The 54,923-nt window shown below is 62.5% G+C and carries 55 protein-coding genes, 1 pseudogene and 1 riboswitch; of the genes and pseudogenes, 26 read left to right on the top strand and 30 right to left on the bottom strand.

The annotated features are described in order from the left end of the window. The 13 genes from EPO61_06840 to EPO61_06780 form a co-directional block, all read left to right on the top strand. Positions 1 to 522, top strand: a 522-nt coding sequence (locus tag EPO61_06840) for an EamA family transporter (GenBank protein TAJ09270.1), incomplete at its 5' end; no start/stop codon positions are given. Between the two features lie 98 nt (positions 523 to 620). Further along, positions 621 to 1,142, top strand: coding sequence for a TIGR03546 family protein (locus EPO61_06835; protein TAJ09269.1), 522 nt, complete (start codon positions 621 to 623; stop codon positions 1,140 to 1,142). Beyond that, on the top strand, positions 1,049 to 2,965 hold the full coding sequence (locus tag EPO61_06830) for a TIGR03545 family protein (GenBank protein ID TAJ09268.1): 1,917 nt from the start codon (positions 1,049 to 1,051) through the stop codon (positions 2,963 to 2,965). Before EPO61_06835 ends, EPO61_06830 begins: the two co-directional genes overlap by 94 nt. Positions 2,966 to 3,033: 68 nt before the next feature. Next, positions 3,034 to 3,834, top strand: coding sequence for a mechanosensitive ion channel (locus EPO61_06825; GenBank protein TAJ09267.1), 801 nt, complete (start codon positions 3,034 to 3,036; stop codon positions 3,832 to 3,834). Positions 3,835 to 3,859: 25 nt separating this feature from the next. Next, entirely contained in the window at positions 3,860 to 4,663 is an 804-nt protein-coding gene (locus EPO61_06820; protein ID TAJ09266.1) for a response regulator, read from the top strand. 5 nt (positions 4,664 to 4,668) lie between these two features. Continuing rightward, positions 4,669 to 5,775 (top strand): diguanylate cyclase, encoded by a 1,107-nt coding sequence (locus EPO61_06815; GenBank protein ID TAJ09265.1) that lies wholly within the window; start codon positions 4,669 to 4,671, stop codon positions 5,773 to 5,775. A gap of 101 nt (positions 5,776 to 5,876) precedes the next feature. Then, a complete protein-coding gene (locus EPO61_06810; GenBank protein ID TAJ09275.1) occupies positions 5,877 to 6,899 on the top strand; it encodes a diguanylate cyclase in 1,023 nt (340 codons plus the stop codon). A 42-nt stretch (positions 6,900 to 6,941) separates the two neighbouring features. Continuing rightward, positions 6,942 to 10,514 (top strand): PAS domain S-box protein, encoded by a 3,573-nt coding sequence (locus EPO61_06805; GenBank protein TAJ09264.1) that lies wholly within the window; start codon positions 6,942 to 6,944, stop codon positions 10,512 to 10,514. Next, on the top strand, positions 10,511 to 10,843 hold the full coding sequence (locus EPO61_06800; GenBank protein TAJ09263.1) for an Hpt domain-containing protein: 333 nt from the start codon (positions 10,511 to 10,513) through the stop codon (positions 10,841 to 10,843). The genes EPO61_06805 and EPO61_06800 overlap by 4 nt, the downstream gene beginning before the upstream one ends. Beyond that, a complete protein-coding gene (locus EPO61_06795) occupies positions 10,830 to 12,266 on the top strand; it encodes a sigma-54-dependent Fis family transcriptional regulator (protein TAJ09262.1) in 1,437 nt (478 codons plus the stop codon). Before EPO61_06800 ends, EPO61_06795 begins: the two co-directional genes overlap by 14 nt. A 66-nt stretch (positions 12,267 to 12,332) precedes the next feature. Further along, on the top strand, positions 12,333 to 12,764 hold the full coding sequence (mscL, locus tag EPO61_06790) for a large conductance mechanosensitive channel protein MscL (protein TAJ09261.1): 432 nt from the start codon (positions 12,333 to 12,335) through the stop codon (positions 12,762 to 12,764). A 51-nt stretch (positions 12,765 to 12,815) separates the two neighbouring features. Beyond that, on the top strand, positions 12,816 to 13,280 hold the full coding sequence (locus EPO61_06785) for a hypothetical protein (protein ID TAJ09260.1): 465 nt from the start codon (positions 12,816 to 12,818) through the stop codon (positions 13,278 to 13,280). A 112-nt stretch (positions 13,281 to 13,392) separates the two neighbouring features. Further along, positions 13,393 to 13,785 carry a DUF4440 domain-containing protein gene (locus tag EPO61_06780; protein ID TAJ09274.1) on the top strand — a complete coding sequence of 131 codons (393 nt, stop codon included), beginning with the start codon at positions 13,393 to 13,395 and terminating at the stop codon, positions 13,783 to 13,785. Positions 13,786 to 13,787: 2 nt separating this feature from the next. Here the strand turns inward: EPO61_06780 and EPO61_06775 are convergent, their stop codons facing one another. After that, the gene (locus EPO61_06775; GenBank protein ID TAJ09259.1) at positions 13,788 to 13,997 is read right to left on the bottom strand and encodes a hypothetical protein; all 210 of its coding nucleotides are present in this window, start codon (positions 13,995 to 13,997) and stop codon (positions 13,788 to 13,790) included. 123 nt (positions 13,998 to 14,120) lie between these two features. On the opposite strand from EPO61_06775, the gene EPO61_06770 reads away from it, so the two are divergent. Both EPO61_06770 and EPO61_06765 read left to right on the top strand, forming a co-directional pair. Further along, complete coding sequence (locus tag EPO61_06770; GenBank protein ID TAJ09258.1) at positions 14,121 to 15,587, top strand: hypothetical protein; 1,467 nt, start codon at positions 14,121 to 14,123, stop codon at positions 15,585 to 15,587. Positions 15,588 to 15,720: 133 nt separating this feature from the next. Beyond that, complete coding sequence (locus tag EPO61_06765) at positions 15,721 to 16,203, top strand: hypothetical protein (protein ID TAJ09257.1); 483 nt, start codon at positions 15,721 to 15,723, stop codon at positions 16,201 to 16,203. Between the two features lie 378 nt (positions 16,204 to 16,581). Here the strand turns inward: EPO61_06765 and higA are convergent, their stop codons facing one another. The 8 genes from higA to thiC all read right to left on the bottom strand — a co-directional run bounded on the left by higA (position 16,582) and on the right by thiC (position 23,322). After that, complete coding sequence (higA, locus tag EPO61_06760) at positions 16,582 to 16,899, bottom strand: addiction module antidote protein, HigA family (protein ID TAJ09256.1); 318 nt, start codon at positions 16,897 to 16,899, stop codon at positions 16,582 to 16,584. Positions 16,900 to 16,911: 12 nt separating this feature from the next. Further along, the gene (locus EPO61_06755; protein TAJ09255.1) at positions 16,912 to 17,190 is read right to left on the bottom strand and encodes an excinuclease ABC subunit A; all 279 of its coding nucleotides are present in this window, start codon (positions 17,188 to 17,190) and stop codon (positions 16,912 to 16,914) included. A 375-nt stretch (positions 17,191 to 17,565) separates the two neighbouring features. Next, the gene (locus tag EPO61_06750; GenBank protein ID TAJ09254.1) at positions 17,566 to 18,066 is read right to left on the bottom strand and encodes a hypothetical protein; all 501 of its coding nucleotides are present in this window, start codon (positions 18,064 to 18,066) and stop codon (positions 17,566 to 17,568) included. A 232-nt stretch (positions 18,067 to 18,298) separates the two neighbouring features. Further along, complete coding sequence (locus EPO61_06745) at positions 18,299 to 19,399, bottom strand: aminomethyl transferase family protein (protein ID TAJ09253.1); 1,101 nt, start codon at positions 19,397 to 19,399, stop codon at positions 18,299 to 18,301. 63 nt (positions 19,400 to 19,462) lie between these two features. Beyond that, positions 19,463 to 19,870, bottom strand: a complete 408-nt coding sequence (locus tag EPO61_06740; GenBank protein TAJ09252.1) for a histidine kinase — start codon at positions 19,868 to 19,870, stop codon at positions 19,463 to 19,465. Positions 19,871 to 19,937: 67 nt separating this feature from the next. Continuing rightward, positions 19,938 to 20,453, bottom strand: coding sequence for a tetratricopeptide repeat protein (locus EPO61_06735; protein TAJ09251.1), 516 nt, complete (start codon positions 20,451 to 20,453; stop codon positions 19,938 to 19,940). 108 nt (positions 20,454 to 20,561) lie between these two features. Beyond that, on the bottom strand, positions 20,562 to 21,362 hold the full coding sequence (locus EPO61_06730) for a thiazole biosynthesis protein (GenBank protein TAJ09250.1): 801 nt from the start codon (positions 21,360 to 21,362) through the stop codon (positions 20,562 to 20,564). A gap of 10 nt (positions 21,363 to 21,372) precedes the next feature. After that, on the bottom strand, positions 21,373 to 23,322 hold the full coding sequence (gene thiC, locus EPO61_06725) for a phosphomethylpyrimidine synthase ThiC (GenBank protein ID TAJ09249.1): 1,950 nt from the start codon (positions 23,320 to 23,322) through the stop codon (positions 21,373 to 21,375). Between the two features lie 77 nt (positions 23,323 to 23,399). After that, positions 23,400 to 23,523, bottom strand: a riboswitch (TPP riboswitch). Positions 23,524 to 23,720: 197 nt separating this feature from the next. Between thiC and nadA the strand changes: the two genes are divergently transcribed. The 3 genes from nadA to lspA all read left to right on the top strand — a co-directional run bounded on the left by nadA (position 23,721) and on the right by lspA (position 28,257). After that, the gene (gene nadA / locus EPO61_06720) at positions 23,721 to 24,824 is read left to right on the top strand and encodes a quinolinate synthase NadA (GenBank protein ID TAJ09248.1); all 1,104 of its coding nucleotides are present in this window, start codon (positions 23,721 to 23,723) and stop codon (positions 24,822 to 24,824) included. A gap of 95 nt (positions 24,825 to 24,919) precedes the next feature. Next, positions 24,920 to 27,742, top strand: a complete 2,823-nt coding sequence (locus EPO61_06715; GenBank protein TAJ09247.1) for an isoleucine--tRNA ligase — start codon at positions 24,920 to 24,922, stop codon at positions 27,740 to 27,742. A gap of 11 nt (positions 27,743 to 27,753) precedes the next feature. Then, entirely contained in the window at positions 27,754 to 28,257 is a 504-nt protein-coding gene (lspA, locus tag EPO61_06710) for a signal peptidase II (protein TAJ09246.1), read from the top strand. Positions 28,258 to 28,287: 30 nt separating this feature from the next. Here the strand turns inward: lspA and EPO61_06705 are convergent. Next, positions 28,288 to 28,533 (bottom strand): annotated as a pseudogene (locus tag EPO61_06705) (DUF2024 family protein). Between the two features lie 28 nt (positions 28,534 to 28,561). Beyond that, entirely contained in the window at positions 28,562 to 29,458 is an 897-nt protein-coding gene (locus EPO61_06700; protein ID TAJ09245.1) for an undecaprenyl-diphosphate phosphatase, read from the bottom strand. Positions 29,459 to 29,714: 256 nt separating this feature from the next. Between EPO61_06700 and EPO61_06695 the strand changes: the two genes are divergently transcribed. The 4 genes from EPO61_06695 to EPO61_06680 all read left to right on the top strand — a co-directional run bounded on the left by EPO61_06695 (position 29,715) and on the right by EPO61_06680 (position 34,025). Further along, positions 29,715 to 30,461, top strand: a complete 747-nt coding sequence (locus tag EPO61_06695; protein ID TAJ09244.1) for a hypothetical protein — start codon at positions 29,715 to 29,717, stop codon at positions 30,459 to 30,461. 175 nt (positions 30,462 to 30,636) lie between these two features. Continuing rightward, a complete protein-coding gene (locus EPO61_06690) occupies positions 30,637 to 31,959 on the top strand; it encodes an efflux RND transporter periplasmic adaptor subunit (protein TAJ09243.1) in 1,323 nt (440 codons plus the stop codon). Positions 31,960 to 32,075: 116 nt separating this feature from the next. After that, entirely contained in the window at positions 32,076 to 32,786 is a 711-nt protein-coding gene (locus EPO61_06685; protein ID TAJ09242.1) for an ABC transporter ATP-binding protein, read from the top strand. Between the two features lie 3 nt (positions 32,787 to 32,789). After that, positions 32,790 to 34,025, top strand: a complete 1,236-nt coding sequence (locus EPO61_06680) for an FtsX-like permease family protein (protein ID TAJ09241.1) — start codon at positions 32,790 to 32,792, stop codon at positions 34,023 to 34,025. A gap of 280 nt (positions 34,026 to 34,305) precedes the next feature. On the opposite strand, the gene EPO61_06675 is transcribed toward EPO61_06680, so the two are convergent. From EPO61_06675 to EPO61_06655, 5 genes are all read right to left on the bottom strand, one after another. Then, a complete protein-coding gene (locus tag EPO61_06675) occupies positions 34,306 to 34,722 on the bottom strand; it encodes a RusA family crossover junction endodeoxyribonuclease (GenBank protein ID TAJ09273.1) in 417 nt (138 codons plus the stop codon). 166 nt (positions 34,723 to 34,888) lie between these two features. Further along, positions 34,889 to 35,443 carry a hypothetical protein gene (locus tag EPO61_06670; GenBank protein TAJ09240.1) on the bottom strand — a complete coding sequence of 185 codons (555 nt, stop codon included), beginning with the start codon at positions 35,441 to 35,443 and terminating at the stop codon, positions 34,889 to 34,891. After that, positions 35,362 to 35,580, bottom strand: coding sequence for a DNA-binding protein (locus EPO61_06665; protein ID TAJ09239.1), 219 nt, complete (start codon positions 35,578 to 35,580; stop codon positions 35,362 to 35,364). The genes EPO61_06670 and EPO61_06665 overlap by 82 nt, the downstream gene beginning before the upstream one ends. A 100-nt stretch (positions 35,581 to 35,680) precedes the next feature. Beyond that, positions 35,681 to 36,013, bottom strand: a complete 333-nt coding sequence (locus EPO61_06660) for a zinc ribbon domain-containing protein (GenBank protein TAJ09238.1) — start codon at positions 36,011 to 36,013, stop codon at positions 35,681 to 35,683. Between the two features lie 43 nt (positions 36,014 to 36,056). Then, entirely contained in the window at positions 36,057 to 36,884 is an 828-nt protein-coding gene (locus EPO61_06655) for a ComF family protein (protein TAJ09237.1), read from the bottom strand. Between the two features lie 88 nt (positions 36,885 to 36,972). Between EPO61_06655 and EPO61_06650 the strand changes: the two genes are divergently transcribed. Both EPO61_06650 and EPO61_06645 read left to right on the top strand, forming a co-directional pair. Continuing rightward, positions 36,973 to 37,659, top strand: a complete 687-nt coding sequence (locus tag EPO61_06650) for an ABC transporter ATP-binding protein (GenBank protein ID TAJ09272.1) — start codon at positions 36,973 to 36,975, stop codon at positions 37,657 to 37,659. 14 nt (positions 37,660 to 37,673) lie between these two features. Further along, a complete protein-coding gene (locus tag EPO61_06645; protein ID TAJ09271.1) occupies positions 37,674 to 38,600 on the top strand; it encodes a dihydroorotate oxidase in 927 nt (308 codons plus the stop codon). A 2-nt stretch (positions 38,601 to 38,602) separates the two neighbouring features. Here EPO61_06645 and EPO61_06640 read toward each other — a convergent pair whose 3' ends face one another. Then, positions 38,603 to 38,875, bottom strand: a complete 273-nt coding sequence (locus EPO61_06640) for a response regulator transcription factor (protein TAJ09236.1) — start codon at positions 38,873 to 38,875, stop codon at positions 38,603 to 38,605. A 233-nt stretch (positions 38,876 to 39,108) separates the two neighbouring features. Here EPO61_06640 and EPO61_06635 point away from each other — a divergent pair, with 233 nt between their 5' ends. Next, positions 39,109 to 41,781, top strand: coding sequence for an FtsX-like permease family protein (locus tag EPO61_06635; GenBank protein ID TAJ09235.1), 2,673 nt, complete (start codon positions 39,109 to 39,111; stop codon positions 41,779 to 41,781). Positions 41,782 to 41,806: 25 nt separating this feature from the next. Here the strand turns inward: EPO61_06635 and bioB are convergent, their stop codons facing one another. The 8 genes from bioB to rplU form a co-directional block, all read right to left on the bottom strand. Continuing rightward, positions 41,807 to 42,865, bottom strand: a complete 1,059-nt coding sequence (gene bioB / locus EPO61_06630; GenBank protein ID TAJ09234.1) for a biotin synthase BioB — start codon at positions 42,863 to 42,865, stop codon at positions 41,807 to 41,809. A 77-nt stretch (positions 42,866 to 42,942) separates the two neighbouring features. Next, positions 42,943 to 44,343, bottom strand: coding sequence for a tetratricopeptide repeat protein (locus EPO61_06625; protein ID TAJ09233.1), 1,401 nt, complete (start codon positions 44,341 to 44,343; stop codon positions 42,943 to 42,945). Positions 44,344 to 44,346: 3 nt separating this feature from the next. Further along, positions 44,347 to 44,769, bottom strand: a complete 423-nt coding sequence (gene rsfS, locus EPO61_06620) for a ribosome silencing factor (protein TAJ09232.1) — start codon at positions 44,767 to 44,769, stop codon at positions 44,347 to 44,349. Further along, positions 44,747 to 45,439 (bottom strand): nicotinate (nicotinamide) nucleotide adenylyltransferase, encoded by a 693-nt coding sequence (nadD, locus tag EPO61_06615; GenBank protein ID TAJ09231.1) that lies wholly within the window; start codon positions 45,437 to 45,439, stop codon positions 44,747 to 44,749. The genes rsfS and nadD overlap by 23 nt, the downstream gene beginning before the upstream one ends. 97 nt (positions 45,440 to 45,536) lie before the next feature. Beyond that, positions 45,537 to 46,658: a glutamate 5-kinase gene (gene proB, locus EPO61_06610; GenBank protein TAJ09230.1), complete on the bottom strand. Its 1,122-nt coding sequence runs from the start codon at positions 46,656 to 46,658 to the stop codon at positions 45,537 to 45,539. Continuing rightward, positions 46,640 to 47,665: a GTPase ObgE gene (gene obgE / locus EPO61_06605; protein TAJ09229.1), complete on the bottom strand. Its 1,026-nt coding sequence runs from the start codon at positions 47,663 to 47,665 to the stop codon at positions 46,640 to 46,642. Before obgE ends, proB begins: the two co-directional genes overlap by 19 nt. Before the next feature lie 163 nt (positions 47,666 to 47,828). Further along, positions 47,829 to 48,083 (bottom strand): 50S ribosomal protein L27, encoded by a 255-nt coding sequence (locus tag EPO61_06600; protein ID TAJ09228.1) that lies wholly within the window; start codon positions 48,081 to 48,083, stop codon positions 47,829 to 47,831. 22 nt (positions 48,084 to 48,105) lie between these two features. After that, positions 48,106 to 48,420 carry a 50S ribosomal protein L21 gene (gene rplU, locus EPO61_06595; GenBank protein TAJ09227.1) on the bottom strand — a complete coding sequence of 105 codons (315 nt, stop codon included), beginning with the start codon at positions 48,418 to 48,420 and terminating at the stop codon, positions 48,106 to 48,108. Positions 48,421 to 48,642: 222 nt separating this feature from the next. On the opposite strand from rplU, the gene EPO61_06590 reads away from it, so the two are divergent. Then, positions 48,643 to 49,557: a branched-chain amino acid transaminase gene (locus tag EPO61_06590; protein TAJ09226.1), complete on the top strand. Its 915-nt coding sequence runs from the start codon at positions 48,643 to 48,645 to the stop codon at positions 49,555 to 49,557. A 106-nt stretch (positions 49,558 to 49,663) separates the two neighbouring features. Here EPO61_06590 and secG read toward each other — a convergent pair whose 3' ends face one another. The 5 genes from secG to trpS form a co-directional block, all read right to left on the bottom strand. After that, complete coding sequence (gene secG, locus EPO61_06585; protein TAJ09225.1) at positions 49,664 to 50,029, bottom strand: preprotein translocase subunit SecG; 366 nt, start codon at positions 50,027 to 50,029, stop codon at positions 49,664 to 49,666. 28 nt (positions 50,030 to 50,057) lie between these two features. After that, on the bottom strand, positions 50,058 to 50,828 hold the full coding sequence (locus tag EPO61_06580; protein ID TAJ09224.1) for a triose-phosphate isomerase: 771 nt from the start codon (positions 50,826 to 50,828) through the stop codon (positions 50,058 to 50,060). 48 nt (positions 50,829 to 50,876) lie between these two features. Further along, positions 50,877 to 52,076, bottom strand: a complete 1,200-nt coding sequence (locus EPO61_06575) for a phosphoglycerate kinase (GenBank protein ID TAJ09223.1) — start codon at positions 52,074 to 52,076, stop codon at positions 50,877 to 50,879. A 28-nt stretch (positions 52,077 to 52,104) separates the two neighbouring features. Beyond that, entirely contained in the window at positions 52,105 to 53,109 is a 1,005-nt protein-coding gene (gene gap, locus EPO61_06570; protein ID TAJ09222.1) for a type I glyceraldehyde-3-phosphate dehydrogenase, read from the bottom strand. A 1,010-nt stretch (positions 53,110 to 54,119) separates the two neighbouring features. Continuing rightward, positions 54,120 to 54,923 (bottom strand): tryptophan--tRNA ligase (gene trpS / locus EPO61_06565; GenBank protein TAJ09221.1); only part of this gene is annotated, 804 nt, incomplete at its 5' end.

Below are 54,923 nucleotides of genomic sequence, written 5' to 3'. Positions count from 1 at the left end.
GGCGCTCTGCTGTCCTTTGCCGGGGTGGGATTGGTGTCGGTTGCCGGGTTCCGCAGCGTCGGAGAGCAACCCTTGGTCGGCGGGGTCCTGGTGTTTCTCGGCGTGGCGAGTTGGGCGCTCTACAGCATCGGCAGCCGAACCGTCATGGAGCGTCTGTCGGCCTTGACCGTCAATTGGACGACCCTGCTGGTGGCGACGCTGCTGCAGGTGCCGTTATTGTGGGTGGACCGCAAGATGATGGAGGCCGGTCCGGCTTCCGTCTCGTCGGCCGACTGGCTGGCCTTAGGGTATTTGGTGGTGTTTGCCACGGCCGTGGCCCAACAGGCCTGGCTCTTCGGCGTGAAGGGGATTGGACCGTCGAGAGCTTCCGTGCTCGGCAACCTGACCCCCGTGGCCGCCGTCGGCTTGTCCGCGCTCATCCTCAACGAAGCGGTCGGGCCGGTCGAACTCATCGGCATCGGATTGATCTTGGCCGGCGTCTGGCTCGTCAACCGACAGACGGCCAAGTTGGCCGCGGGCTGACGAGTTCGCCTTGATCGGCCAATGTCGGCCGCAGTTGCTTTTGCAGCGCCCTATGCTACTATCACACGTGGGACGCTACGGAGAAAGGTCGGCCCTCGATGATGAGAATGTTGGCTCGTCTTCTGGCGGTGCTGAATTCCGAGACGCATCCAGGGCAGATCTCCTTGGGGTTCTGTTTCGCCATGGTGGCGGGCTTCACTCCGTTGATGAGCCTCCACAATCTGCTGGTATTGCTCCTCGTGTTGGTGATCCGAGTCAACCTCTCCGCGTTTCTTCTCGGGTTGCCCGTCTGTTCGGGCCTGGCGTTCGGGCTGGACCCGCTCTTTCACCGGATCGGGCTCGCCGCGCTCACCAACGAATCCCTCGCCGGCCTTTGGACCAGCCTGTATAACTCGACGCTCTGGCGGCTCGAACATTTCAATAACTCCATCGTGATGGGCAGCCTGCTCTTCTCGCTTGTGTCGTTCGTGCCGCTCTATGTTCTCTCGAACCTCGCCATCCGTCGGTACCGGGCCCACGTCCTTGCCTGGGTGGAAAAGACCCGCGTCATGCAGCTTCTGAAAGCCAGCCGCTTCTACAGCCTGTACCAGTCCTTTTCCGGCATGGGAGGTGGCCTGTGACGGAGAAGACGGCCCCTCCGCCGGCCCACGAACCCAAAGACCCGAAGAAGCCCAAGCACGAAGGCTGGATTCGCTGGTGGGGGCTTGGCGCCTTTGTCGGCCTGACGGCCTTGCTCGCCCTCGTCTGGCTCTTCTTGGTCGATCCCTTCGTCAAACGCATGATCGAACAGACGGGGACGAAGCTCGTAGGGGCCAAGGTGGAACTCGGGGCCGCCCATGTGACCCTGTCGCCGCTGGGATTGACCCTGATCCGCTTGCAGGTGACCAACCCCGATGAGCCGATGACCAATGCCGTAGAAGTGGCGCGTATCGCCATGTCGCTGGACGGGCTGAATCTGTTCCGACGGAAGGTGATTGTTGAAGAGATGGCGGTGGAGGGTCTGCGATTCGGCACGCAGCGGCAGTCCTCCGGCGCGGTGGTGCCTTCCCATGAACCAAGCACGGTCGCGAAACTTGCCGCGAACATTCCCCTGCCGTCGTTTGAGGTCCCTGACATCAATACCGTCATGGCCGGCGCCGACCTCCAGTCCGTCAAGCTCGCGGAGTCGTTGCAGGCCGACATCAAGAAGGAGCAGGACAATTGGAAAAAACGGCTGGCGGAGCTGCCGGACCAACAGAAGCTGAACGACTATAAGGCCCGCATTGAAAAACTGAAGTCTTCCACCAAGGGAGGTCTGGGGGGGATTCTGGGTGCGACCAGCGAGGTGGCGGCGATCCAGAAGGACCTGGAACGAGACCTCGAGCGGATCAAGAGCGCCAAGACCGATTTTGACCGGCAACTGGCCGATCTCAAGCAGCGGGTGGACCAAGCCATCAAGGCGCCGCAAGAAGACGTGCAGCGCCTCCAGGAAAAATACCGGTTGTCTCCCCAGGGCCTGGCCAACATGAGCGGGATATTGTTGGGGGGGAAGGGCGGGGAGTGGGTGCGGCAGGGGCTGGTGTGGTACGGGAAAGTGCAGCCGATGCTCGCGCAGGCGCAAGTCCAATCGAAAGGGCCGGAAGTTGTGAAGCCGATTCGCGGCAAAGGAGTGGAGGTCCGGTTTGCGGAGCGAGAGCCGCTGCCCGATTTCCTGATCCGTTCGGCTAAGGTGTCCGCGCAGTTGGAGGTGGGGGACCTCGACGGCACGATCGAGAACATCACCCCGGACCAGCATATCCTCGGCAAGCCGCTGACCTTTGCCTTTGCCGGCGACAAGCTCAAGGGAGTCCAGTCCATCCGCCTTGACGGATCGATGAATCGCGTGGCGCCGGCTTCACCGAGGGATCACGCGCAGGTACGGGTCCAGGGCTATCAGGTGCAGTCGGTGACCCTCTCCGACAGCGCCGACTGGCCTGTGACTCTGGGGAAGGCGGTGGCCGATGCGGATCTGCAGGTGACGGTGAGCGGCCAGGCCTTGGCGGGCCAGGCGACCGTCGGGCTCCAGTCGGTGAAGCTGACAGCGGGCAAGCCGGACGCGGCCAATCCCGTGATCAAAGCGATCGAGGGAGCCTTGTCGAGTGTGACCGGGTTCACGGTGAAGGCCGAGGTTTCCGGCACGGTCGAGCAGTATGACGTGCATCTCACCTCCGACCTGGATCGCATCCTGAAAGACGCGGTGGGGAAGCAGGTGCAGGCCCTGGCGGACCAGTTCACGAAGGAGTTGCAAGCGGCGGTCATGGCCAAGGCCGGCGGGCCGTTGAACGAGCTCAAGAGCAGCTTCAGCGGGCTGGGAGGTATCGGGAACGAACTGGCATCCCGTTTGACGCAGGGCTCTTTCGGTTCGGTGCTGCCGTCGAATCCCGCGGAGAAACTGTTGCCCGGAGGTCTGAAGCTTCCGTTCTAATCTCTGGCGCCGCGGTCGTTTGGCGTTCGGCGCCGCCCGCCCCGAGGGGACACAACGTACAGAGGGTTATGGCGATCACGGATCACATCCTCGATCTCCTCGTCACGTACGGGTTCCAGGTGCTGGGGGCCTTGGCGATTCTGGGCCTTGGGCTTGTGCTGGCCCGATGGGTCGGCAATGCCCTCCAGCGAGTGCTCCAACAACAGGACATGGAGCCGCCGGTCCGGATGTTGCTCGTCCGGCTGGCCAGGGGACTCGTCCTCTTGTTCGTCCTCCTGACCGCTCTGGAGAAGCTCGGCGTCCAGATCGGCCCGTTCCTGGCCGGCATTGGCGTGGTGGGGCTGGGGGTCGGCATCGCCATGCAAGGAGTGCTCAGCGACATGATCGCCGGGCTGACGATCATTTTTACCAAGCCCTACCGGGTGGGCGAATATATCGAACTGATCGGCGTAGAGGGGCAGGTCGCCGCGATCAGCATCTTTTCGACGACGCTGGCGCATGCGGACCGGTCCCGCGTCGTGATTCCCAACCGCAAGGTCATCGGGGAGGTGCTGCATAATTTCGGCGACGTGCGGCAGCTGAAGCTGACGGTGGGGGTGGCCTATGGAGCGGATGTGAACAAGGCGCTGACGGTCGTGCGAGGGCTCGTACTCGCCAATCCCCGCGTGTTGAAGGAGCCGGTACCGCTGGTGGGGATTGCGGTGCTGGCCGATTCCGCCATCACCGTCTCGATCCAGCCCTGGGTCAAAGTGGCGGACTATCTGCCGGCCCAGGCGGAACTGTACCGCACGATCGTCGAAGAATTTCGCGCCCAACGGATCGACATTCCGTTCCCGCAACAGGAAGTGCGGCTGCTCGGCCCCTCCTAAGTATACGAGAGCAGGACACAGGCGGATGCGCATTCTGATTATTGACGATTCGGTCGACCAGCGGCAGCTCTTGGAGACATTTCTCAAGGCGGGCGGATATGCGGATGTGGTCACGGCCGAATCGCTGCCCGATGCGTTCACGTATGCGTCGGTCAATGACCCGGATAGCCCGGGCCCGAAGATCGACCTGATCCTCATGGATATCGAGATGCCGGAGCTCAACGGGATCGACGCCTGCCAGCAGATCAAGGAAATACCCCATCTGAAGGACATCCCGATCCTGATGGTGACGGTGGCGACGGCGACCTCGACCTTGGTCAGGGCCTTCGCCGCCGGCGCGGTCGACTATATCACCAAGCCGGTGAACAAGTTCGAGCTGCTGGCACGGGTCCGCTCGGCCCTGGCGTTGAAACAGGAAATGGACCGACGGAAAGCGCGGGAGCGGGAACTCACGCAACGGACGGAGGAACTGGAGGCGTCGCTGCAGGAGGTGAAGACGCTGCGCGGGTGCTTTCCGATGTGCGTGTCCTGCAAGAAGATTCGGGATGACCGGGGATATTGGAATCAGATCGAAGTCTATGTGGAAGCCCACTCGGAAGCCGAGTTCAGTCTTGGCCGCTGTCCCGAGTGTGTGATAGCGATGGCCGGCAAGGCCGGCGCGGGAGGGCCCCGCCCCAAGCGAGAAGCCGGCTGGCCGGTTCGGCTGCAAGGCCGGCTCCATAAGGGGAGCAAGCAACTGTTGCTGCTCCTGGGCGTGGCCATCGCGGGAGTACTGCTTCTGTTCCTGTTTCGCGAGTTTTGGAGCATTATTGCCGACCATCGGCCTTAGCCGGGATGGGCCGGCCGAGGCGCAGGATCAGAGGCGGTGCTCCCGGGACGATCGGGGGATCGCCAGAAAGAGGGACAAGGCAGCGCATGAACGACTCGTCGAAGACCCCCGGCACCCGGATCCTCATCGTCGATGATTCGGACATGGACCGCCTCATCTTGCGCACGTTTCTCGAGAGGGCTGGGTATCGCGAGGTGCAAGCCGTGGGGTCTGCCCGCGAGGCCTTGCATCACTTGGGCATGCCTCAGCCGGACACGGAACGGGCCCAGCCCGATGTCATTCTGATGGATCAGAGCCTGGGTGATATGGACGGCATTGAGGCGTGCCGGCGGATCAAGGCGGTGACGCTGCTAGCCGGAATCCCCATCGTCATGGTGACGGCCAATACGGATGGGCAGGTGCTCAAGGAGGCGTTCGAGGCCGGTGTGGCCGACTATGTCACCAAGCCCGTCAGGGAGGTGGAGTTTTTGGCGCGGATCCGCCTCATCGAGAGCGTGAAGCGGGAGCAGGATATGCGCAAGGCGCATGAGCGGGAACTGCAGGACCTGGCGCGGCGTCTCGAAGCGAGCAACCTGATGTTGCTCCGCGTGGCCTCACTGGACAGCCTGACGGCCATCCCGAACCGGCGGCGCTTCGAGGATGCGCTGGAACAGGAGTGGCGGCGGGCGATGCGGGATGAAACCCCGACCTCCGTGATCTTGGTTGACCTGGATGACTTCGCGGCTTACAACGACACCTATGGTGCGACGGCCGGCGATCATTGTTTAAAACGGGTGGCCGGGCTGCTCAACCGGCAAGTCCGGCGTTCGGGCGATCTCGTCGCCCGCTGGGAAGGAGACGCGTTTGCGGTCCTCCTCCCGGCGACCCATGCCGAAGGGGCGCAGTATGTGGCAGAAACCTTCCGTGCGGAGGTGGAGGCCATGGAGTCGCCCGTGTCCCAGCCTGGAGGTCCGGCTCGGGTCACCGCCAGTTTTGGCGTGGCCACGGCCGTGCCGAAACGCGGGACCGAGCCGGAGCCGCTTATCCGGGCGGCGCAGCAGGCGTTGACGCAGGCGCAAGGCGAGGGGGCGAATCGGGTCAAGGCCGGCATGTCGGCGCTTAACAGTCACTGATCATCGGTTTGGAAACGGCTGGACCCTGACGCCCGATGTTCCTGAAGAGCAGCCGGACGTTGCCTCACGCAGGGCTGCGCCTGTACGTAGTTGGAGGAATGATGCCCAATGCGAGAGGGCCTAGCGCAAGCGAGCCGAGCCGCATTTTGATTGTCGACGATGCGGAGGAGAGCCGGCTCCTGCTCCGGTCGATTCTCACGGGCGCACGGTATCGCGATGTGCAGGCGGTCGAGTCCGCCCGTGCCGCGTTCAAGGTGCTGGGGATGCCCCGGCCGGCTCTCGACCAGCCATTGCCCGATCTGATTCTGATGGATCACATCATGTCGGACATCGACGGGGTGGAGGCGTGCCGGAAGATCAAGGCGGTCGAGGCGCTGCGGGATATCCCGATCATCATGGTGACGGTGGCAACTGAGGAGCGGACGCTGACGAAGGCTTTTTCCGCCGGAGTCGTGGACTACATCATGAAACCCATCCGGAAGGTCGAGTTCCTGGCCCGGGTGTCCGCCGGCCTGAACCTGAAGCGTGAGCTCGACGCCCGCAAGGCCCGTGAGCGGGAACTGGTGGAGGTCACCCGGCGACTGGAGGTCGCCAATAAGATGCTGTTGAGCCGGTCGGAGCTGGACGGTCTCACCGTCATTCCGAATCGCCGGCGTTTCGACGACGTATTGGAGCATGAATGGAAACGGGCCATACGATCAGGCCGGAGCCTGTCCCTGGTGCTGATCGACGTGGATGACTTCAAGGCCTACAACGACACGTACGGTCATCAAGCCGGCGACCTCTGTTTGAAGCGCATCGCCGGGGTCCTCGGCCGGGGCATCAAGCGTCCCGGCGATCTGGTCGCCCGGTATGGAGGGGAGGAGTTCGCCGTCGTGCTCCCGGGGACGGATGCCGATGGGGCGATCGCGGTGGCGGAAACGTTCCGTGAACAGATCGAAGCCTGCGCCATGCCGCATGACCAGTCCCGAGTCAAACGGGTCGTGACGATCAGCGCCGGCGTGGCGGCGACCGTGCCGGCTCGGGGAGACAAGCCCGCGGGATTGATCGAGGCGGCCGACCGGGCCCTCTATCAGGCCAAGCACGGGGGGCGTAATCGGGTGAAAGCCGCTACGCGGGGCTGATCCCGCCTGCCGGCGCCGGGCCGCCGTCGAAAAGGACGTCACATGCAGCAGGTGCCTCTCCCGCAGGATGAAGCGGCCCGGCTCGAAGACCTGGCCCGCTATGAAATCCTCGATACGCCGCCCGAAGAGGACTTCGACGAGCTGACCAGGCTCGCGGCGACGATCTGCGGCGTCCCGATCGCCGCGATCGGACTGATCGATGCCGCCCGTCAGTGGTTCAAGTCGAGATTGGGGCTGGACCTGTCCGAAACCGCCCGCGAGCTGGCCTTTTGCGACCACACCATTCTTCAACGGGATCTGCTGGTCGTGCCCGATGCCGGCCAGGATGAGCGGTTCAGAGACCATCCCTTCGTGACCGCCGATCCCCGGATTCGGTTTTACGCCGGCGTTCCGCTCATGACGCCCCATGGACACGCCATCGGCACCCTCTGCGTGATCGACCGGCAGCCGCGGCAGCTTACCCCGGAGCAGTCGGAAGCGTTGCGGCTGCTGAGTGGCCAGGTTGTCAGGAAATTGGAGATGCGACGTCTGGTGGCGGCGCTGCAAACCTCCAGGGCCTTCGCCGGAAATCTGATCGCCAGTTCCATGGACATGATCGTGGCGGCGGACAAGCACCGGCGCATCATCGAATTCAATCCGGCCGCCGAAGCGGCGTTCGGGTATCGCCGGGAGGAGGTCCTGGGGCAATCGGTCAATATCCTGTATGCCGACGTCGGAGAAGGGGCGACGGTCAACGCGGCGGTGGTCGGACAAGAGCGGCACATGCAGGAAATTCTCAACAAGCGCAGGAGCGGAGAGCTGTTCCCCTGTCTCTTGTCGGCCTCGGTCGTGCGCAACCCCGAGGGCGCGGTGGTGGGTGTAATGGGCGTCTCGCGCGACATCACCGAGCAGAAGCGCGTGGAGGATCGGCTGCGCGATTCGGAACAACGCTACCGGAGTTTCGTGGAAACGGCCACCGACGTCATTTTTACGATTTCCCCGCAAGGCGTCATTACGTCCGTGAACTCGGCCTTCGACCGATACACCGGGTTTCCTCGCGAGGAATGGATCGGGAAGCCGTATCTGGCGCTCCTGCACCCCGAGGACGCAGCCCTGTCGACCCAGCGATTTCAGCAGATTCTGGCCGGCCAGACGGTGGCGCCCGTCGAGATGCGCGTCTGCACGAAATCGGGCGAGTATGTGACCGGCGAATTCACGATCACCCCGCAGATGCAGGACGGTCGTGTGGTGGAGGTGCTGGGGATCGCGCGCGACGTGACCGAACGGAAGCAGGTGGAGGCCGCCTTGCGCGACAGTGAACGGCGGTTCCGGGACCTGTTTGAAAATACCACGGACCTCATCCAGCTGGCGACGCCGGATGGACGGGTCGTCTATGCCAATCCGCCCTGGCGCCGCGCGTTGGGATATGACGACGCCGACCTGGCCCGCAACTCGGTCATGGATGTGATTCACCCGGACAACCGGGACCAATTCCGGGCCGTGCTGGATGGCCTGTTCCGGGGGGTGAACGTCGAGCGGTTCGAGACCGCGTTCATCACGAAATCCGGCGGGAAGGTATTTGTGGAGGGCAGTGCGACCGGCCGGTACGACGACCAGGGCGGGCTCATGCTGACGCGCGGCGTTTTCCGGGACATCACGGAACGAAAGCGGGCGGAAGAAGCCCTGCGCGGCAGCGAAGTGCGATACCGGCAACTGGTGGACCTCGCGACGGACATCATCTACCGGACCGATCCCACGGGGTGCTTTGTGTTTGTGAACCCGACGGCCTCCCGCATCATGCAGTATTCGGAGCAAGAGCTCCTCGGCCGGCGGTTCGTCGATTTGATCCGGCCGGATGCCCGCGCGGCCGCCGAGCGGTTCTACGGCCGGCAGTTCCTCCGCAAGATCCCCAGCACCTATTTTGAGTTTCCCGCCGTGCGAAAGGACGGGACCGAGGTCTGGATCGGACAGAACGTGCAAATTCTGGAAGAGAGGGGACAGGTGGTCGGCTTCCAGGCGGCGGCTCGTGATATCACCGAGCGCAAGCAGGCGGAGGCCGCATTGCACAAGGCCAAAGAGGCGGCCGAGTCAGCCAACCGGGCCAAGAGTGAGTTCCTGGCCAGTATGAGCCACGAGATTCGCACGCCGATGAACGCGATCATCGGCATCGCCGACCTGCTCCTGGAAACGCCGTTGACGCGAGAACAGTCGGAATATGTCAAAATTTTTCAGCGCGCGGGAGGCAATCTGCTGGAGTTGATCAACGACATCCTGGATTTGTCCAAAGTGGAGGCCGGGCATCTGGAGATGGAGCGGGTCGGCTTTGATCTCCGCGAATTGATCGAGAAAACCGTCGAGATGGTGGCGATCCGTGCGCAAGAAAAGGGATTGACGTTGACGTGGCAGGTCAGTCCCCGCATCCCGTCCGTGCTCGAAGGCGACCCGAGCCGTCTGCGGCAGGTGCTGCTCAACCTGATGGGGAACGCGATCAAATTTACGGACCGAGGCGCCATCAGATTGCTGGTCGAACCGGAATTGGATGCCCAGGAGCCGGGCCGTCTGACGTTCTCGGTTGCGGACACGGGGATCGGCATCGACGCAGACAAGGTGGGCGTGATTTTTGAGCGGTTCACCCAGGCGGATGCCTCGACCACCAGACAATATGGGGGCACAGGGCTGGGGTTGGCCATTGCCAAGCGGTTGGTGGAGCTGATGGGGGGGCGCATCTGGGTCGACAGCGAGGTTGGCCGGGGCAGCACGTTTCATTTTACGGCCGGCTTTGGCGTACACACCCGGCCGAGCCACGTTGCGTCTGCTGCACCGGTGGAATTGAAAGGGCTTCGCATCCTATTGATGGATGATCGGGACACCGATCGGATGATCATGAAGGAAAGTTGCTCCGCCTGGGGGGCATCGGTCACGGAAGCGGCCAGCGGGGAGGCCGGCCTGCGCGAGTTCGAACGGGCCAGGGCCGCGGGTTTGCCGTACCAACTGGTCCTGTTGGAGCGCAGCATCGCGGGCCAGGACGGGTTTCAGGTGGCGGAGCGCCTCAAACAGATCGGTGACGCCAGGGTGCTCATGCTCAGTTCGGACAATCGCAGCGGGGACATCGCCCGCGCTCGGCACGTCGGCCTCGCCGGCTATCTGGTTAAGCCGATCAAACGAACCGATCTGATGCACGCCATCTCCGCCGTATTGGGTCAGATCAAGGCTGCGCCGGAGGCGCCGGCGGGCCGCTCCGAAGACGTGCCGGCGTTGCGCATTCTGCTGGTCGAAGACTCGCCGGACAATCGCCTGCTCATTCTGTCGTATGTGAAGACGTTGCCCTATGTCATCGATGTCGCCGAGCATGGGCAAGTCGCCGTGGACAAGTTTCAGCAAAGCCGCTACGATCTGGTCTTGATGGATGTCCAGATGCCGGTGATGGACGGCCACAGCGCCACGAGGGCGATCAGGCAGTGGGAGCAGGAACAAGGCCGGACGCCCACGCCGATTGTCGCGCTGACGGCGAACGCGCTTCCGGAAGAGATCCGCAAGAGCCTGGAGGCGGGCTGCACGGCCCACCTCATCAAGCCCATCAAGAAAGCGACGCTGCTGACGGCGATCAGCGAACAGACGAGGAGCGTGACGAGATGACGCCGGAGCCGGATGAAACGCCGCGGGACAAAATCATCGTCCAGGGGGACCCGGACCTGCAGGAGCTGATTCCCGGCTTCCTGGAGAATCGGCGCAAAGACGTGGCCATACTCATCGCGGCCAACGACCGGGGCGATTTCCAGGCCATTCAAGCGTTGGGGCACCGGCTGAAAGGGGATGGCGGGGGGTACGGCTTCGATGGCCTCAGCGCCATCGGATATGCGCTGGAGCAGGCGGCGCAGGAGCGGAACCAAGAAACCGTTCGCAGCCGGGTTGCCGAGCTGTCTTCCTACCTGAGTCGCGTGGAAGTGATTTATGGAGCTTCGTGACTCCGGCCGGTCCGGCGAACGTGGCGTGAGGGACGGTATGCACGTATTGCTGGTTGATGACGACGAAGATGTGCGCCGGGTATTCGAGAAACTGCTCGGTGCGCGCGGGCATGACGTCACGGCCTGTGGTGACGCCGAGTCTGCGTGGAACGCCTACCGACGCGACAGGCACCCGCTGGTGTTGCTGGACTGGCAGTTGCCCGGGATGGACGGGCTGGAGCTCTGTCGGCGGATCCGGGCCATGCCCGAGGGGGCGCACAGCGTGATCGTCATGGTTACGGCGCGGGATCAACCGGACGATGTGCACGCCGTCTTGCAGGCCGGGGCCAACGATTACGTGGCGAAGCCGGTGCCTCCGGCGTTGCTGAAAGTCCGCTTGACCATCGCCGAGGAACTGGTCCGGGAGCGGGCGCAACGACGGCTGGCGGAGGCCGGGAGGCCGAACGAGGCGGGGCCGGCGGCCCCGCGGACGGTCCGGTTCGACGGCGAGGCCTCCTTCGAAGATCTGGTCGGGGCGAGCCCGGCGATCAACCAGGTCTATCAGAAGATCCGCGATGTCGCGAAGGCGGACGTGACCGTGCTGATCGAAGGAGAGACCGGGACCGGGAAAGAGCTGGTGGCGCGCGCCGTTCACGCGTGCAGCCGGCGGTCCGGCCACCCCTTCATCGCGGTGAATTGTGCGGGGCTGACCGAGTCGTTGTTGGGCAGCCAGCTCTTCGGTCACAGAAGAGGGGCGTTTACCGGGGCCTCCGAGTCCCACCAGGGGTTTTTCGAGGCGGCGTCGGGAGGGACGATCTTTCTGGACGAGATCGGCGACGTTCCCGGTCCGGTACAGACGGCCTTACTGCGGGTGCTGCAGGAAAAAGAGGTGACCCGGATCGGGGAGACCAGTCCCCGCAAGGTCGACGTGCGCGTCCTGGCGGCGACCCATCACAACTTGAGTCAGGACGTCGTGGCCGGGCGGTTCCGCGCGGACCTCCTGTATCGCCTGCGTGTCGCGCGGATTCAGCTCCCCCCGTTGCGCGAGCGGCGGGAAGACATTCCGCTTCTGGTGGCGTCGTTTCTTGTGCCTTGCCGCGGGGCGACCGGTCAATCGGTGCGGGATGTGAGCAATCAGGCCATGCACCGCCTCACGGAGTATCCCTGGCCCGGCAACGTGCGGGAGTTGAAAAGCGCGATCGAAAGCGCGGCGGTGTCTTGCCGGGGGGCCGTCCTCGAGACGGCCGATCTGCCGACGGAGATCGCCCACGCCGCCGGCCTGTCTTCCCCCTCGGGCGCCTATCCCGGGGACGAACGGGAACGGATCGTCGCCGCGCTGGCCGAAGCCAATGGGAATCGGACGGTGGCGGCCCGCCTCCTGGGCGTCAGCCGGGCCACGTTTTACCGCCGCCTGGCCGACTTCGACATTCCTCCGAACCTGTAACGGAGCGCGCCTGCGCCGATTCGGGTTGTGCGCGACCGGCATTGATCGGGCCAAAGGAGGAACGGTATGCTCAGGGAGTTCAAAGAATTCGCCATGCGCGGCAATGTCCTCGATATGGCGATCGGCGTCATCGTCGGCGGGGCGTTCGGCAAGATCGTGTCGTCCATGGTGAGCGATATCCTGATGCCGCCCATCGGCCTGCTGATGGGTAAGGTGGACTTCTCGAGCCTGTTCATCAACCTCTCGGGTCAGCCGCAGCCATCCCTGGCCGCAGCCAAGGCAGCCGGGACGCCCACGATCAACTACGGGGTGTTTTTGCAAACGGTCCTGGACTTCGTCATCGTGGCCTTCGTGATCTTTCTCCTCGTCCGGCAGGTGAACCGGTTGAAAGCGCAACCGGCGCCGCCCGCGCCGACGACCAAGGACTGCCTCTATTGCCTGAGCGCCATTCCCGTCAAGGCCCTGCGGTGCGCCCATTGCACGGCCGAGCAGAAGTGATTCACACAAGAGTCGCGGGGCTCGCCAACTACCAACTATAAGGAGAGACGCATGCGAACGACACACACATTGGTCGCGGTGACGGTCATCGGTTCGGCATTGGTGCTCTGGGGCTTAGCCCCGCTCCCCTCGATGGCTGAGACGGGAGTCCAGAAGGGGATGGAAAGCATGCAGAAAGGGGCCGATACGGTCCAGCAGAAGACGCAGGCTGCCGCAGAGGCGCCGGGCAAGGCCGCGGCAGCGGTCCAGGAAAAAAAGGCGAAGGCCGCGGCCAAGGTCCAGGAGAAGAAGGCGCAGGTGGAAGGGAAGGTGCAGGCAGGCACGGATGCGGTGAAGGCCAAGGCCGATGCCGTCCAGGCGGGGAAGGACAAAGCAACGGCGGCGGCGCAGGAAAAAATCGATGCGGCGCGAGCGGCGAAGGAGAAGACCGAAGCGGCCGCAGACGCCGTGAAGAAAGAAGGCGAGGCGCTGAAGCAGCAGGGCGACGCGCTCAAGAAGGGTCTGTCCGGATTTTAGGCGCCGCGACACGCACGGTCGGCGACCGGGAGCTGCCCCTGCCGGTCGCCGATTTTTTGTGTCCGTTCGCTCGATTGAGGTATGATGCGCCCCCATGAGCGACGCCGAAGAGCTGTTGAAAACCAAGATCGAGGAAGTCACCCGCGCGAACCAGGAATTTTATGAAGCGTTTGAAAGCCTGGACGTGGCGCGGATGGACCGGATTTGGGCCCAGCAGGAGTATGTCACCTGCATCCATCCCGGCTGGACCTTGCGGGTCGGCTGGCCAGCGGTGCGGGATTCCTGGGTGCTGATTTTCAACAACACCTTCGCCATGACGTTCGAGTTGACCGAGATCCAGATTCAGGTGGCGGGAGACATGGCCTGGGTGATCTGCACCGAGCAGATCACGAGCCGGCAGGGAGAGCAGTCGCAGGGCAGCCGGGTGCTCGCGACCAATCTATACGAAAAGGCGGGGGACCGGTGGCACATCATCCACCACCACGGATCTCCCGTGATGGAATGACCTTACTCGGCCGCGAGGGTGGTGCTCCACTCGGCCAGCACGGCATCACGCTCGTCCATGGTCATGGCCGCGTACTTGTGAAACATGGCGGAACCTTTCCTGCGCCGCCAGGTGACGAAGCTGAGAAAGTGTTCCTTGCAGAGACCTCCGGTTCCCGCCGGCGCATAGACCCGGAACGTGCAATTGCCAACCAAACAAGTTTCATTATTCATAGCAGGGTTCCCAACTGATACGGCCGACAGATGTTCCTCAGTATGCCGAACCCATTGTGGAGAATGCAACCGCCTGGCCGTGCCGTACTTGACGGCGCGCCGCGCTTCCGGTAAGGGAACCCCATGGTGACGTCGGTTGCAGACAGATTCCGGATCGTGATCGGGCTTGTCCTGCTGTCGGTTGGTCAGGGCTGTGTGTCCGATTCTCGCCCGGGGCTGCCTCCCTCCGGTCCCTTTTCCGAACAGCCGGCACCGACCGAGGCCCTCTTGCCTCAAGGGGTGGCGGCTGGCGACGTCACCGATCGCTCCGCGGTGATCTGGGTCAGGACCGATGGCCCGGCTCGGGCGCAGGTAGTCTGGTCGCCGGAGCGACAACCTGAGATTCTGGGCAAGTCCGCTGTCGCCACGACTGCCGGCGAACGGGATTTTACACTCGCCGTACCGGCGGACGGACTGGCGCCGGCTACTGCCTACCGGTATCGGGTCTTGGTCGCCGGCATCGCCGGCCGTCCGTTCCAGGAGTCGGCCCGCGAGGCAGGGCAGGGTCGCTTCAGAACCGCCGCGGCGCCGGACGTCGCGGAGCCTGTCACCTTTCTTTGGAGCGGCGATCTGGGGGGCCAGCAGCGTTGTCGGGGGGAACGGACCGGGTATCCCATTTTCGATGCGATGCTCAGGAAAAGCCCGTCGTTTCTGCTCTTACTGGGCGATACCATCTACGGCGATGACCGCTGTCCTGCGCCGCCGAATGTAACCGGCGCAGATTTTCTTGCCGCGACGTTGGATGACTACCGGATCAAGCACCGGTATCAGCGGGGGGATCGGTTCCTTCAGCGCTTCCTCGCCGCCGTGCCGGTGTATGCCATCTGGGACGATCACGAAGTCGGCAACAATTTCTCGGGCCCCTCCGAACCCTTGATGCCCATTGGCCGCCAGGCCTTGCTCGAGTATTGGCCGATCGGCACGCCTCCGGAAGACCCGACCAGACTCTATCGGAAGGTGCGCTACGGCGCCGATCTGGAGCTGTTCATCCTGGACACCCGGCAATATCGGAGCAAAAATTCAGATCCCGACGGGCCGGGCAAGACGATGTTGGGCGCGGCTCAACGGGCCTGGCTGTTGGAGGGATTGGCGCGCTCCACCGCGACCTGGAAGGTGATCGCCACGAGTGTGCCGCTCTCGATTCCCAAGGCGGGCAATAAAATGGTCCCGGGCATCGACAGTTGGGCGCGGGGAGCGGATGGCACCGGCTTCCAGACCGAACTCCGTCTGATCGTCAACGACATCCTCCAGCGCCGCATCCGGAACGTCGTATGGCTGGCAACGGACGTCCACTACGTGCAAATCAATGCCTACGATCCGGACCGGGACGGAGCGCCTGACTTCCATGAATTCATCTGCGGACCGCTGTCCGCCGCGCCGGGCAAACCGGTTCCGCCCGATCCTGCGCTGGCCCCGACGACGCTGTACAGCGAGGGCGGGTATCAAAATTTCGGCCTGATCCGCCTGGATGGACAAAGCCTGCACCTTGAAATTCTGGACGACGCAGGCCAGCCCCGTTTCGCGCATACCTTCCCCAAGACCGGTCCATAAGCCCCTTGCAATAGGCGGCAGACTCCAGGTACCGTAGCGCCTGATCGCTCCGTGTAAACAGGCAAGAAGAGGCCCGCGGTTCCGCCCGCGTTGGCGGCGGATCGCAGCATTATTTCGAAAGGAGACCGGTTGTATGGGTAGTGTGACGACGGCGGCAGGAGTCTTTGAGGCGGTGCAACAGGCGGCGGTGGACGCGACGGGTCCGGATGAGAAGGCGTTGCAACTCGATTATGACGCCCTCAAGAAAAACATACAGACGGCGCTGGGCGACCGAAAGGTGGCGCTGCTCCACATCAACAAGTATCTGCCGGAAGGCTATGAAGAGCAGGGACGTTTCAACCTTGCGGTGCTCACGGCGGGGAACGTGCTCTACGATATGGTGATCGGCGATTCCTACTTCCGGTACGACGTCGTCTCGGCCCGCGATCTCGACAAAGTCCAGGTGATCGACGCGGTCTGGGACAATCGGGAAAAGCGCCAGGAGGAACCGTTCCTGAGCCTCCGGCTCATGCACGGGGAAGAGGCGCATCTGCTGCTGGCCCTCGACGACGAGGCCAGGAAGAGCCTGTTTGCGTTTGCTGCCGCCGTTGCCGCCGCGCGCAATCCGGAAAAATAGCCACGGCTGCTGAAAAAAGGCCCCGAACTTCGTTCTCGGGCGTCCGTTTCCTTGCGACGTACCGAGCTAAGTTTACTGGAGGCAAAATACCAATCCGCTCGCAGGTGATTGAAGCGAGCGGTTCAAGCAAAGCTTGGTATGTACCTCCTCAGTCGCTGGACTTCCTGCGGCCTCGCTCGTGGAAAAGGCGCGTCTTGGCGCGCTGGGGTGGGCGGGTGAGAAGGCGGCCTTTTTGATCAGCCTGCGGAGTTTAGCGGCGGTGTAGAGGGAGAGGGTGGGGACGGTAGCCGGATGTTTCGCCTGCCGTGCCCCTGCGCGTGATCAAGACCGATCTTCGCTCGGACTCGGGGCTAACTTCTCTTGGCGTCGAAGCGGAAGTTAGGCGGCGGAACCCGCATGAGTTTTGGCCCCTGCCCACGGCTTAATCTTCGCCAACGTTTTGGCGAGGGCGCTCTCGGCAACCTCGGTGTCATAGGCGGCCTGCGCGCGCAGCCAGTAGCCATTGGAAAGGCCGAAGAACCGACACAGACGCAAATCGGTATCCGCAGTAATGGCACGTTTGCTCGCCACAATGTCGCCGATCCGTTGGGCGGAGACCCCGATTTCTTTGGCGAGGCGATATTGAGTGATACCCATCGGGATCAGGAACTCTTCGAGCAAGAGATCGCCAGGCGTCACAGGCTTTAGCTTACGCATAATCATTCTCCATCAGTGGTAGTCCACGATCTCAACGTCTTCGGCACCCGAGTCCGTCCAGCGAAAGCAGAGGCGATACTGGTCGTTCACGCGGATGCTGTGCTGCCCGGCGCGGTTGCCTTTGAGCGCTTCCAGCCGGTTGCCCGGTGGTACCCTTAGGTCTTCCAGGCGGCCCGCGATCTGTAACTGTCGCAGCTTGCGTTGCGCGACAGATTCGACATTCAGAAAACGTTTGACCCGGTGGCCCTTCCAGAGCGCTTCCGTATCGGCGCACTTGAACGTCTTAATCACGGTCTATATTAACGCCGCGCATGATTAACGGCAAGCAGGACGATCTATTTACCGCGCCACGCTAGCCAGCGCGGACGCCGCCGCGCGCAATCCGGAGCGGTAGACCAGAACGATCAACGATGCATGCTGAACGCTGGATTGAGGAACACTGAGGTCCTCAGTCCGGCCGGGCGGCCTCCCACACAATCTCCTCCCTCGTCGATCGTTGCTCGGCCCCGGGGCCAACTTCTCTTGAAGCTGCCCGATTCGCGGGTTCATGTGGGGCGTCTAACGTCTGAGTTGACGCGGCGGCGCGAATCGACGCACCCTTCGCTGCACCAAGCAAGTTGAGAAACGCGCTACCGCCGCTCGCGTCCAACGAATTGTTATGCCGCGTCAGCGTAATGAGTCCAATGAAATTCCAGGTTTCCTGCGAATAAGGTTGGCCTGGTAGAGTTCGTCGATGAATTTCTCAAAGTCGCTTGCCAATTTAGAAATTGAAGTGGACACCGCATCTGCATCAATGTTCTCGGAATCGTATTGCGCCCCTTTCGCTTTAGGTTTCAACCGTGACGGAGCGCCGCCGTCAAGATCTGTAAACCACCACGAATGAACAATTCGATTTCGGTCGGTGTTGACGTTACGGGCTTGCGTCATGAGGTGTTCAAATTTTTCGACGACCGACGAGTCTTTGATGTGGTAGTGGAAAATAGACGATAACAGCTCACAAAGTTTCGTAAATGGAACACCGGCCGTAATGCGCTGCCCGATATTTTCATCCGGGCCCGTCATGATCCAGATTAATTGGACAATTGTGAATTCGAGATATTGGAAGTTTACGACCACGCGACCGACCGCGCGCACATTGTCCTCAGGTAGTTTGGATGTTTTCACCATTGAGTTAGCGGTATAGCTATTGAGTAGACCGGTCAGCCTATCCCCACCAAATTGGCCTTAGGGTTACGGGAAATCCTATGTGCTTCCTGTACACTTGGCAAGAAAATTTTCGGCTCTCTGGATATGGCAAGCGCTGACAGCACTACCCGAAACGATAAGATTCAATTGAGAATGAAGAGTTGGGAGTTGAAAGCTCTTCAGCAGCTAACTCTCAATTCACCATTTTCAACTCTCAACTGACTGACGGCGACCTTACGAAGGGAAGTGTCTGCACTGTCGCCTCGTGTCGCTGGCCGTCGATCTCGATGGTCAGGGCCGTGCCAGGCTGGGTGAAATCGCGCAGCGGGAAGCCCAGCGCGATGGGGTGCCCCAGCGAAGGCGATGACGCTGCGCTGGAGACCCAGCCCACCTCCCGGTCGCCGCTGAAGATCTTGGCGCCATGGGGCGGGACGGCGGAGCCCTTCAGTGAAAGGCCGGCCAGGCGGCGGCGCACGCTCCCGTAGGTGTCCATCCGAGCCACGACCTCCTGGCCCGGATAACAACCCTTGCTCAGGCTGAACGCAATCCCTTCCAGATTGGCCTCCGGCGGGACGATCTCCTCGGTGAGGTCCTTGCCGATTCTCGCAAGACCTGCCTCCAGGCGTAGAGATTCGCGAGCCTGGGTACCGAACAAGGTGAGGCTCATCGAGGCGCCGGTTTCCACCAGCCGCTCCCAGGCGGCCGGGAGCCCGTCAGCGGGAATCAACACCTCGATGTCGGTTTCGCCGGTCTCTTCCGTCCGAACCAGGATGGCCTGCTGTCCTCCGATTTCTTGACCGGTGAAATTCAGGGATGTGAGCCCGGTGACTTCGGCGCCGAAGGCGGCGTTGATGAGCTCGGCCGCGCGCGGGCCGCTCACGAGCAGCTGTCCCCAGGTATCGCTGCAGTGTTCCAGCTTGGCCTTGGTGCCGTAGAGGAGAAATTTCCGCAGGACTTGCAACGTGGCGTCTCCGATCTCGCCGACATCCTCCAGAAAAAGCGACTCGGGGAGGGCGTAGACCCGGAAATAGGTCAACATCTTGCCTTTGTGGTTGAGAAAGCTGGAATAGAGGCCGTGGCCCGGTGTGAGCGGGAGGATATCGTTGCTGATGACGCTCTGCAGCCACTTGACCCGGTCTTCTCCGGTCACCCGCAACTTGCCGCGATGCGACAGATCGGCGAGCCCCACGCTGCGACGCACGGCCAGGTGCTCGGCCGCCGGGTGGCCGTAATGGGCGGGCATCTCCCATCCGGCCGTCTCGGCCATGACCGCGCCGCGTGCGAGCTGTACGTCATGCAGTCGGGAGTGTTTCATGGTTTTGGCTAACAGGCTAAAAGTTTAAAAGTCTCAAAGTCTGAAAGTCGTTGGCCGAAGACTTTACGACTTGATGACTTTCAAACTTTCCGACCGAATCACTTCCTCCACCAGCTCTCGCGTCCGCGAAGAGAATTCGTTGCGTGAGACGATCTTGGTCACGCCCAATTCTTTTGCGCGCCGCCAAGTCTCCACTTCTTCATGGTTGGCGAAGGCGAGGATCGGCAAAGGGGACTTGGTCGCGCGGTGTTTGAGTCCTTCCAAGGCGCGGAAGGCATCCAGGCGGTCGTCGTTCATATTGATAACCAGCGCCGCCGCTGTATCGGCCTTCGCGGCGACATCTTCCTCCGTCCGCGCGCGCGCCAACGCATACTCGCCGCCGCGTAGCGCGTCCTTGAGTTTGGCGTAGAAAAAGATGTCATTGATAGCGACGAGAATAGTCTGGCCGCTGTGCTGTCCTGCTTCGTTCATGCGTTGTATGGAAGCCTTTGCTTTTGTTTCCTGCTGACGGCTGAACGCTGACTGCTGAGGGCCCTGTTTAATTCAGCATCCCGATGAGGCGGCCCAGCGCGCGTTTGGCAAGCGCATAGTCGGGATTGAGGGTCAGCGCCTGCTTGTAGGCATCGATCGCCTTGTCCCACAATCCCTTCCGTTCAAAGACACGCCCCAGGTTCAGGTGGGGGAAGGCCGGGCTTTCGTAGCGTCTGGCTTGCATGGCCCGTTCGAACCAGGGGATGGCTTCGTCGAACTGGCCCTTTTCGATCAAATAGGCCCCGATGTCGTTGTAGGGATTGCCGAACTCCGGGTCCATGTCGATCGCCCGATGGCATTCCGCAATCGCTTCGTCCAGCTTGCCCATGAAGCTGTAGGTCCAGCCCAGAAACGTATGGGCCTCGGCGGTCGGGTGGCGGTCGAGAGACTGTTTGTAGAGACGCACGGCTTCTTCCAACTCGCCTTTCATCTGTTGCTCGTAGGCTTGCTGAAAGAAGTTCCAGGCCTCCGTCTTGTCTTCCTCGCGTCCTTCGCCTTGCAGCAGAAAGTCTTGCAGATCCATAGCTCTCAACAAAGAGCTGATGGCCTATGGCAGATAGCCGATGGCGCGGACCAGGAGTCGATCCCGCCGGCTTTTTTCTCGCCATATGCTACCAGCTATAAGCTCCCTCTATTCCTGTTTCAGTTTTTTTTTGATCAGCTCGGCTCCATAGCGGCCGGACAGCAGCATCGAGCCGAAGGCCGGGCCCATGCGTGGCGTGCCGTGCACGGCGGCGACGGCCAAGCCGACGACGAAGCAATTCGGGTAGACCTCGCCTGTATAATCCATGACCGCTTCTTCGGAGCGGGAGACCCACATGGCTCCGTTGCCCGGCACGGCCTGATAGAGATGCCGCTTGTGGAGCAGTTCCACCACGATCGCATCGTGGCCCGTCGCATCCACCACGATCTTGCTCTCCAGCGCGATGGGGTCCACGTGCACCACATCGTGGCCCGCCGTCTCGGCCGTCGTATTGTTCACGACCACGCCCTCCAGCACGCCTTCGCGGCGCAGGATCAAGTCCACGACCCGGGTCAGGTTCAGGACTTTGGCCCCGGCTTTGTAGGCGGCGGCGATCAGGGCGCCGGTGGCGTGGGGCGGGTCCACGATGTACATCCCTTCGCATTCTTTCACCGGCGTGCAGGGTACGCCGATCTCTTCCAGGATCTCCTGGGCCGGCGCGCAGATCGTGGCCTTGTTCATGAGGTAGCCGCCGGACCAGAAGCCGCCGCCGAGCGCGAGCGCCTGCTCCACGATCAGGGTGCGGAAGCCCATGGCGGCCAGGTCCCGCGCGCAAATCAGCCCGGAGGGTCCGGCGCCGACGATGATCACGTCGCTCTCGATGAGCTGATCGAACTCTTTATAGTAGGCCCGCGCAATCTGGCGGGTGATGTCCCGTTCCCGCAAGGGCGCCGGTCTCGGCTTTGCCATGGCCAACTCCTTAGAGATAAAGTTCCGCCCCGGCCTTCTTGAATTCTTCGGACTTTTCCTGCATGCCGATCTGAAGGGCCTGCTGCTCGTCCAACTGCTTCTTGGCGGCATAGTCCCGGACGTCCTGGGTGATCTTCATCGAACAGAAATGCGGGCCGCACATCGAGCAGAAATGCGAGACCTTGGCCGCATTGTCCGGGAGGGTGGCATCGTGAAACGCCAGCGCCGTATCCGGGTCGAGCGAGAGATGGAACTGGTCTTCCCAACGGAACTCGAACCGGGCCTTGGACAGGGCGTTGTCGCGCATCTGGGCCCCCGGGTGTCCTTTGGCCAGGTCGGCGGCGTGCGCGGCGATCTTGTAGGTGATCACCCCGGCCTTGACGTCCTCCTTGGTCGGAAGACCCAGGTGCTCTTTGGGCGTCACGTAGCAGAGCATGGCGCAGCCGTACCAGCCGATCATCGCGGCGCCGATGCCCGAGGTGATGTGATCGTAGCCCGGCGCGATGTCCGTCGTCAGCGGCCCCAGCGTATAGAAGGGGGCTTCCTGACAGGCGGCGAGCTGCTTTTCCATGTTGACCTGGATCATGTGCATCGGCACGTGGCCCGGGCCCTCGATCATGACCTGCACGTCGTGGTTCCAGGCGATCTTGGTCAGCTCGCCCAAGGTGTCCAACTCGGCGAACTGGGCCTCGTCGTTCGCGTCGGCGATGGAGCCGGGTCGCAAGCCGTCTCCCAGGCTGAAGGCCACGTCGTAGGCTTTCATGATTTCGCAGATCTCTTCGAAGTGGGTATAGGCGAAGTTCTCCTGATGGTGGGAGAGGCACCACTTGGCGTGGATGGACCCGCCCCGCGAGACGATGCCCGTCATCCGATTGGCCGTCAGCGGCACGTATTGAAGCCGGACCCCCGCGTGGATCGTGAAATAGTCCACTCCCTGTTCGGCTTGCTCGATCAGCGTGTCCCGATAAATCTCCCAGGTCAGGTCCTCGGCCTTGCCGCCCACCTTCTCCAGCGCCTGGTAAATCGGCACCGTGCCGATCGGGACCGGCGAGTTCCGGAGAATCCATTCGCGGGTCTCATGGATGTTCTTGCCGGTGGACAGGTCCATGACCGTGTCGGCGCCCCAGCGGATCGACCAGACCATCTTCTCGACTTCCTCCTCGATCGAGGAGGCCACCGCCGAGTTGCCGATGTTGGCGTTGATCTTCACCAGGAAGTTCCGGCCGATGATCATCGGCTCGCTCTCCGGATGATTGATGTTGTTGGGGATGATCGCGCGGCCGCGCGCGACTTCGTCGCGGACGAATTCCGGGGTGATGCGGGCGGGGATGCTGGCGCCCCAGGCTTGCCCCGGATGCTGGGCCCATGGCCGGGCGTCACCGCCCGGTTGGCCGCCATGGCCGTTCCTGTGCCCGTTCCCATTGGCCGGCGCCTGATGGAGCGCGGCCTCCCGCAGTTGGGTCTCCCGGATGGCGATGAATTCCATTTCCGGCGTGATGAGGCCCTTGCGCGCATAGTGCATCTGGGTCACGTTCCGGCCCGGCTTGGCCTGCAGGGGCTTGCGGATATGCGCGAAGCGCAACTCGTCCAGCTTGGGGTCGGCGGCCCGGAGACGTCCGTAGTCCGAGGACACATGGGGCAGCTCCTGCACGTCGTTTCGGCCCAGGATCCACGTCCGGCGCAAGGGGGCCAGACCGGCGCGGATATCGATCGTGACGGTCGGATCCGTGTAGGGGCCGGAGGTGTCATAGACGGTCACGGGCTGGTTGGGCGTCGGTGCCCCGCCGTTGGCCGCTTTAGTCGGTGTCAGGCCGATCTCGCGCATGGGCACGCGGACCCCCTTCGTTCCCTCCACATAGACTTTCCGCGAGCCGGGGAAGGCTTGGGTGCTGAACAGAGGGTTCTGCCCATTCCCCGAACCGTTACCGGAACCCTGCGAGCTGGTCTTGGGGCTGCTCATATCGCGTCCTTTCTCCGGAGGTCTCGTCCAACAAAAAAGCCGCACCGGGAGAGGGTGCGGCTGGACAGGCCGTGATCGACCAACTGTTGCCGCTTCCCTACGCTGGTATTATCCAGGTCAGGTTCTGAGGGTCGTCCGCTGGGTCGGACTCTCAGCCTCGGAGCCGTCCGTCAGGCTCCTGATGCTCCCCTAGCTATGGCGGGATCGTACACCCCGGTTTTCGAGCTTGTCAATCGGCCGTTAGGCCTAGTGTCTCGGAGTCGGATTCGGCCCGCGCCGCTCCGTCGGAGGCGTTGATTGTCCGCGATGGCCTAGCGTAGAATGAGCGACTTCCCGTGAGGGGACAGCCCCATGCACGCGCCGATTTCCTGCCCGCCGCGGGAGAGCAGAGGGAAACCGTGAAAGCTGTTGAAACCGTTGTTCGGCCGATCACCGACTATCAGGCGTTGACGCCGGACGAGCTGTTTGCGCGCACCGCGGCGGCCAAACGGGCGTTGGGCGCCAAGGTCATGATCCTGGGGCACAATTATCAACGCGACGAAGTCATCGAACATGCCGATTTCCGCGGGGACTCCTTGATGCTGTCCAAGCTGGCTGCGGAGCGCTCGGAACGGCCCTATATCGTCTTTTGCGGCGTGCATTTTATGGCGGAGACGGCGGATATCCTCAGCCGTTCCAAACAAGTCGTGATCCTGCCCGATCTCGCCGCCGGCTGTTCGATGGCCGACATGGCGGCCATCGAACAGGTGGATCAATGTTGGGAGTCGCTCGGCCGGGTTCTGGCGGTGGAGGAATCGGTCATGCCGGCCGTGTATGTGAATTCCGCCGCAGTGCTCAAGGCGTTCTGCGGCGAACACGGCGGCATTACCTGCACCTCGTCCAATGCCTGGGCGGTCATGCAGTGGGCCTGGGCCCGGCGTGAGAAAATTCTGTTTTTCCCCGATGAACACCTGGGTCGCAACACGGCGAACAAGATGGGCATGCCGCGGGAGGAGATGATCGTCTGGGATCCGTTCCAGCCGAACGGCGGGAACAGCGTCGAGGCGATCCGCCGGGCCAAACTGATTCTTTGGAAGGGCCACTGCAGCGTACACCAGATGTTCCAGCCGGCGCACGTGGACTATTTTCGGAAGCAATATCCGCAGGGCCGCGTGATCGTCCATCCGGAATGCCATGAAACCGTCGTGGACAAGGCCGATCTGGTCGGCTCCACCGAGTTCATCATCAAAACCGTCAGTGCGGCTCCTGCAGGGACCGTCTGGGCGGTCGGGACCGAGTTGAATCTGGTCAACCGGCTGAAGCGGGAACAGCAGGACAAGCGGGTGCTTTTTCTGTCCTCCACGGTCTGCCAGTGCGCCACCATGTTTCGCATCGACGCTCCCCACCTCTGTTGGGCGATGGAGAACTTGGCCGACGGGCATGTTGTGAACCGGATCGTCGTGCCGGACGATGAGAAGGCCTGGGCCAAGATCGCGCTGGATCGCATGATGGCAGTGAGCTAGCCGAAATTATGAATTGTGAATGCTGAATGTTGAATTTCAGATTCAACCAGCCTCGCAATTCATCATTCATCGTTCAACATTCATAATTCACGGCGATGGACTATAAGGCCACACTCAACCTGCCCCAGACCGACTTTCCGATGAAGGCGAACTTGCCGCAGCGGGAACCGGAACTGTTGGCCAAGTGGGAGCAGGAGCGTCTCTACGAGCGGATTCAGGAAGCCGGCAAAGACCGTCCTCTCTATGTGCTGCACGACGGCCCGCCCTACGCCAACGGCCGTATCCATATCGGCCACGCGCTGAACAAGATCCTCAAAGACATCATCGTCAAGTCCAAGACCATGGCCGGGTTCCGCGTGCCCTATGTGCCTGGGTGGGACTGCCATGGACTGCCGATCGAACATCAGGTGCTCAAGGAGTTGGGTGACAAGAAAAAGGGCCTCGATGTGCCCGCTATCCGCAAACTTTGCCGCGAGTACGCAGAGAAATACGTCAATCTCCAGCGCGAGGAGTTCCGCCGCCTGGGCGTGCTGGGCGACTGGGACCATCCCTACCTCACGATGGACCCGGCCTACGAGGCGACCATCCTGCGCGAGTTCGGGACCTTCGTTAAGAAGGGTGGAGTCTACAAAGGGTTGAAGCCGGTTCTCTGGTGCACGGTGGATCAAACCGCGCTGGCCGAGGCGGAAGTGGAGTACGAGGACCACACGTCTCCCTCGATCTATGTGAAGTTTCCGCTCGTTAATCAGCCGAAAAGTTTGAGCAGTGCCGCTGTTTTTGGAATGTCTTTTCCTGCAGATGTTGTGCGTGTCTCGGCGGTCATCTGGACCACCACGCCCTGGACATTACCGGCCAATCAGGCGGTTTGTCTGCACCCGGACATCGACTATGCGTTCGTGAAGGTCGGGACGGAGGTGTTGATCATTGCCGAGAAGCTGGTGGGCGACGTGGCTAAGGCCTGTGCTTTGGCCGACTATGCCATCCTCGGTTCGCGCAAGGGGAGTCAGGGCTTCGAGGGATTGGAAACCCAGCGGCCCCTGACCGACGGGCTCTCGCCGATTCTCCTGGGCGACTTTGTCACCTTGGAACAGGGGACTGGGTGTGTGCATATCGCGCCGGGTCACGGCATGGAGGACTACCTGCTGGTGCTGGAACATAATCAGCACGCGACGCCCGGCGAACGGCTGGAAATCCTGGCGCCGGTGGACGATGCGGGACGGTTCAAGGAGTCGGTAAAAGAGTTTGCCGGGCAGCAGGTGCTGAAAGCCAACCCGGCGATCGTCGAGCGGCTCAAGGCCAACGGCAAGCTGCTGGGCGCGGGAAGCCTCGCACATTCGTATCCGCATTGCTGGCGGTGCAAAACCCCGGTGATCTTCCGGGCGACCGAACAGTGGTTCGTCTCGATGGAGACCCATGCGTTGCGTCAGCGGGCGCTCGATCAAATTCGAGAAAAAGTCCGCTGGATTCCGTCTTGGGGGAAGGATCGCATCAACGGGATGATCGAGAATCGTCCCGACTGGTGTCTGTCCCGTCAGCGGGTCTGGGGCGTGCCGATTCCGGGATTCACCTGCATGACCTGCAAAACGGTGCTGGCAGATCCGAAGGTCATCGAGCATGTGGCTTCGTTGGTCGAGCGGCAAGGCGCGGACCTCTGGTTTGAAAAATCCGCAACGGAATTGATGCCTGCCGGCACGGCCTGCCGATGCGGCGGGAAGGAATTTCAGAAGGAGCGAGATATTCTCGACGTGTGGTTCGAGTCGGGCGTCAGCTATGCGGCGGTCCTCAAGCCTCGAAACTGGTGGCCCGCCGCCCTGTATTTGGAGGGCTCCGACCAGCATCGGGGCTGGTTCCACAGTGCGCTGCTGGCCGGAGTGACCGCGGACGGACGTGCGCCGTATGACGCGGTGCTGACGCACGGCTTCGTCCTTGACGGGGCCGGCAAGAAGATGTCCAAGTCGGCCGGCAACGTGGTGGCGCCGCAGGATGTCATCAAACAGTCCGGCGCCGAGATTCTCCGTCTCTGGGTCGCCGCGCAGGACTATCGCGAGGACCTCCGGATTTCTCCGGAAATCCTGAACCATCTGGTCGAGGCGTACAGGAAAATTCGCAACACCTGCCGGTTCCTCTTGAGCAACCTCTACGATTTCGATCCGGCTGTACACCGGGTATCGTACGAGCAGTTGCCAGAACTCGACCGCTGGGCGCTCCTGCGCCTGGGCGAGCTCGTTCCGCGGGTCACGCGCGGCTATGAGGACTTCGAGTTCCACACGATCTTCCATGCGGTGAACAACTTCTGCTCGGTGGACCTGAGTGCGGTCTACTTGGATATCCTCAAGGATCGGCTGTACACGCTGCATAAAAACTCTCCACTGCGTCGCGGCTCCCAGACCGTGTTGTTCGACGTGCTGGTGGCGCTGACGAAGTTGATGGCGCCGGTCCTGAGTTTTACGGCGGAAGAGATCTGGCGGATGCTGCCGGAGCAGGTGCGCAAGGAAGCCGGGGCGTCGAGCGTTCATTTGGCGTCGTTCCCCAAGTCCGATCCTCGCTGGGCCGATGCGGCGTTGGCGCAGCGCTGGGAGCGGTTGCTTGAAGTGCGGGGCGCTGCGCAAGCGTCGCTGGAAGCTCAACGTCGCGACAAAGTCATCGGGTCGTCGCTCGAAGCCAAAGTGATAGTCCAAGCCGGTCCGGAGCGATTCAAGTTCTTGAAGCCGTACGAGCAAGACTTGCCGGGCCTGTTTATCGTGTCGCAAGCCGAACTGCGGGAAGCGCACGCCCTACCCCAGGCGCCTGATTTTTTGGTGACGGTGCAGAAGGCCGAGGGCAAAAAGTGCGAGCGTTGTTGGAACTATCGGACCTCGGTGGGGGCGGTCGCCGAGCACCCCACGATTTGCGACCGTTGCATCGAGGCGATCCGGTGAAGGGACGTGCGATGCGCTTCGTAATTCTGGCCGTCGTGGGGCTTGGCACGATCGTCGTGGATCAGCTCACGAAGATCCACATCATGCAGACCATGCGGCTGCATGAATCCATCCCAATCGTCCAGAATTTCTTCAGTCTGACCTACATCCGCAACCCAGGCGCGGCCTTCGGTATTCTGGCCTCCAGCGGGACCCTCTTCCGCCTGGTCTTTTTCGGCGTCATGTCCCTCTTCGCTCTGGGGTTGCTCCTGACGATCTTTTTCCGCTTGCCACAGGAAGACCGGCTGGGGCAGCTCTTCATCTCGGGGATTCTCGGCGGGGCGGTGGGCAACCTGCTGGACCGGCTGCGCTTCGGCGAGGTGATCGACTTTCTGGACTTCTACATCGATGCCTACCACTGGCCTGCCTTCAACGTCGCGGATGCGGCGATCAGCGTCGGCGTCTGCTTCCTGATCGTGCACTTCGCGTTCGAGAAAAAAGAACCGGACCAGGCGCTTCAGCAGGACCATTCGTAAGTCGGGACTAGGCCGGCAGTTCGAGAATAAAGCCCCCTGCTCGTTGAACTGTTTCTGCTGGTCCGTCGAAAACATGACCAGGGGCTCGCTGTGGCAAAACTGGCACTCGCGCGCAGTGATCGTCGCCTCGGCTTCGCCGATCCTGGCTAAATGCTCCTTGGCCAGTCTCAGCGCAGTCTTCTCATCGGTCGTCATCACGTCGAAGTGCAGCCGGCCTTTTTTGCCGTTCACCCAGGTGTCGAAGACTTTCACGGTATCTGCCGACGGCTTCGCCATGCGACCCTGCTCTTATTCTTGGCGACGTTCAGCCTAAGACCAGCAGCACCAGGATGCCCAGCGCCACCCGATAGTAGGCGAAGGCGCGCAAGCTATGTTGCTTGACGAAGGCCAGAAAGGCGGCGATGACGCCCCAGGCGACGAAGAACGAAACCAGGAGTCCTAGAACCAAGGCCAAGGCATCCTGGCTGGTCAGCAGGTCTCGGGACTTGAACATCTTGTAGCTGGTGGCGGCGATCATGGTCGGCAGGGCGAGGAAAAACGAATATTCGGTGGCGATCTTCCGGTCCATCCCGGTAAGCAGACCGCCCACGATAGTGGCGCCGGAGCGGGACACGCCGGGAATCAGCGAGACGCATTGCGCCAAGCCGACCCAGAGCGCCGCTTTGGCGCCGACCTGTTCCAGCCGGTTGATCTGCGGCCGACTTTTGAAGGCTTCGACCGCCAGGATAATTAGGCCGCCGACGATCAGCGAAGCGGCCACGGTGCGTGGGGAAAACAGATAGGCTTCAATCCAATGACGGGCTAGGAGTCCCATGACGGCGGCCGGAAGAAAGGCCAGGCTGAGCCCCGTGAGAAACCAGAGGTTCGGGTGCTGGTCGGCCGATCGCCAGAGGATATAGCCCAAGCCTTCTTCCATATTCCGGTCCGCCGACTCGCGAGAAGTGCGGACCAGGGCGCGGAACGAGGCTTGCTCTTTCCAGGCATTGGAGAGCATCGCGGCAAGCTTGTGCCGTTCGTAGGCGACGATGGCCAGGATCGAGCCGAGTTGGATGGAGATTTCCACGCTGATGGCGACGGCTCCGGTAAAGCCGAGCCAGTATCCGACCAGGATTAAATGGCCGGTGGAGGAGACCGGCAGGAACTCGGTCAGCCCTTCTACCAGACCCAGCAGGATCGCGAGCCCTGGTCCCCATTCCGTCATGCGTGTCGTTCCCTAACGTGGCCTATTGAGACTGGCGCATAATCACAGACTGAGTCAGGGGAGTCAAGAGTGGAGGGAGAGGAATCCCGGGCTTCAAGTCCCGGCTGGAAGGGCCCAACCCCTCGGACCTATTGACAAACCGGGCCTGATGGACTACACATCACAAGCGCCATAGTCGCGCGGGAACCCCGTGGAAATCGAGTATTCTGGAGAGACCGGTCGCGAATCGCCTGGCGCTCAGGAGAGGGAGGACGGAATGAGGAAGTCGCTCATGCTTGGTGCGGCCCTTGCGGTCGCGGTCGGATCAGGCGGCTGTGTGTCCAGCGGCAAGTACCAGCAAGCGGTTGCGGAAACGGAAAGCGCCAGAGCCGAGCTGGAGCGGGTCCGGCAGCAGAAGAATACCCTCGAGCAGCAGGTCAAGACGCTCAAAGACAGCAACGGCAAGATCATCGCGGAGGCCGAACTGGCCCAGGCTGAGCTGCAGCGGATCAAGGACAGCCGGGACAAGGAACGGGAAGGCGTCGAAGGCCGCGTCCGGGACCAGGAACAAAAGATCAAAGAGTTGATGACCCAGCACCGGACGTTGCGGCAGGACTACGACGAGGCCAAGCAGCGCAACGAAACCCTGACCGCTGCGGTGAACCGATACCAGAAAGAGCTCAAGGACCGGCAAAGCGGCGTTCCTGGCTCCCCGGCTCTTCCCAAGGCCCCCATGATGCCGGTTCCTCCTGCTCCCCCGACCGCCGCGCCGAAACTGCCGCCTCCGTCGGCCAAGGCTCCGGTGGCCGCCGCGCCGGCCACGCAGTCGGCGGCGCTGGCTCCGGTGAACGTGAATACGGCCTCCTCCAACGACATGGTCCTGTTCCTGGGCCTGACCAAGGAAGTCGCCGAGCGGATCGTCACCAATCGTCCCTACAAGGTTCGCGGCGAATTGGTGGCCAAGAATGTGCTGCCGAAGGCCACCTATGACGTGATCAAGGACCGGATCACCGTCGCGCCCTGAGCAAACGGCCTCGCCACGACCGATGACCATGCCGGATGTAACCTTTTGCCTCCTGGCGGCGACTCCCCTTATGTAAAGACCCCCCAACTTTCCTGTTGATGTTTTGATGGTGTGACAGGCCATTCGCGCAGGTTGGGCGGATGGCCTGTTGTGTTTCCGCCTGTGGCCCCCTAGAATGAACGAGAGCAGCCCTCGTTGTGTCGGCCGAAAGAGGAATGTGGTGCGGAAAACCGTCTGGATTCTTACGGTGCTGGTGGTGGGCCTGGGCGTCGGCGGCTACGTCTTTTTCAGCGGGGAGCGGAAGGTGCCGACCCGGTACCGGACTGCGCCGCTGGAACGGGCCACCGTGGTGTCGGCGGTGTCCGCCACCGGCACGATCAATCCCGTCGTGTCGGTCCAGGTCGGCAGTCAGGTGTCGGGCATGATCCTGAGCCTGCACGCGGATTACAATTCGATCGTCAAGGCGGGGGATGTCGTGGCCCGCATCGATCCCTCGCCGTTCAAGGCCAGGCGGGACCAGGCGGCGGCGAATCTGGAGATTACGAAAGCCAGCGCCGCCAAGGCCAGGACGGATCTTGCGCAGCGGAAGCGTGAGCTGGACCGGCTGAAAACGCTGATCGACCGGCAGTTCGTCTCGCAAAACGACGTCGATGTGGCGGTAACGGCCTATCAGGGCGCCCAGGCGCAACTGGACGTCGCCGACGCGCAGGTGAAGCAGGCCGAGGCGACCCTGAGTTCTGCCGATTTGGACCTCAAGTACACGGTCATCCGCTCGCCGGTCAACGGCATCGTCATCGCCCGCAACGTGGAAGTGGGGCAGACGGTGGCCGCCAGCTTCGCGACCCCGAACCTATTTTTGATCGCCCTCGATTTGACCCAGATGCAGGTGGACACCAACGTCAGCGAATCGGACATCGGCGGCATCGCCGAAGGCAAAGAGGCGACGTTCACGGTGGATGCCTATCCGGGCGAACGTTTCCGCGGGCAAGTCCGGCAGGTCCGGAACGCCCCCATCAGCGTGCAGAACGTCGTGACCTACAACGTCGTGATCGGGGTGGACAACAAGGACATGCGGCTCAAGCCAGGCATGACGGCGAACGTTTCGATCGTCGTGGCCCGGAAGGACAATGTGTTGACCGCGCCCAATGCGGCGCTGCGTTTCACCCCGCCCAGAGCCGAGCGAGGCGAGGGGAAACCTGCCGGGGGCGGCGAACCGGGCGCAGCCCCGGCCCGTCCGGCTTCCGCCAAGGTGCGCGGGCCGGCGGAGAAGAAAGTATGGAGGGTCGGGGCGACCGGCGATCCGGAAGCCCTGGCCATCCAATCCGGCATTTCCGACGGCAACGTCACCGAGATCGTCAACAGCGAGCTGAAGGACGGGGATCAAGTGATCATCGGCATCGAAACGCCCCGCGGGGCCAAGAAGCAGGACTCCCTCCCGCCAGGCTTCGGCTCGGGTCAGCAGCGGCGGCCGGGTGGCGGTCGGGACCGGGGGTTGTAGGGGAGACGGGGGCGGCCTCTGTGCTCGCGCATCGCGCACGATGAAGCAGTGCTCGCTGGACGCGCGCAGTTGAGGCCGGCCCCGTCTCCCCTTTGTATTGTGAGAGTGAGGATGGGATGGGCGAACTGATCCTCTGCCAGGACTTGTGGAAAGTCTATCGCCTGGGCGATATCGAGGTGCAGGCGCTCCGCGGGGTGAGTCTCTCGATCGAGCGCGGCGGATTCGTCGCGATCATGGGAGCGTCCGGCTCCGGCAAGTCCACGCTCATGAACATCCTCGGCTGTCTGGACCAGCCCACGCGCGGAACCTATCTCTTGGACGGTCTCGACATCGGCAAAGCCAGCCGGGATGAGTTGGCCGAGATCCGCAATCTGAAAATCGGGTTCGTCTTCCAGAGTTTCAACCTCATTCCCCGCACCAGCGCCTTGGAAAACGCGCAGCTGCCGCTGTTCTACCGCGGGGTGTCGCTGCGCGAGCAGCGGACCAGGGCCGCCGCCGCGTTGGCCCGCGTGGGACTGAGCGGGCGCGAACACCATGCCCCGGCCCAACTGTCCGGTGGCCAGCAGCAGCGGGTGGCTATCGCCCGGGCCCTGGTTTCGCAACCGTCCATCTTACTCGCGGACGAACCGACCGGGAACCTCGACACGGAATCCAGCCGTGAGATCATGGGTATTCTGGAGTCCCTCAACCGGGACGACGGGATCACGATCATCCTGGTTACCCACGAACCGGACATTGCGCACTATGCGGCGCGGCAAATCGTGGTCAAAGACGGACAGATCCTGAGCGACCGGACCGGCGCGCCGGCCTCCATGGGAGGCCATTGAGCGATGGGGGCGTTTGTCTGGCTGACTGTCTTGACCGCCTTTCGTATCCTGTTCCGGAATCGGATGAGGGCCGGACTGACGATGCTGGGGATCATCATCGGCGTCGGGGCGGTGATCGCCATGGTGAGCATTGGGCAGGGGGCGAAGGCCGTGGTGCAGGCGCAAGTGGCCAGCATGGGGACCAACGTCATCATCGTGCTGCCTGGCGCCACCACCGTCGGTGGCGTGCGGGGCAGTCAGGGGAGCGGCGTGACCTTGACCGTCTCGGATGCGCTGGAATTGAAGAAGCGCGTCCCGCTCCTGAGCGACACGGGCTGGTCCAAGCGGGACGTGATGCAAATCGTCTATGGGAACAAGAACTGGAACACACCCGTCAACGGCATTTCTCCCAGTTACCTGATGATCCGGGACTGGTCCTATTCCAGCGGAGGCCCCTTCACCCAGGCCGATATGGAAGCAGGGGCCCGCGTGGCTTTGCTCGGCCAGACCGTGGTCGAGAACCTCTACGATGTAGGAGAGGAGCCGGTGGGCTCTGTGATCCGAATCAAGAACGTGCCCTTCCGGGTCATCGGAGTGCTCGTGCCCAAGGGACAGTCGGCCCAGGGGTCGGACCAGGACGATATCATCTTCATCCCGTTCAGCACGGCGGAGCGCAAGGTCCTCGGTACCCAGTTTCTCGGCTCGGTCGGTGCCTTGTTCGCCTCCACCGACCATCCGGACGACTTGCCGGCGGCGGTGGAAGGCATCCGGGAGGTCCTGCGGGCGAGGCATCGCCTCCAGCCGGAGCAGCAGGACGATTTCACGATCCGCACCCAGGTGGATATTGGTCTGGTGCAGGAGGGGACCAGTCAGACCCTCACGCTCATGATGTTTTCCGTGGCCTCGATTTCGCTGTTGGTGGGCGGGATCGGGATCATGAACATCCTGCTGGTCTCGGTGACCGAACGGACGAGGGAAATCGGCGTGCGGATGGCGGTGGGCGCCAAGCGGCGGCACATCTTGATGCAGTTTTTGATCGAGGCCATGACTCTGAGCCTGGTCGGCGGCCTGCTCGGCATCGTGTTCGGGGTGGTCGGCGCGCGCATCACGACGGTGGTGGCCGGCTGGCCGACGATCATTTCGGCCGAATCCATCCTGGTCGCGTTCTTCTTCTCCCTGGCCGTGGGACTCTTCTTCGGCCTGTATCCTGCCAATAAAGCGTCGAGGCTGAATCCGATCGAAGCCCTGCGCTACGAATAGCAGGGTGTTGAAAAAGCCCGCCCGCTTCGTTCTCGCATCGCTCAAACCCTCGACGTACCGCCAAGAGTACGCCTCGGCTTTTCGCTCGCTGCGGCCTTGCCATGGGAACGGCACGCGTCTTGGCGCGCGCAGGGTGGGCGGGTGAGTAAGGTGCCTTTTTGAGCGTCCTGTCAGTCTCGAAGCTTGGCGAGTACGCCAAGCCTCCGGTAATGCGCTTGCCTCGCAGAGGCGTGAAGATGGACGAAAAGCAGCCGTTCCAGCCGAGACTTAAAAAGCTGGTCTATGCGGGGCGGAGCGACACGTCGATGCGGGGGTTGGTTGAATCTTGCTCTTTGTACAGATGAATCTCCACGATGCGGTTGTCGTTGAGGCCGAGGGCTTCGCAGAGGGCGTCCTGGGCGATTTTGAGCCCTCCGTCCACGTCGCGGCGGAGCGGGGAGACAAAATGGAAGTGGATGGAGAGGGCCAGAGGGCCGGATCCGAGGCTTTGGCGCAACGAGACTTTGTGCTGGGACTGGGCCAGGGCCAGGAGGACAAGCTGGGCCACTTGGGCCTTGTAGCCTCGCCCCACGGCCGAGAGCACGCGCCGGCCGTTGACCGTGGCATATTGGTGGTTGATGCTCGGAGGAACTGGCAGGGTGACCGAGAGGCTTGTCGCCGAGACGGTGGCTTGGCCGAGCGGCCCGGTGACTTGCAGCAGGACTGGCCTCGATCTGCGTCTGGATGTCGGGAACGAGGCCGACAGGATTGCGTGTGCCAGTTGGGACGGTTCAGCGGATAGAGGTTGTGTCTGCCGATAGGAGGTGAGGCGCAATGAAACGGCGACTTGGCGGGACGCAGGCTTTCGTGACGCGCGTGGCACGTTAGGTCGAGGAAAGCAGGTCGTAAATTTTGTTGAGGTTCTGCTCGTTCTTGTCCTCCGTCTGGCTCAAATACCGGCGCCAAGTGGAGGGGTTCCAGGCTTCCATGTGGTTGTAGAGTCCCACCAGGGTGATTTCCAGATCGTCTTCCACCGGCACGAGTTTGCGGAAGCGGCCGGGGATCAACACGCGGCCCGCCTTGTCCACGTCGGACGTGCCGATTTCCGAAACGACGAAGTGCATGAAGAGCCGCTTCTGGTCGTCGTCCAGCTTGTCTTTGGTCTTGTCCAGGAGCTTGGCCCACTCGGCCGAGGAGTAAATCAGCACCGAGTGCTCGCCCTTGAGGAAGACCACTCCGTTCCCCTGGGCCTGCACCAGCTCCCTGATGGGAGAGGGGATGATAAAGCGGCCTTTTTCATCCAGCTTGCAGAGGTACTCACCCGCGAACATGTGCGCGCTCCCTTGTCGGCATGGGGTTAGGCCCTGCCGGTCCGTCGAGTGGCCGATGTGGCGCGCCCTTGGAGCCACTGTTCCAGATCGGTGCGTGCAAACCGCCATTCCTTGCCGAGTTTAAAGGCCGGCATGTGGCGGTCTTGGATATACCGGTACAAAGTCCTGGGAGTGATCTTAAGGTACCGGCAGGTTTCTTCCGCCGTAAGCAGTTCGTTCTTGGCCGGTTTGGATGACAGTGCCATGGTTCCTTGTGCCGAGCCATCGTGGGGAGCAACGGTCTCACAAGGTGCCAGTATAGACAAGGTCGGGAAATTGTCAAGCAATCGGCCAAGTCAGTGCATGTCAGTCTATGTCAGTGGCTGCCGATGCCTCCCCATCCGACCCTGCCTCGTCCAGCGCCGCCTCCACGTCTTCGCCCATCTCCTCGCCCATTTTCTTCATGAAGCGGGCCATGCTCTTCGGGTCGTTTTCGTCCAGACCCCCGAAGTGGCTTGGGTCCGCCAAGGATTCCAGTCTGGCCCCCTCCGACTTGGGCGAGGCGAAGCGGGACAGGACTCGTTCCAGCTTGGCGCTTTGACAGTACTTGCAGGCGAGAGACGGGGGATGGCTGATGCTCAGGATCAGTAGGCTGTTCCGTTTCCCACAGTCCGTGCATCGGTATTCATAGATCGGCATGGCTTTTTTCTCGGGATGTCAGATAGACCTTGTGACGCTTCTACTATAGCGTGCGCGCCAGCGTGCAGACGTAGACGTCGGCTGCGCCGGCCTTCCGCAAGGCTTTGGCACATTCATTGACGGTTGTGCCGGTGGTAAAAATGTCGTCGATCAGGAGAATCCGCTTCTCGCGCACGTCGTCTGGACGCTGAACCGCGAATGCCCGGCGGAGGTTTTTCAGCCGTGCCGATCGGCTCAATTCCGTTTGGGGGACGGTCTGGCGCAGGCGGACCAGATTGTCGAACGACAGAGGGAGTCGGAGCTTGCGGTTCAGCCGGTCGGCCAGCAAGAGGGCTTGGTTGAACTCGCGCTCGCGCAAGCGGGAGGGATGGATCGGCACCGGCATCAAGAGATCGAGATGCTGCGGCATGGCCGAGGTGTGCCACAGGCTGCCCAACGCTTCCGCCAGGGTCACCTTGCCGCGATACTTGAAGAGGAGAAGCGCGTCCCGGAGCGGCGGGGTATAGGGATAGAGGGACCAGGCTTTGGTGTAGGCCGGGGGTTTCTTTCGGCACGAGCCGCAGATGTGATCGGGGCTGAAGGTCAGCGCCACGGGGGACGCGAAGGGGCGGCCGCAGCGGGGGCACGCGGGCCCGTCGATCGGACTGATGCCGCTCCAGCAGGACCGGCAGAAGAAGGGGACCGGGTCGTCGGTGAGAGCGGTGCCGCAGCCTGCGCACTCCACCGGCAGCACGATGTGCAGGAGACGTCTGAAAGCTTCGGTCAGGCCTTGCATCGAGTCTCCACCGAAGATATGCTCCTGTGGCTCGGACGAACCGGCAGCCCGAGCCGTTTTCTTGTAGGCAATCGGCGCAAGCTCTGTCAAGTCCAACGGCCCCGTCCTTGTGAGCTATGGCAGGTTGTGGTATACGAGTGGCGCATTGGTTCGGATGTCATGCGGCGATGATACCAGCAGGGGCGTGGTCAAGCTCGACCATATTTACAAGCAGTATGCGCAAGGGCGTGCGATTGTGACGGCGCTCCGAGACGTGTGTCTGGAAGTCGGCCCCGGTGAGTTTTGTGCGCTCATGGGTCCCAGCGGCTGCGGCAAGAGCACGTTGCTCAATCTGATCGGCGGGCTAGACCAGCCGACCGAGGGGACCCTGGCGATCGACGGGCGGGCCACGGCTGACTTCTCGGATGCGGACTGGACCAAGCTGAGACGGGAATGCATCGGCCTGGTGTTTCAGGCGTTTCATTTGCTGCCCGGTCTCAGCGCCGCGGAGAATGTGGCGCTCCCGCTGTTGTTGAGCGGCCGTGGCGGAGGTCGAGCGGGCCAGCGGGTGGCCGAGTGTCTTGATGCCGTGGGGATGCGCGGGCGGGAGCATCACCGCCCCGGCGAATTGTCCGGGGGCGAGCAGCAGCGGGTCGCGATTGCGCGGGCCCTGGTCCATCAGCCCATGCTGTTGCTGGCGGATGAACCGACGGGCAACCTGGACTCCAAGCAAGGGGCCGAGATCATCGCCCTCCTCCGGTCCCTGCCGCGGCGATTCGGTGCCACCGTGATCATGGCGACGCACAGTCGGGAGGCGGCGCAGCAGGCGGATACCGTGCATGGGCTTCGGGACGGCCGTCTTGAGTCGGGAGCGGGGAGCGCAGCGCTGTGACGGAGGCTAACCAGGTGGATTTGTCGACCGTTATCGCGGGCGTGCGGTTTGCCGGCTGCATCATGAACGCGGCGGGGGCGCGTTGCGTGACGCAGGCCGAGCTGGAATCCTTGGGGCGCTCGCGGGCCTGCGCCATCGTGACCAAGTCCATGACGCTGGAGCCGCGCCAGGGAAATCCGGAGCCTCGGTATTACGGATTTCCGAGCGGCTCCATCAATTCGATGGGCCTGCCCAATCTGGGGTATCGCGCCTATGCGAAGCTGATTCCCGATCTCAGGCGTTTCGGGAAGCCGGTCATCGCCAGCGTGGCTGGCTTGTGCGAAGAGGATTTTGTCTCGATCGCCACGCTCATCAACGAGAGCCGGCCGGACCTGGTCGAAGTGAACCTCTCTTGTCCGAATATTCCTGGAAAGCCTCAGATCGGCTATGACGCCGAAGCTTCGGAACGGTTGCTGGCTCGGGTGCGAAAGATACTGACCGTTCCCATGGGCGTCAAGTTGCCTCCCTATTTCGATCCGGTCCATCAAGAACAGATGGTTCCGGTGCTGGAGCGCGCCGGGGTGCAATTTCTCTCATTGATCAATTCGGTGGGGAACGGGTTGGTAGTGGACCCGGCCAGCGAAACGGTGGTGATCAAGCCAAAGGGGGGATTCGGAGGGCTGGGCGGGCCGCTGATCAAGCCAGTGGCCTTGGCCAACGTCCGGGCCTTCTGGAAACTGTTCGGAGGTCGGCTGCCCATTATTGGGACCGGCGGCGTCGTCACCGGCACGGATATTTTCGAACATGTCCTGTGTGGAGCCTCAGCTGTCCAGGTAGGGACGGTGCTGATGGAGGAAGGGCTTGGAGCGTTCGAACGGCTGGAGCGGGAACTGGCAGCTGTCCTGGAGAAGAAGGGATACCGGTCTCTGGAAGCTTGCCGGGGGAAGCTGAAAGAGCTCTAGGGCTAACGAGAGCCGAAGCTCTTCGGCAGCAGGCCATGAATCAGCGCTTGCCGCAGGAGCTGCGCGACGTTACGGACCTTCAAGCGACGCATCAGATTGAACCGGTGGACCTCGACGGTCCTCACGCTGATCCCCAGGTGCTCGGCCACTTCTCGGTTGGTCAGGCCTTGCGCGACCAAGCGAAGAATTTCTTTTTGGCGCGGTGTCAGCGTCCGGCTGGCTTTGGCTGAGGATCGGACTTTCGGCTTCGTTGTCTTTTTCGCTGCCCTGCGCATGACACCCCTCGTTCCTTGAGTAAGAATTTTCCTACAGACGCAACACTGTCAATCTAGCAAATCTGGTAGGCTCATGCAAGGGCCGAGAATGAATTAGTTAGGGCGTTCCACGAGCCAGGAATCTTATAGAAGACAATGTCTTCATATGTTTTCATCAATTGCGTACAAGTCCCACATGGTTACAGTGATCTCCGTTTCTTCATGGTTTCCTTTGCACATTCGCTGAGTCATTCATGGAAGTTCAACCTAAAGGTACTGGTCGCATGTTGAGAGCTGCGTGCTGGATCGCGAGCCGCCAGGTGTTCGAGCGGCCGGTGCGAACGATCCTGACGATCGCAGGTATCGCGCTCGGGGTGTCGGTGGCGATTGCGATCCCGACGGCCAACGAGGAAGTTCTGAAATCGTTCCAGGACACGGTCACTGCTGTCGCCGGGCGGGCGACGCTCCAAGTGTCCGGGGGAGAATTGGGTCTGGATGAAGGCCTGCTCCCGGCTCTCCTCGCTCATCCGGCCGTGACGTCGGCCAGCCCGGTCCTGTCTCAGGGGGGGAGGCTTGTGGCCGGCGCTCACCGTGGACAACCGATGCTTGTGATGGGTCTGGATTTGTTGGATGCGCCAGATCTGAAGGGGATCACGATGAGGACCGGGGGCGAGTCCGTGGAAGCGGCCGAACGATTCGATGCGTTACTGGCTCCCGACGCGATCTTTATCGGGCGGCGGCTGGCCGATGACTGGGGGTTGCACACCGGTTCTCCCCTCGATCTGCTGGTGGGCACCCAGGTCCATCACCTTGTGGTCAGGGGGGTGGTGGAATCATCTGGGGGCGGTATCTCAGCCTGGAGCCAGATGGCAGTCATGGACATTGCCTCGGCACAAGTCCAGTTCGGACTCGTTGGCCGGTTGGACCGCATCGATCTGGTAACCGATCCAAGCAACTCGGTGGCGGAGGTGGCGCGAGACATCCAAGCGATGTTGCCTCCGTCCCTGACGGTGAGTCGTCCCTCACGCCGGAACGAGCAAGTGGAGCGTATGGTCCGGGCATTTCAGCTCAACTTGGCGACGTTGAGCGCGGTGGGGCTGCTCGTCGGGCTGCTCATCGTCTACAACACCGTGTCGTTCACGGTGGTCCGCAAGCGGCGGGAGATCGGTATTCTGCGCGCCATCGGGATGTCGAGGCAAGGAGTGACGGGGCTGTTCCTGGTCCAGGCGGCTGTCATGGGGCTGCTGGGCGGCGTACTGGGAAGCGGATTGGGTGTGGTGCTGGCGCGAGGGTTGGCGGCGATCCTGTCACGGACGGTCTCGGACCTCTATGCGCCGGTGTCGGTGGCCGGCGGTGCCCTGTTGGCGGTGTCGCCTGCGCGAATCGGCCAGGGAATGATGGTGGGGATGCTGGTCTCGATGGCGGGCGCTCTCCTGCCGAGCCTGGAGGCGGGGCGGACGGTGCCCTCTCGGGCGTTGGCTCCCGGCTCGTATGAAGTTGAGCAGCACCTCCACGCCGGCCGGCTGGCGTGGATCGGTATCGGAGGGCTGTCTCTGGCCGGATTGCTGGCGCTCCCCGGTCCGATCGACGGACTGCCGTTGTTCGGCTATGCCTCCGCCTTTTGTCTCCTGCTCAGTCTGTCCTGCTTTGCCCCGGGGATCGTCGGTCTGATCAGACGGCTGCTGATGCGTCGAGAAATGGGCAGCGGCGGGTCTCGACGCCGGAGCGGATGGATCGGGAGGATCGGGGCGATCGGCCGACTCGCGATCGGGCAGGTGGCCCAGGCGCCTGGACGCAGCGCGGTGACGATTTCGGCCCTCATGGTGGCGATTGCCATCATGGTGGGGGTCGGCACCATGGTGCGGAGTTTCCGCTCGACGGTCGAACTCTGGATCAACCAAACGGTGATGGCCGATCTGATCGTGGCGCCCGCCTCCTGGCTGAATAGCGATGAGGCGGGGCTGCCGGCCAAACGTCTGCCATTGTCATGGGCCGAGAGATTGGCGGCGGTGCCGGGTGTGGCCGCCGTGGATCCCTATCGGCAGGTGCGGATGGAAATTCAAGGCCGGCCGGCTTCGTTGGTGGCCCGTGACTTGCGGCTGCATGGGGAGCGGAGCCGGTATCTCTTCCTGGCCGGCGATCCGGTGGAGACGCTCAACCGAACGGTATCCGGCCAGGGCGTGATCCTGTCCGAAGTGCTGGCCCGCACCTTGGACGTGGGCCCCGGCGGCTTGCTCCGCATGATGACACCGGCCGGCGAGCGGTCCTTCCCCATCCTGGGGGTGTTCTATGACTATGCCACGGATGGCGGAAAAGTGGTGATGGACGGAGCGCTCTATCGCCGGTTCTGGCCGGACGAAACGGCGACGGTCTTTGCTCTGTATCTCGATCGGCGCGAAGACGTCGCGCTTGTCCGTCAGCGGGTGCAGGAGCTGGCGGCCGGGCTGGCGGAGGAGGAGCGCGCCATTGCCGTGATCCCGAATGTAGAGCTGAAGGCGGACATTCTGGCGATCTTCGACCGGACGTTCCGGGTCACCTATGCGCTGGAGCTCATCGTCGTGATCATCGCGTTGCTGGGCATTGTCAACACGCTGCTGACATCGGTTTTGGAACGGCAGAAGGAGCTGGCAACGTTGCGGGCAATCGGCGCGGGTCGGCGGCAGATCGAAGGGCTGATTCTCGGGGAATCCTGCTATCTGGCGGTGCTGGGCGCGTTGCTCGGGCTGATCGGGGGCGGGCTTCTCTCGGTGCTACTGATCAACGTGATCAATACGCAGTCGTTCGGATGGACGATTCAATGGACCCTTCCGGTCGGCCTCCTGGCGGAAGCGATCGGATTGGCCTTGATCGTGGCATTGGTGGCCGGCTATGCGCCGGCCCGCTGGGCCGGCCGGCAACCGCTGGTCGAGGGGTTGCGGTACGAGTAATCAGACAGGTATGGCCCGGAAAGCCTCACCGGGCCTGGAACATGGGAAGCGGCGTCGCCGATGGTGTGTGCTGTGCCGAGGTTGGCGGCTGGCTCCCTTCGGGCGTCAGGTAGTCCGCTTCAACCTCGAATCCCAGATCGGAGATCATGCGCCAGGCTTCAGGGGCCGGCTGTCCCGGCGTCGTGAGGTAGCCGCCGACGAAGAGGGAGTCGGCCGGGTAGAGGGCGAGCGGCTGGAGCGTCCGCAAGTTGAACTCCCGTCCGCCCGCGACGCGGATTTCCGTTCTCGGGTGGAGGAACCGGAACAGGCACAGCACTTTGAGGCAGCGCTGGGGGCTGAGGGCCTGGGTCTCGGCCAGGGGGGTGCCGGGAACCGGGTGCAACGTGTTCAGTGGAATCGAGTCCGGCTTCACGTCGCGCAGCGCGAACGCCAGGTCCACGATGTCCTCGTCCCGTTCTCCCATGCCGATGATTCCGCCCGAACAGATTTCCAGTCCCGCGTTCCGGGCGGCATCGATGGTCGTCAACCGATCCCGATAGCTGTGCGTCGTGCAGATGGTCTCGTGGTAAGCCTCGCTCGTGTTCAGATTGTGATTGATCCGGTCGACGCCGGCGGTTTTGAGGGTCTGGGCCTGTTCCTTGTTCAGGAGCCCCAGAGAGCAGCAGACCTGGATGGGAACCTCGCGCTTGATGGCCCGCACGGCTTCGGCGATCTCGGCGATTTCACGATCCAACGGGCTTCGCCCGCTGATGACGACGCAATACCGCTGGGCTTTGGCCTGGGCGGCCCGCCTGGCTCCCTCCACCATGTCGTGCCTGGGGAGGAGGCCGTATTGCTCGATGTCGGCCGTGGAGACGGCGGACTGGGAGCAGTAGTGGCAGTCTTCCTGGCAGGCGCCGCTCTTGGCGTTCAGGAGCATCTGCAACCGGACTTTTCTGCCGAAGTACCGTTCGCGCACGAGAAAGGCGGCGTCCAGTAGGTCCAGCAGCCGTTCGTCCGGGGTGGCCAGTACGGCCAAGCATTCGTCACGGGTGAGTGCTTCGTCTCGCAACGCCTTCTCTGCCAGTAGATGAAAATCAGACATGGTCCCTCTCCGCATGGTCAACGCCGGCCCCGTCTCGGTCGTCGGTTCCGGGCAAGAATTCGATCGGGATGCGCCGGCTACACGGTTTCAAACGGTGACGTGAGGCCTCGGTAGGACAGGGCGCGGGATTCCATCTCATGATCCTCCCGGGGGAACTCCGTCGCGGACGCATCCACCCAAGGCAGCGCCGTATAGGTATTCCATTGGCCGCAACGGCCGCAGCGTCCCGACCAGTCGGACGATTCGTGACGGCAGGAGCTGCAGAGATAGGGGACCACTACGCGCTTTTTGAATCCCAGGGCTTTTTTCAATGCCTCGACCGCGTGGTCCATCTGTTGCTTCCGCAGGTAGAGGTTCGCCATGATCTTGTGAAAGTCGGCCATTTGATCCTGGGGCCCTTCCAGGGTCGAGAGCAGGTCGAACGCCTCGTCGATCATCTCCAGCCGGTAATACAATTTCCCGAGATAAAACCGCAAGGCCGGATTCTGGGGGTCGCGCTGGCAGGCCTCCTGATAGACCCGGATGATCTCGCCCGGCTCGCCGATCTCCAGATACAGCTCTTCCAGTCGGTGCAGAATGATGAGGTTCCCGGTTTTGACGTACACTTTCTCCAGGATTTCTGCGGCATTCCTGGTCTTGCCTTCACGGACGAGGAGTTCGCCCAAGCCGATGTAGGCCGGCAAGAAGCTCTTGTCCCGCTTGATGGCGGCGCGGAACGAGTGGCGGGCTTTCTCGGGATGGCCGCGCTCCAGCCACTGTCGGCCCACCTCGTAGGTGATGCCGACCAGGAGCCTGGTCTCGGCCCGCTGATCCTGTTCCGATAGATGGGCTTTCACCAGCCGCTGTTGGATCTCCAGCGCGTCGCTCCACTGTTCGAGGCGAATGTACAGGTCCCGCTTGCGCATCAGCGCGCTGAGGTGTCCCGGGTCGAGCTTGAGGATGTCGTGCAGGACCTGCAGGGCTTCCTCGAACCGCTTGGCCCCTTCCAGGTCCATGGCGAGCGCGAGGAGGACCTCTGCGTTGCGTTCGTCGATGCTGCGCGCCTTGCGATGCAGGCGGATGGCTTCCGGATAGTTACGTTCCGCGCGATAGAGGTTGCCCAGCCAGAGCAGAGAATCGGCATGGTTGGGGTCGAGCGCCAGGGTCTTTTCAAACAGGCCGATGGCCTCGGCGGTGCGTTTCGATAGGAAGGCGTGCATGCCTTCCCGGTGCAGGGCGTCCACTTTCTCCTCGCGCCGGCGCAGTCGCGAAGTTTTCCAGTTCAGAATCAGATGCTTGGTCTCCCGGACGCCGACCATCAGGGTGACGATCAGGGCTCCGGCCGCCATGGACAGGAGCATCAGCGTAATCGGGTTGAGGTCCAGGGCCTCCGTCGGACTGATCCGGATGTTGACGAAGCCGGGATTGAGCTCTTGGAAGTACCCGTAGATCAGGGCGGCGCTGATGATGAGGAAGACTGTTAAGAGGAGCCGGAACATGCGCTATCCTTGCTTGCGCACGCGGCGCGTGCGCGGCTTGGCCGCCGGCAGGGGACTGACCGCCGGAGTCTGGAGCGTGGCAGGCAGTCGAACCTGCCTCGCATCGGCCCACAAGTGCTCCAGTCCGTAGTGCGCGCGGATGTCGGAGCGAAAGATATGGGCCACGACATCCCCGAAATCGATCAGAATCCATTGCGCCGTCGACGCGCCTTCCATGCTGAGCGGAGGGTGGCGCCGGCCGGACAGGGTCTGGTCGATATGATCCGCGATGGCCTTTACGTGGCGCTCCGTCTCCCCGGAGCAGAGAATTAAGTAGTCGGCCACGGAAGTCAGCTTGGCGACATCAAGGACAAGGACGTCGTCGGCCTTCTTCTCGAGGGCGGCCTGTGCGATGGCGAGTGCGTTAGCCTTCGACTCTGGTGCGATCTGGTGCCTCCTGATAGAGCCGGTGTCGCATTATATAGGATTCCACCAAGGCGGGCAACAGGTTTGACAGGGGTAGGCGCTCTCGAAGCCGGCGCCGAATGTCCGTAGCGGAGGCCTCGCAGGGGGGGAGGGCGAGGAGGATAAGGCTGGTTCCCCCAGGCAGGGGGATATCGAGACGGCCCTGGCCCTGGGAGTCGATGTGCGCGAGGGCGGCGGGGTCGAGGGGGGGCAGCATCGGCAGGGCCCTCAACGCGGTAAAGTGACAGAGGGGGCGCGACACCACGACGAAATGGCAAAGGCTCAGCAGGCTCGGGGCATCTTTCCAGGTATGGAGCTCGAGAAACGCATCGAGCCCGATCAGGAAGAACAGCTCGGCGCCAGGCCCGTACTGTTCTTTGAGGGTGCGGACGGTTTCGATGCTGTAGGATTTGGCGGGACGCCGGATCTCCAGTTCTGACGCCTCCAGGGAAGGCTCGCCGGCGATGGCCAGGCGGACCATCTCGAGGCGGTGGAAGGCCGGCGCCAGGGTGCCCAGGGGTTTATGCGGTGGATCGCCCGAAGGAATGAGCAGCACGCGGTCCAAGTGCAGCAGGTCCCGCACCTGTGTGGCCACGGCGACGTGGCAGCGGTGAACCGGGTCGAACGTTCCGCCGAACAAACCGATCTTCATACAACGACAAGGCTGAACACGGAACGCGGAACGATGAGTTTGGAAATTCGCCCCCCCCCTGTTCCCAGTTCGGCATTCATCCTTCACCGTTCATCGTTTAGAGAATCACCAGATTATCCCGGTGGATCACTTCGCCGTATTCCTGCCGGCCGAGCGTCTTTTGTATCTCGGCAGTTTTCAGGCCCTTGATCCGGCCCAGGGTCTCGGCGGAAAAATTCACCAGCCCCTTGGCGAACTCCTTGCCGTGACGGGTGAGGCATGTGACCGCGTCGCCCTGGCCGAAATCACCGGCCACGGCGAGGATTCCCGACGCCAGCAGGCTTTTCCCGCGGCGCACGAGGGCCTCTTCGGCCCCTTCGTCCACCGTGATCTGGCCTTTGCCGCGCAGGGTAAAGGCGATCCAGTGTTTCCGGTTGGTCAGGCGGCGATCACGGGGCAGAAAAAAGGTTCCGCCGGGCCCGCCCCGCAAGGTCGTTCCGAGCAAGCCCGGGCGTTCCCCGTTGAGGATCAGCGTCGGCACGCCGTATTCCGCCACCTTCTTGGCCGCCTGGATCTTGGTGGCCATGCCGCCGGTCCCTTCGAAGCTGCTGGAAACCCCGGCGCGTCGTTCCACATCCTTCGTGATATCCGTGACCAGGGGGATGAGGGTTGCGGAGGCATTCCGACGCGGGTCTTCCGAGAACAGCCCGTCCACGTCGGACAGGATCACCAGGAGATCGGCATCCACGAGGTGCGCCACCTGGGCCGCCAGGGAATCGTTGTCGCCGAAGCGGATTTCGTCCACGGCCACCGTGTCGTTCTCGTTGATGATCGGAATCACCTCGAACTCGATCAGGGTGGTCAGCGTGTGTCGGGCGTTCAAGAACCGGCGCCGGTCCGCCAGGTCCTGGTGCGTGAGCAGCACCTGGGCGACCCGCTGCTGCAGCGGTTCAAAAGCCTTTTCGTAGGCCCACATCAGCCGGCTTTGACCCACGGCGGCGGCGGCCTGTTTCACGGGCAGGCTCTTGGGGCGTGTGGTCAACCCCAGTTTTTGGAGTCCCGACACGATGGCGCCCGACGAGACCAGGAGCACCTCACGACCGTCCGCCTTGATCGCCGCGATCTCCTCGGCCAGGCGTTCGATGCGCTCCGGCCGGAGCCCGACGCCCTGGGATGCCACGAGGCTGCTCCCGATCTTGACGACGATGCGCTTCGCCCGCTTTAGGAGATGGTCGCGCATGGGGTTCTCAAGGATTCGACTTGCTGCCCGACGTAGGTGACCAAGGCGTCGAGTCCCTCCCTGGTCGCCGCCGAAATCGCGAAAAAGGGGATCTTGCGCCGTTTGCAGGAGGTCTGGAGGCGGCGCAGATGCTGCTCATCGCCTTTGATGTCGAGTTTCGTGCCGACGACCGCGAAGGGCTTCGATGGCAGCCGCTCATCGTAGGCCGCGAGTTCCTTGCGGAGGATCGCCAGACTGGCGACGGGATCCTCCGTGGCCCATTCGGAGACGTCGATCAAATGGAGCAGAAACGTGGTGCGCTCGATGTGCCGCAAAAATTGAAGCCCGAGCCCCTTGCCTTCATGGGCCCCTTCGATGAGGCCGGGAATGTCGGCCACTACGAAGCTGCGGTCCTCTTTCCAGGCCACAACGCCGAGGTTGGGGGTCAGCGTGGTGAAGGGGTAATCCGCGATCTTGGGATGCGCCGCCGAAATCGAGGCGATCAGGGTGGACTTGCCGGCGTTGGGGAACCCCACCAGCCCGACGTCGGCCAGGAGTTTCAGCTCAAGCGAGAGCCAGCGTTCCTCACCGGGGGTGCCCTGGTCGAATCGGGTGGGGACCCGGTTGGTGGAGGTCGCGAAGTGCTGGTTGCCGCGGCCGCCTCTGCCCCCGCGGGCGATGACCTGGCTCTGGCCGTCGGCCGTCAAATCGGCCAGGATCTCGCCGGTGGCTTCGTCCGCGACGATGGTGCCGACCGGGACGGTGATCGTCACGTCGTCCGCCGTGCGGCCGTGGCAGTTGGACCCCCCGCCTGGCCCGCCGGCTTTGGCCTCATACAGTTGCTGATAGCGGAGGTCCAGCAATGTGGTCAGGCGGCGCGAGGCGACCATGACCACGCTGCCTCCATTGCCCCCGTCTCCTCCGTCCGGTCCGCCCTGGGGGACATACTTCTCCCGCCGGAAACTGCAGACGCCGTTCCCGCCGCGGCCGGCTTTGACGAAAATCCTGACTTGATCGACGAACAACATGGCGGTCCAGTCCTTCACAAGGGCAATGCATGAGGCGCGGGCGCCGCGACAGCGTTCGTTCCCGTCTGCCGGCGAACCCGCGTGCCTGGAGGATCAAACTGGAAAAGAAAGAAGGGGACGAGAGCGGAGTGGTCAGATGCGGCGTCGCGAGCGAACCCGCGGCTCAGGCGGGCGGGTAGACGCTGACCTTCTGACGGGCGCGACCGCCTTCGAACTTGACGACTCCGGTGACTTTGGCGAACAGGGTATGGTCCCGACCCAGGCCGACGTTGAAGCCGGGAAAGAACTTGGTGCCCCGCTGCCGGATGATGATGCTCCCGGCCTTGATCAGTTCCCCGCCGTAGGCCTTGACCCCGAGGTACTGGGGGTTGCTGTCACGACCGTTCCTGGATGATCCGCCGCCTTTGTTTGTTGCCATGGCTTTTTCCCCGTGCCTTCCCTTATGCCGTTTCGATTCCGGTGATGCGGACCTCGGTGAAACATTGCCGGTGGCCCTTGGTGCGCCGATAGTTCTTGCGCCGCTTCTTCTTGAACACCATCATGGAACGGGTCCGGCCTTGTGCGATGATCTCGGCGGTGACGCGGCCCCGTTCGACCCACGGTTTGCCGACCAGCAAGCCCTTGTCGCCCTGGATCAAGCGCACCTGCGTGAGTTCAACGGTGCCCCCGACGTCGCCGGCGAGCTTTTCGACCTTCAAGATTTCGCCGGGCTGGACCCGATACTGCTTCCCCCCGGTCTCCACAATTGCGTACATGACTCGTCTCCTTACGTGTACAAGACCTTGCTTTGTAACATAGTGGTTTTGGAGGTGTCAAGCGATGATCGAGCTCTCGGCGCCTGAAGGTGATAGGGGTGCATCGCCTGGCTGCAATTCGGCCTGGGCCTGCCTTCGTTGACAGGCCCAGAACCCGCTGCTATAGTGGCCCAGGCGACGTGCCGAAGACGAAAATTTCCATTCTGAACGGGGTGTGCGGTCGTGCTGCAGCCGAGCGAAAAAATCTGGATGGACGGGGCCTTCGTGAACTGGGCGGACGCCTCCGTTCACGTGCTGACCCACTCGCTCCATTATGGGCTCGCAGCGTTCGAAGGCATCCGCTGTTACAAAGGGCGGCAGGGATCGTCGATCTTTCGCCTGAAGGAACATGTGGATCGGCTGTACGAGTCGGCCCATATCGCGATGATGAAGATTCCCTACGACCGCAAGCAGCTTCTTGACGCGATCGTGGAGACGGTGCGGGTCAATCGGCTCGACGCCTGCTACATCCGTCCCTTGGTCTTCATCGGGTATGGAGCGATGGGGGTCTATCCCGGCGACAATCCCATCCGCGTGGCGATCGCCGCCTGGCGGTGGGGTTCGTATCTGGGAGAGGACGCGCTGGCCAAGGGCATCAGGGCCAAGGTGTCCTCGTTCACGCGCCATCACGTCAACGTCACCATGACCAGGGCCAAGGTGTCCGGCTACTACGTTAATTCCATCATGGCCAAGCAGGAGGCCAAGGCGGACGGGTATGACGAAGCCATTCTGCTCGATCCGGACGGGTATGTGGCGGAAGGCACGGGCGAAAACATTTTCCTGGTCCGCAACGGGGTGCTGAAGACGACGCCACTCACGTCGATCCTGGAAGGCGTGACGCGCAATTCGATCATGCAGTTGGCGCGTGAACGAAACATCCCCGTGGTCGAGGAACGTTTCACCCGCGACGCCATGTATGTGGCCGACGAAATTTTCCTGACCGGCACGGCGGCGGAAGTCACGCCGGTCCGGGAAATGGATGGGCGCCGGATCGGAACCGGTGTGCCGGGCCCGATCACGAAAGACCTGCAGAAAACCTTCTTCGAGATCGTCCGCGGTGAAGAAACCGCCCACGCCTCCTGGCGGACGCCCGTCTAGCTCAGCCTTCAGCGATCAGCTCTCAGCAACCGGAAACGAGGGAGTGGACTCTGTCCGCTCCCCCGACCTGTGGCTTATGGCTGACTGCTGAAAGCTGAGTGCTCGTTTACGGCGCGGTCGGAGCGGCGGGTGCGGCATCGCCGCCGGCCGGGGCCTGCGACGAGTCCTTGGGCTTGGCGTCTTGCGCGGGGGCGGCAGTGGAGGTGCTTTTCTTGTTGAGGTCGATGACGGTGGAGGAGAAGGTCCGTTCCTTGGACAGTATGGCGAGACTGAGCGAGGTCAGCATGAAGATGATCGCGGCGGCGACGGTCACTTTGCTGAGGAACGTCCCCGGCCCGCGGCTGCCGAACACCGTCTGGCTCGACCCGCCGAATGCGGCCCCGATCTCGGCCCCCTTCCCGGCTTGCAACAGGATGGCGCCGATCATCAGGAAACAGACGATGACATGAAGGATCACGGCCAGGGTGTACATAGGACTCCTCTTTCCCTCGCAGCGCGGGTTAGCCTTGTCGGGCCTGCGCGGAGGCGATGATTGTAGCAAACGACTGTGGGTCCAGACAAGCCCCTCCCACCAGGGCCCCGTCGATTTCAGGCGCGGCCAGGAACTGCCCGGCATTCTCCGGCGTCACGCTCCCGCCGTACAGAATGCGAACCGGCTCGGCCTCCCGCGTGTTCCATCGTTCGGTCAGGACCTTGCGCAGCGTGCGATGGACTGCCGTCGCCTGGTCGGCGGACGCAGCCCGTCCGGTGCCGATCGCCCATACCGGCTCATAGGCGATGGCGACGGCTCCCAGGCTCTCGCCTGCCACTCCCTCCAGTCCCCGAAGAAGCTGATGGGTTACGATCCGGTCGGTCTGCCCCGCCTCCCGCTCCGTCAGGGTCTCTCCGATGCACAGGATCGGGCGCAACCCGTGTCGCAGCGCGGCCTGCACCTTCTTGTTGATCCCCTCATCCTGCTCGCCGAAGATGCGCCGGCGCTCGGAATGGCCCAGGATCACGTAACGGCAGCCGAGTTCCTTCAACATCGGCGCCGAGACCTCGCCGGTGAAGGCGCCCTTGTCTTCCCAGAACAGATTTTGTGCGCCCAGCTCAAAGGGAAAGGCGGGCAGCTCGGCCTGTGCCGTGGCCTGGAGGGCTGTAAAGGGAGGGGCCAGCACGACTTCCACGTCGTCGGTGGCCTGGGCCAGCGCGGATAATCGATACACGAAGGCCACCGCTTCGGAGGCGGTCTTGTGCAGCTTCCAGTTGCCCACGATCAGGCGTTTGCGCACGCTCTCCTCGTGGAAGGGTGGTGGGTGTGTCGGATGCCCGAGCCCGGGCTAGTCGGCACGCTTCGGCAACGCGGTGAGGCCCGGCAACTCCTTGCCTTCCAGCAACTGCAGCGCCGCGCCGCCGCCGGTGGAGATGAACGACATGCTCTCGGACTCGCCGGCCCGGTGGACCGCCAGGGCCGTATCGCCGCCGCCCACGATGGTCAAGGCGTAGGCGTTGGCCACGGCGTGCGCCATTGAGAGAGTGCCGCGGGCGAAGGCATCGGTTTCAAACATGCCCATGGGGCCGTTCCAGAGAATCGTCTTTGCGTTCTGGACCGCTTCGCTGAACAGTTTCACCGAGGCGGGGCCGATATCCAGCCCAACCCAACCCTTGGGGATCTCCTGCACGGGGACCAGTTTGGTTTCGGCGCCAGGCTCCAGGCTGGCGGCCACGACACAGTCTACCGGAAGGTAGAACTTGACCCCCCGCGAGAAGGCATGTTCCTGCACGCCGCGGGCGAAGTCCAGCATGTCGTTCTCGACCAGCGAGTTGCCGATCTCGTAGCCCATGGCCTTGATGAAGGTGAAGGCCATGCCGCCGCCGATGATGACCTTGTCCACGCGCTTGCCGAGGTTCTCGATGACGCCGATCTTGCCGGACACTTTGGCTCCGCCCAGAATCGCCACGAAGGGGCGCATCGGGTTGGCCACCGCGCCTTCCAGGTATTCGATCTCTTTCTTCAGCAGGTAGCCGGCGCCCGACTCCTTGATGAACTTCGTGATGCCGACGGTCGAGGCATGGGCGCGGTGGGCGGCGCCGAACGCGTCGTTGATGAACACGTCGCCCAGCGACGCCAGGGCTTTGGAGAACGCTTCGTCGTTCTTTTCCTCTCCCGGATGGAAGCGCAGGTTTTCCAGGAGGAGGACGTCGCCCGGCTTCATCTTGGCGACCATCTTCTCAACCTCCGGGCCGATGCAATCCGGGGCAAAGAGGACGTCCTTGCCGAGGAGCCGCTGCAATCGCTTGACCACCGGAGCCAGGCTGTAGCGGGGGTCCGGTTTGCCGTTGGGGCGGCCCAGGTGCGAGCAGAGGATCACCTTGGCGCCTTCGTCCACGGCGCGGTTGATCGTGGGCAGGGTGGAGCGGATACGCGTGTCGTCGGTGATCTGGTGCGAGTCGTCGAGCGGGACGTTGAAGTCCGCGCGGATGATCACCCGCTTGTTGTGCAGAACCAGGTCGTCGATCGTCTGTTTGTGCAGGTTCATGGCGTGCGTTGTATCCTGGCGGTGGGCCTCAGCCCTTCGCAGCCACGAATTTGATGAGATCTCTGACGCGGCAGGAATAGGCCCACTCGTTGTCGTACCAGGCGATCACCTTCACCATGCGATGGTCCATGATGGTAGTCAAGGGCGCGTCGAAGGTGGCCGAGTGGGAATCGCCGTTCTGGTCCGTGGACACGATCGGCGCCTCGGAATATTTCAAGATGCCCTTCAAGGGCCCTCCCGCCGCCGTCCGGAACGCGGCGTTCACCGAGGCCAGGTCGCAGTCCTTCTCCGTTTCCACGGTCAGGTCCACGACCGACACGTTGGGCGTGGGGACGCGGATCGCCATGCCGTCCAGCTTGCCCTTGAGTTGCGGCAGGACCAGATGCAGCGCCTTGGCCGCGCCGGTGCTGGTCGGGATCATCGAGAGCGCCGCCGCCCGCGCGCGCCGCAGATCCTTGTGGGGCAGGTCTAGGAGCTGCTGATCGTTGGTATAGGAGTGAATCGTGGTCATGATCCCGTGCTTGATGCCGAAGTTTTCCAACAGCACTTTCGCCACCGGCGCCAGGCAGTTGGTCGTGCAGGAGGCGTTCGAGATGACGTGGTGCTTGGCCGGGTCATAGGTGTTCTCGTTCACGCCCAACACCACGGTCACGTCCGCGTCCTTGGCGGGGGCCGAGATGATCACCCGCTTGGCGCCGGCGGACAGGTGCTTGCCCGCGCCCTCGCGGTCCGTGAAGCGGCCGGTGGACTCTACGACCAGGTCCACGTTCAATTCCTTCCAGGGCAGCTCCTTCGGGTCCTTGACGGCCAGAATCTTGATCGACTTGCCGTTCACCACCAGTTCGCCGTCGCTGGGGTGGACGTCCGCGTCCAGCGTGCCGTGCACCGAATCGTACTTGAGCAGGTACGCGAGCGTCTTGGCGTCCGTCAGGTCGTTGATCGCGACAAATTCCAATTGCGGGTCGTTGAGCGAGGCGCGGAAGACGTTCCGCCCGATCCGGCCGAACCCGTTGATTCCAATACGAATAGCCATGGTCCGTTCCAATCTCCATGAAAGAAAAATGCCGGCCGAATTCCGACCGGCAGGAGGGGTGAATGTTACTCAGGCGGGCAGCCGAAGTCAAGCCGTTTCAGGCTGCTGAAAATGTCCCCCAACTTTGTTCTCGGGCGCTCGAACCCCTCAACGAACGGAACGGCAAAGCTGAAGGCAAAGTACCTATCCGCTCGCATGTGATCGAAGCGAGCGGATCAAGCGAAGCTTGGTATGTACCTCCTCGGGGTCCTCACGCCCTGCGGCCTCGCCACGGGTAGAAAGACACGTCTTGGCGTGCCTGGGGTTGGGTGGGTGTGAAGGGGCCATTTTGAGCAGCCTGTAGGGTGAAGAACTTGGGACGCGGCCTGCGGCAAGTTGTGTTCCGCCCCCTCGGGTGATCGGCGGCTTAGTCTTCTGCCCAGCCTTCGTGGGGAGGGTGGGGGGGAGAAAATGCGATGAGAAAGTGAGCTAGGTGGTTAAGATTTCCTGTGGACTCATGACTGTCACGCCTAATTTGTCTAAAATGGTTTGTCTTTTTCGCAATAATTCCGAGTCCTTGGTCAAAAAAACATCGCGTTTATTGAGTTTGTGCGCCATCAGATGGCAGGCATCCCCTCTCTTGCTTTCATAGCTGCGTCCAAGTAGCTGCGCGTTTGGCCAAATCGTTTCCACTAGATCATCGATGTCCTTATCCTGAACACGATGCAGGCCTGGGCTGCCAGGGATAAAGTCCAGTCCAGTGCCTACGTTGCTTCGTGAATCAGACTCTCGCCCACCAATTTTATTACTAGCCGCATTATTTCCCCTGTCTTATCTTCAAAATCGGTGGTGCCTGAATAGTAGAGCTTGAAATGTCCCAATTTTGTCAGATCGATGAGCCGATCAAAAAGGTCTGCGCCTGTGCGATTTGTCGCTTTATCAAGTAGGAAGTTTGTGTCGAGCGTGAGAGTTCTCGGTGAGCGAGGCGTGCCCATAAGAGAAATGAAATGTCGAGGGCGATCTGATAAGGCTCAAATCTTCATAGCCTCTTTCACTTCTTCCAGCGTCTGATGTGCGATTTTCGCGGCGCGTTTGCTGCCTTCCTGCGCGATTTCCTCGACCTGATCCGGCTGGGCGGTCAGTTTGGCCCGGTTCTCCCAAATCGGCACGAGGCGTTCCACCATCGCGTCGGCGACGAGCTTCTTGCAGTCGATGCAACCGATCGCGGCGGTGCGGCATTCGGTATTGATGCGGTCCTGTACCTCTGTGGTCGAATAGATCTTGTGGAAGTCGTAGACGGGGCAGATGTCGGGATTGCCCTTGTCCGTGCGTTTGACCCGCGCCGGGTCGGTCACCATGGTTTTGAGTTTCTGGCGCACGACCGGCTCGGCGTCGGAGAGGTTGATGGTGTTCCCGTAGCTCTTGCTCATCTTGCGGCCGTCGGTGCCGAGCACTTTGGGGAACTTCGTCAGGTGTTCCATCGGCTCGGGAAATACCGGCTTGTAGAGGCTGTTGAAGCGGCGGGCGATCTCGCGCGTCAGTTCCAGATGCGGCAGTTGGTCCTTGCCCACCGGGACGAAGTCCGGCTTGTAGATCAAGATATCGGCGGCTTGCAGCACCGGGTAGCCGAGGAAACCGTAGGTGGAGAGGTCCTTCTCCTTGATCTCGTCCTGTTTCTCCTTGTAGGTGGGGTTTCGCTCCAGCCAGGGGATCGGCACCATCATCGAGAGCAGCAGGTGCAGGATCGCATGGTCGGGGACGCGCGATTGGATGAAGACCGTGGCGCGCTGCGGATCGATGCCGGCGGCGAGCCAGTCGATGAGCAGCTCGCGCGA

Source organism: Nitrospirota bacterium (assembly GCA_004296885.1).
Lineage (GTDB): Bacteria > Nitrospirota > Nitrospiria > Nitrospirales > Nitrospiraceae > SYGV01.
This window is presented reverse-complemented; position numbering and strand designations above follow the sequence as displayed.

Coding starts and splice junctions, on each gene's coding strand:
- EPO61_06800 (TAJ09263.1), top strand. CDS start 10,511: ATGACGCCGGAGCCGGATGAAACGCCGCGGGACAAAATCATCGTCCAG.
- EPO61_06775 (TAJ09259.1), bottom strand. CDS start 13,997: ATGAATAATGAAACTTGTTTGGTTGGCAATTGCACGTTCCGGGTCTAT.
- EPO61_06805 (TAJ09264.1), top strand. CDS start 6,942: ATGCAGCAGGTGCCTCTCCCGCAGGATGAAGCGGCCCGGCTCGAAGAC.
- EPO61_06670 (TAJ09240.1), bottom strand. CDS start 35,443: ATGGCGGTTTGCACGCACCGATCTGGAACAGTGGCTCCAAGGGCGCGC.
- EPO61_06685 (TAJ09242.1), top strand. CDS start 32,076: ATGGGCGAACTGATCCTCTGCCAGGACTTGTGGAAAGTCTATCGCCTG.
- EPO61_06715 (TAJ09247.1), top strand. CDS start 24,920: ATGGACTATAAGGCCACACTCAACCTGCCCCAGACCGACTTTCCGATG.
- mscL (TAJ09261.1), top strand. CDS start 12,333: ATGCTCAGGGAGTTCAAAGAATTCGCCATGCGCGGCAATGTCCTCGAT.
- EPO61_06665 (TAJ09239.1), bottom strand. CDS start 35,580: ATGGCACTGTCATCCAAACCGGCCAAGAACGAACTGCTTACGGCGGAA.
- secG (TAJ09225.1), bottom strand. CDS start 50,029: ATGTACACCCTGGCCGTGATCCTTCATGTCATCGTCTGTTTCCTGATG.
- EPO61_06820 (TAJ09266.1), top strand. CDS start 3,860: ATGCGCATTCTGATTATTGACGATTCGGTCGACCAGCGGCAGCTCTTG.
- higA (TAJ09256.1), bottom strand. CDS start 16,899: ATGCGTAAGCTAAAGCCTGTGACGCCTGGCGATCTCTTGCTCGAAGAG.
- thiC (TAJ09249.1), bottom strand. CDS start 23,322: ATGAGCAGCCCCAAGACCAGCTCGCAGGGTTCCGGTAACGGTTCGGGG.
- EPO61_06575 (TAJ09223.1), bottom strand. CDS start 52,076: ATGAACCTGCACAAACAGACGATCGACGACCTGGTTCTGCACAACAAG.
- EPO61_06815 (TAJ09265.1), top strand. CDS start 4,669: ATGGGCCGGCCGAGGCGCAGGATCAGAGGCGGTGCTCCCGGGACGATC.
- EPO61_06730 (TAJ09250.1), bottom strand. CDS start 21,362: ATGGCAAAGCCGAGACCGGCGCCCTTGCGGGAACGGGACATCACCCGC.
- proB (TAJ09230.1), bottom strand. CDS start 46,658: ATGCGCGACCATCTCCTAAAGCGGGCGAAGCGCATCGTCGTCAAGATC.
- EPO61_06640 (TAJ09236.1), bottom strand. CDS start 38,875: ATGCGCAGGGCAGCGAAAAAGACAACGAAGCCGAAAGTCCGATCCTCA.
- EPO61_06700 (TAJ09245.1), bottom strand. CDS start 29,458: ATGACGGAATGGGGACCAGGGCTCGCGATCCTGCTGGGTCTGGTAGAA.
- rplU (TAJ09227.1), bottom strand. CDS start 48,420: ATGTACGCAATTGTGGAGACCGGGGGGAAGCAGTATCGGGTCCAGCCC.
- EPO61_06785 (TAJ09260.1), top strand. CDS start 12,816: ATGCGAACGACACACACATTGGTCGCGGTGACGGTCATCGGTTCGGCA.
- EPO61_06810 (TAJ09275.1), top strand. CDS start 5,877: ATGCCCAATGCGAGAGGGCCTAGCGCAAGCGAGCCGAGCCGCATTTTG.
- EPO61_06795 (TAJ09262.1), top strand. CDS start 10,830: ATGGAGCTTCGTGACTCCGGCCGGTCCGGCGAACGTGGCGTGAGGGAC.
- EPO61_06680 (TAJ09241.1), top strand. CDS start 32,790: ATGGGGGCGTTTGTCTGGCTGACTGTCTTGACCGCCTTTCGTATCCTG.
- lspA (TAJ09246.1), top strand. CDS start 27,754: ATGCGCTTCGTAATTCTGGCCGTCGTGGGGCTTGGCACGATCGTCGTG.
- EPO61_06660 (TAJ09238.1), bottom strand. CDS start 36,013: ATGCCGATCTATGAATACCGATGCACGGACTGTGGGAAACGGAACAGC.
- EPO61_06770 (TAJ09258.1), top strand. CDS start 14,121: ATGGTGACGTCGGTTGCAGACAGATTCCGGATCGTGATCGGGCTTGTC.
- EPO61_06695 (TAJ09244.1), top strand. CDS start 29,715: ATGAGGAAGTCGCTCATGCTTGGTGCGGCCCTTGCGGTCGCGGTCGGA.
- EPO61_06690 (TAJ09243.1), top strand. CDS start 30,637: ATGAACGAGAGCAGCCCTCGTTGTGTCGGCCGAAAGAGGAATGTGGTG.
- gap (TAJ09222.1), bottom strand. CDS start 53,109: ATGGCTATTCGTATTGGAATCAACGGGTTCGGCCGGATCGGGCGGAAC.
- EPO61_06835 (TAJ09269.1), top strand. CDS start 621: ATGATGAGAATGTTGGCTCGTCTTCTGGCGGTGCTGAATTCCGAGACG.
- bioB (TAJ09234.1), bottom strand. CDS start 42,865: ATGTCTGATTTTCATCTACTGGCAGAGAAGGCGTTGCGAGACGAAGCA.
- obgE (TAJ09229.1), bottom strand. CDS start 47,665: ATGTTGTTCGTCGATCAAGTCAGGATTTTCGTCAAAGCCGGCCGCGGC.
- EPO61_06745 (TAJ09253.1), bottom strand. CDS start 19,399: ATGAAACACTCCCGACTGCATGACGTACAGCTCGCACGCGGCGCGGTC.
- EPO61_06600 (TAJ09228.1), bottom strand. CDS start 48,083: ATGGCAACAAACAAAGGCGGCGGATCATCCAGGAACGGTCGTGACAGC.
- EPO61_06825 (TAJ09267.1), top strand. CDS start 3,034: ATGGCGATCACGGATCACATCCTCGATCTCCTCGTCACGTACGGGTTC.
- nadD (TAJ09231.1), bottom strand. CDS start 45,439: ATGAAGATCGGTTTGTTCGGCGGAACGTTCGACCCGGTTCACCGCTGC.
- EPO61_06735 (TAJ09251.1), bottom strand. CDS start 20,453: ATGGATCTGCAAGACTTTCTGCTGCAAGGCGAAGGACGCGAGGAAGAC.
- EPO61_06750 (TAJ09254.1), bottom strand. CDS start 18,066: ATGGTGAAAACATCCAAACTACCTGAGGACAATGTGCGCGCGGTCGGT.
- EPO61_06765 (TAJ09257.1), top strand. CDS start 15,721: ATGGGTAGTGTGACGACGGCGGCAGGAGTCTTTGAGGCGGTGCAACAG.
- EPO61_06635 (TAJ09235.1), top strand. CDS start 39,109: ATGGAAGTTCAACCTAAAGGTACTGGTCGCATGTTGAGAGCTGCGTGC.
- EPO61_06625 (TAJ09233.1), bottom strand. CDS start 44,343: ATGTTCCGGCTCCTCTTAACAGTCTTCCTCATCATCAGCGCCGCCCTG.
- EPO61_06740 (TAJ09252.1), bottom strand. CDS start 19,870: ATGAACGAAGCAGGACAGCACAGCGGCCAGACTATTCTCGTCGCTATC.